Here is a 55,177-nt window from a genome sequence, read left to right as displayed (position 1 = left end):
TTTCCCAGTTCGACCCGGAACGAGACCCTGTCCAGGATCACCTTGCGGCGAGTCCCGGTCCAGAAGGACTTGCTGACATTCTCGAACTCAAGCATTCACGGCCTGCTCATGTTTTTGCTTTGGGTGCGGCCACCGGTGGCGGGCTGACGGCCGGATGTTTTACCGCGCCATGTTGGCCACATTATGTCGAAATATGAAACAAATGTTCAATGCGCGTTCGAAACGCCTTGCCACAATTGTGACGCACACAGCCGACAACTGGATCGGTTTGCGGGAACAACTATGATCCATTCTAAATCTGCAACAAGCGCCAAAGAGCTGGAGATCAGGTGAAGCCACTTGCTGAAGAAATCAGATCGTGCCGGTTGTGCGCCGACCGCTTCGCTTCGACTGCGACCGCGCATCAGCCCCGCCCGGTGGTGTGGTTTCGCCCCGGTGCGCGCATCCTGATTGCAGGGCAAGCTCCCGGGGCACGGGTCCATGAGAGCGGCCGACCGTTCACCGACCCCTCAGGCGACCGGCTGCGGGATTGGCTGGGGTTGGAGGAAGAGCAATTCTACGATCAGGCGCGGGTTTCGATCGTTCCGATGGCGTTCTGTTTTCCGGGGTACGATGCGCGAAAGGCGGACTTGCCGCCGCCGGCGATCTGCAAGAAGACCTGGCATCACAGGGTGATGAGTGAACTTGGCGATGTTCCGTTGACCATCCTTGTCGGTGGGTACGCGCATAAATTCCATCTGGGCGTACAGACCTCGGTGACGGATACGGTGCGCGATTGGCTACAGTATGAGCCGCGGGTATTTGCCTTGCCTCATCCGTCATGGCGCAATACGGCATGGCTGAAGAAAAATCCCTGGTTCGAAACGGACCTGCTGCCGGTGCTGCGAGCCCGGGTCAAAGAGGTGATGGATGACTGACACGACCGCGCTGGACATTGCGCATGCCCAGATGGAGACCGACCCTCAGAACGATGCCGCGCGGCTGAGGTTCTTCGAACGGCTCGCGGACAATGAACTGTTTCTGTTGCTGACCGAAGAGGCGCGAGACGAAAACATCTCGCCCGAGCTGTTTGACGTGGCTGATGGTCGGTTTGTGCTGGCCTTTGACCGCGAAGACCGATTGGCGCAGTTTGCGGGCCGTCCTGCCCCATATGCCGCTCTGTCCGGGCGGGTTCTGGCGGGGATGCTTGCAGTGCAGGGCATCGGGTTGGGGCTGAACCTTGAGGTGGCGCCGTCGTCGATGCTCATCCCCGCCGAAGCGTTGGGCTGGCTTGCGGAAACCCTCAGCCATGCCCCGCAAGAAGTGCAATCCCGTCTGACGGAGTTCCTTCCGCCCGCGGGGTTGCCCGACATTCTGCTGACGGCGCTGGACACCAAACTGGCCACAGCTTCAGGTCTGGCCTCCGCAGCATATCTCGCCGGAACCCGCGCCGAGGGTGGCGGGCAGGGTCATCTTCTTGGTTTCGTTGACGCGGTCCCCGGTGCCCAGACGGCCTTGGCCAAGGCGGTTTCCGAAGCTCTGACATTTTCGGGGATTGAGGCTGGTGCCTTGGATGTCGGGTTTTTCGCGGCCAGCGATCCTGCCGCCGCAGCATTGGCGAAAGTGGGCCTGCGATTTGATATCCCCGAGCCAGTGCGCGCCTCCGGGCCCCGACCAGCGCCCGGAAGCGACCCGGAAAGCCCCCCGATCTTGAAGTGAAGTCGAGGCTTCGGCGCAGGGATGATTTGCTCCCTGCGCCAAATGAACAGAGTTATTCGGCAGCTGTTTCCAGCTTGTCCTGCGTACGGGTTTCGAAGTCGCTCGCATCATGCCGTTCGCGCAGTTGGGTGTGCAACTCTCCGAATGCGCGGTTGACCATGCGGCCTCGCTTCACGGCCGGCCGCGCGTCAATCTCTTGCGCCCATCGCATGACGTTCTTGTAGGATTTGACATCAAGGAACTCGGCGGCGTCGTACAAACGACCCAGAACCAGTTGCCCATACCACGGCCAGATCGCCATGTCGGCGATGGAGTAGTCCGCGCCGGCGATAAAAGCTTTGTCCGCAAGCTCGCGGTCCAAAACATCCAACTGGCGTTTGGTTTCCATCGCAAAGCGGTTGATCGGGTATTCCCATTTCTCTGGCGCATAAGCGTAGAAATGCCCGAACCCACCACCCAGATAAGGCGCGCTGCCCATCTGCCAGAAAAGCCAGTTCATCACTTCGGTGCGCTCGGGGCCGGATTCGGGCAGGAATGCACTGAATTTTTCGGCCAGATGTACAAGGATGGAACCGCTTTCGAACACCCGGATCGGCGTTTCACCCGAGCGGTCCATCAGAGCGGGGATCTTCGAGTTCGGGTTGATCGCGACAAAATCCGAGCCGAACTGATCGCCGTCACCGATATTGATCAGCCATGCGTCATATTCCGCGCCCGCGTGACCCAAGGCCAAAAGCTCTTCCAGCATGACCGTCACTTTCACCCCATTTGGCGTTGCAAGCGAATACAACTGCAAGGGATGTTTGCCGACGGGCAATTCCTTGTCATGGGTCGCCCCTGCGATGGGGCGGTTGATATTGGCGAAACGCCCTCCGCTTTCACTATCCCATGTCCAGACTTTCGGTGGGGTGTATGTGGTGGTGTCGCTCATCTTCTGCCTTTCGTCCCAGAGCCGAGCCGCGCCCGGCCCGACAAGAGTTAGTGTTGCAGAACAAGAACGCCAACCCCCGACGTGGCGGCTGTTCTGTAACAATTGCGGCAAGACTGCTCACGTTTGCTCGTCAATGGTCACAGCGGCGTTAACGGGTCTTCGCCGACGAAGGGAATTGCTTATTGTCTCTGCAGACAGCCACTCCGGCCCTGCAACCCGTCAAAACACGAGGACATGAAACATGAACAGATTTGCTCTGACCTTCGCTGCTGCAATGGCGTTGGCCGTGCCCGCCTTTGCCGGCCCGCAATATGTCGATGGGACCGGCTTCGCCGTGTCCGGATATGATGTGGTGGCCTACCGTGGGCTTGCACAATCGCCGATTGGACAATCCCAGCCCGAAGGCGTGCGCGGACGGTCGGACATCACTGCGGAATACAACGGGGCGACCTGGGCTTTTGCGACCGAAGAAAACCGCGCGAAGTTCCTTGAAAACCCCGCGTTCTATGCGCCGCAATATGATGGCCATTGCGCCTATGGCGTGTCCAAGGGTGGCAAGGTTCCCGGCAACCCCAACCTTTGGCGGATCGTTGACGACAAGCTGTACCTGAACATCACCGATGTCGTGGTCGGTTTCTGGGAAGAAGACGTCCCGGGCAACATCAACCTGGCTGAGGGGAACTGGCCGGGTCTCGAGGTTAATGACGCCTCGACCAACGTGATCCCGAAATTCACGTCCGAAGGCCCGATCTCAAACTGACGTGGCGCGCGTTGCAGGCCCGGCAGACTCGCCAGGCCTTTTTCAATGCTGGGTTTTCAACAAGCCTGCCAGAACTGATCCCGGGTGGCCTGATCCGCTTCGAACCTGATCCTGACGCTGCGCGCGCCGGGAAACTTGCGTTCTCGAATGGTGTCGGGAACAACGACCTCGCCTGCTCCGCCATTCTTGGCCTGGAAAGACAGTATTTCGGTTTCGACCGTCCGAAAGCCGGCCAGAACGGATGTCGGCAGGGCAACGCGGTTTTCACCCTCGCAAACCGGCGTCGCAACGAAATAGGTCAGGTCGCGGCCATAGCATCCGATCGCCTCTGGTACATGGTCCGAATTGCGCGCCGATTGCGGGCAGTCTTCTGCGCTGGCCTCGCCAAAGGATAGGGCGCGACTTGGATCGAGCAGTTTCAGACAGGCGGAAATATCCTTCTCGTCCAGCTCGATGATACGCTTTCTGAGTTTCGGGCGTCGCGGTTGGGCCGGCCCGGCGCCTTTGCCTGCCAACCCATTTTTGCGGAGATAGTCATATGCCGACTTCGCCCGTGCGAACTGATTGCAGTCACCGCCTGTATGGTCGGGATGTGCATGAAAGGCGATGTCACGCCACGCATTCCGGATGTCCGATGGGGTGGCGGTCTGATCAAGGCCCAAGACGTGCAGTGCTTCTACGCGAGCCTGAATTTTCTCGACTGGCTCCATACCAAAATCACTCGATAAAACAACTGGCTCCTATTTTCCGGAGCCTTGAGTTTCTGTCAAATTATCCAGTGAATTGGTGGGCTTGACGGGGACAGTGCGCCGTTGCAGGGGGAATTGTTCGCGCCTTGCAGCGGGCCGCAGAGGGCAATCCCCCTTTGGCCGCTGCAAATGCAAGGAACAGTCAGGCGACGTTTTGCAGATCGGCTTTGGGCGTGATCCCAAGAGCAAAACACACATCGCGGGTCAGTTCGGGGCGGTTCAGCGTATAAAAATGCAGCTTGTCCACGCCTTCGTCGATCAGGTCCGAACACAGTTCGGTGCACAGCGCGGTGGCCAACAGGTCGTGCCGGTTGTCACGGATCGCTTTGTCAAAGGCCTGATCGACCCAGTCCGGCACCTGGGCGCCACAGCGTTTGGCAAATTTCTTCGCACCGGCCCAGTTCTCGATTGGCAGGATGCCCGGCACGATCGGCTTGTCGATCCCGGCTTTGGCGCAGGCATCGCGAAAGCGCAAAAACGTTTCGGCCTCAAAGAAAAATTGCGTCAAAGCCTCGTCTGCGCCGGCGTCCAGCTTGGCTTTCAACCAGTCGATGTCAGCCTGTGCGTGTGGCGCTTCCGGGTGAATGTCGGGATAGGCGCCGACCCGGATGGTGAAACTGCCGGATTCCGCCAGTGCTGCGATCAATTCGACCGAGTGGGCGAACCCATCAGGATGCGGGACGAACCGTTCCTGCCCCTTGGGTGGGTCGCCGCGCAACGCAACGATGTCGGTGACGCCGGCCGCGGCAAAGCTGTCGGCAATGGCCAAGGTCTCGCTGCGTGAAGCGTCGACGCATGTCAGATGGGCCGCGACTTTCAATCCCGAGGATTTGTGCAAAGTCGCCACCGCATCGCGGGTCAATTCACGGGTGGTGCCCCCCGCTCCATATGTGACCGAGACAAAACGGGGTGCCAGTGGCGCCAGTGTCTGGACCGTATCCCACAGGCGGAACGACGCTTCGAGCGTCTGAGGCGGAAAGAATTCGAAGGAAATCTCGGGCTGGGTCATGGCAGTCTCGCAGGTTGTATCGCGGCTCTTGTGCCATGGAGTTCTTTGTGAGACAAACTCATATTATTCAAGAACAACATGAACGATGCGAAAGATGCATATTGAATTTCGACACCTGCGCACGATCAAAGCCATCCATGAATGTGGTGGGTTGGCCCGTGCGGCGGATCAACTGAACATCACGCAGTCGGCGCTCAGCCATCAGATCAAAGGGCTGGAGGATCAGGCCGGCGTTGAACTGTTCCTGCGCCGGTCGAAACCGATGAAATTGTCGGCCGCTGGGCTGCGCCTGTTGCGACTGGCCGAGCAGATCCTGCCACAGGTCGAAGCGATGCAGGAGGAGTTTTCTTCGCTACGCGACGGGCGCACGGGGCGGATGCACATCGCGATCGAATGCCACGCCTGTTTCGAATGGCTGTTTCCGGTGCTCGAGGCCTTCCGCAAGTCTTGGCCGGATGTGGATGTCGATATCCGGCCGGGCCTGGCCTTTGACGCGCTGCCCGCGCTGCAGAAGGAGGAGGTTGATCTGGTCGTCTCCTCGGACCCCGAAGACCTGCCGGGGGTCGAGTTCATCGAGCTGTTTGAATACAATCCTGTCTTTGTCGCCGCATCGACCCACCCTCTGGCCGAGAAACAGTATATCGAGGCCGAGGATTTTCGCGGTCAAACGCTGATCACTTATCCGGTCGAACGCACGAGGCTCGATATCTTCAGCCAGCTTCTCATCCCGGCCCGCGTGGAGCCTGCTGCGATCCGGCAAGTCGAGTTGACCGCCGTGATCCTGCTGCTTGTGGCGTCAAACCGTGGAATATCCGTTCTGCCTGACTGGGTGGTGCGCGAGGTCAAGTACAACTCGGACTATGTGACCCGTCCGCTAACCAAGGATGGCATCACGCGCCGGCTTTATGCCGCGGTGCGAACCGAGGACATGGAAAAACCTTTTGTGCAGGAATTGGTCAAGCTGGCCAGCCTAGAGGCGCGCAAGCTGCAGCAGCAATAAGGTTTTGGCCACGCGGGAAACGGCATGCTGCCATGCGCATCATTCCTCTTGGCAAGGGGGCGTTGCGCCAGTATACGCGCGGTTTGACCGGACAGGAGCCTCGGAACTATGGTTGGCAGTGCAAATCTCAACATCATGATCAAGGCCGCGCGCAAAGCGGGCCGATCGCTGGTAAAAGACTTTCGCGAAGTCGAGAACCTGCAGGTGTCGATGAAGGGCGCGGGTGATTTCGTCTCGAAGGCCGACATTGCAGCCGAGAACATTCTGAAAGAAGAGCTGCTGGGCGCGCGTCCCACCTACGGTTGGCTGGCCGAAGAAGGCGGCGTGATCGAGGGCGAAGACCCGACCCGGCGTTGGATCGTTGATCCTCTGGACGGGACGACCAATTTCCTGCACGGCCTGCCGCACTGGGCGGTTTCGATCGCACTTGAACACAAGGGCAAGATCGTCGCGGGCGTCATCTACGATCCCGCGAAGGACGAGATGTTCTTTGCCGAAAAGGGCGAGGGTGCCTGGATGAACGACATGCGTATCCGCGTGTCGAGCCGCAGCCGGATGATCGAATCGATCTTCTCGACCGGTTTGCCGTTTGGGGGCCGCTCGGACCTGCCGGCCACGTTGCAGGACCTGGCCCGTCTGATGCCCGCCTGCGCGGGTGTGCGTCGCTGGGGTGCAGCTGCGCTGGATATGGCCTATGTTGCCGCTGGCCGCTACGAAGGCTTCTGGGAGCGTCGCCTGAACGCCTGGGATATGGCCGCCGGCATCATCATCGTGAAAGAAGCGGGTGGGTTCGTTCAACCGTTGAACCCCGAAGGCAGCATTCTGTCCGACGGGGAAGTCATCTGTGCCAACGAACCAATTTTCGACCAGTTCGCCAAGGTGATCCGCGGCTGATCCGTCAACACGGCGGCCGGAAACGACCTGAACCAATTTCAAAGATCGCGCGGCCGAATTGGCCGCGCGTTTTGTTTCAAAGGCGTACAGTACCCGCCAGGCCAGCTTCGGAGGCCAGCCGCGCAGCCACGGACGCCACGGCCAGGTCCTGCAACCCGACCCCGGTCCCATCGAACAGGGTGATCTGGTCAATCTCTGTTCGGCCGGGATGATCGCCATTGATCACCGCTCCAATCGGGGTGATGGCGTCAGGATCCAGCGCTCCCGAAGCCACGGCATGTTGCGCCTCACCTATGGTGACGGACTGGGCAACCTCGTCGGTGAAGACCTGAGCCGAAGCAACCAGTTCGGGGTCGACTTCCATCTTGCCCTTCGTGTCGGTGCCCATGCAGGCCAGATGCGTTCCGGGCTTGATCCAATCGCGCATCAACAACGGTTCGAACGCCGATGTGATCGTGATGATGACGTCGGCCTGTGCCCCCAGTTCCCGCTGCGAAACGGATTCGAAATCCAGTCCGATTTCCTTCGCGACGGCGGCCAGTTTCGGAAGCATTTCGGGATGGGGATTCCATGCCACCACCTTTTCGAAGTCGCGTTGCTCGGCGGCGGCGCGCAACTGAAAGGCCGATTGGTGGCCCGCGCCGACCATGCCAAGCACCTTGGCGTCCGTGCGGGCCAGGTGCGCAATCGACACTGCCGAGGACGCAGCCGTGCGGATAGCCGTAAGGTAGTTTCCTCCGACCAGCGCGGAAGGCTGCCCGGTATCGGGATCGAACAGGATGACGGTGGATTGGTGGTTGGTCAGCCCGCGATCGGCGTTTCCCGGCCAATAGCCACCAGATTTGACGCCCAGAACCAGGCCTTCGGCGTCAAAGCCGGATTTGAACCCATATACGGCGCCGGCATGACCCAGCCCTTCGCGGATGACGGGGAAGTTGCGCGCTCCGCCGCGTGCCATCGCTGAGAACACGTCTTGGATTGCGTCAAACGCCAGCTTGCGGTTGACCAGCTGCTTGCAGAGGTCTTCGCCAACGATCTGTATCAAATTGGTTTCAGCGTTCATCTCGTCCCTCATGATCAAAACGCCTTGCCGCGAGCAGAGACCGGCCACAGGGTCTCGACCCTTCCGTTGCGCACGCCGACATACCAGTCGTGCACGTTGCAGGTCGGATCGCAGTGCCCGGGGACCAGACGCAACTTGTCGTTCACCCGCAGCACGCCGTTGGGGTCGCCGATCACACCGTGTTCGTCCGAACATTTCAGGTATTCGACATCATCACGGCCAAAAATCACCGGCAAACCGCTGTCTATCGACTGTGCCTTGAGCCCTGCGTCACAGATCGCCTTTTCCGGTTTGGCGTGGCTCATGACGCTGGTCAGAATGAACAAGGCGTTTTCCCATTCGCCCTGATCGATCCTTTGGCCATTCCGGTCCAGAATCCGCCCATAGTCGGCATCCATGAACGCGTAGGACCCGCACTGCAATTCGTTGTAAACGCCAGAATTGCTTTCGAAATAATAGGATCCCGTCCCACCACCCGAAACCAGTTCGCACTCAATCCCGTCCGCCTTCAACCCGTCGACGGCGTCCCGCACCATGGCGATTGCTGCATCCAGTTTTTCCTTTCGCTCGTCATAGCTGTCGAGATGTTGCATCGCACCCTGATAAGCTTGGAGGCCGGTGAACTTCAGGTTCGGCGCCTCCTCTACAGCGTGGGCAATGGCAATGACTTCAGCCGTACTGGTCACCCCACAGCGCCCCGCGCCGCAGTCGATCTCGACCAGGATCTCCAGCTGCGTTCCATGGGTCTGCGCCGCAGAGGACAGCTCGGACACATTCGCGATGTCGTCCACGCAGACCAGCGTTCGCGCGCCCAGCTTCGGCAGCCGAGACAAGCGGTCAATTTTGGCCGGATCGCGCACCTGGTTGGACACAAGGATGTCCTTGATCCCGCCGCGCGCAAAAACCTCGGCCTCCGAGACCTTCTGACAGCACACGCCAACTGCGCCGCCCAGTTTCTCCTGCAGGCGCGCGACGTCCACAGACTTGTGCATCTTGCCATGCACCCGATGGCGCATGCCGTGCGCTTTGGCGTAGTCGCCCATCTTGCGGATGTTCCGCTCCAGCGCGTCGAGGTCCAGTATCAGGCAAGGAGTCTGGATTTCGCTTTCATCCATGCCGATTGCTGCGGGGATGTCGAAGCCGACGTCCAATTGATCGATGTTCACGGGTTTGTTCATCCTTCTCCTCCTTGCCCGGCCAGCCAGGGCAGCTTGTCCAAATCCACATTTCCGCCGGTCAGGATCACGCCGACGCGTTTGCCTCGAAAAACCTCGGGGTTGTTGAGAATGGTTGCCAATGGAACAGCCGAAGATGGCTCAATCACCAGTCGCAGGTGTTTCCAGGCCAGTTTCATGGCCGCCACGATTTCGTCTTCGGAGGCCGTGAAGATGTCGGCAACGTTCCGCGACACGAAGTGCCAGGTGTTTTCCTTGAGCGGAACCAGAAGGCCGTCGGCCACCGTCTTGGGTGCGTCGTCGGCGATGATCCGACCGGCTTTGAAAGATCGGTATGCGTCATCAGCCTGCTGAGGTTCCGCGGCATAGATCACGGTGTCAGGGGCCAGATTCGATACTGTGAGGCACGTGCCCGACACCATACCGCCGCCGCCGATCGGAGCGATAACCGCATCAAGCCCACCTGTTTGTTCCAGCATCTCGGCCGAGCATGTGGCCTGTCCTGCAATGACACGCGGATCGTTATAGGGGTGCACGAATTCGCCACCCGTTTGGGCCTGCACCTCGGCAAAGGTCGCTTCGCGCGAAGATGTCGAAGGCTCACATTCGGTGATCGTGCCGCCAAACCTGCGGACCGCGTCCTTTTTGGCCTGAGGTGCTGTGCGTGGCATGACGACGTTGCAGGGAATGCCGCGCCGACCGGCAGCATATGACAGGGACAGTGCATGATTCCCGCTGGAGTGGGTGCAGACGCCCTTGCCGGCGATCTCGTCGGGCAATCCAAATACCGCATTGCAGGCACCGCGGACCTTGAAGGCTCCGGCCTCCTGCAGGTTCTCGCACTTGAAAAAGAGCCGTGCGCCGGTTTGTGCGTTCAGATACTCCGACGACAGGACGGGTGTACGCCGGATATGTGGTTTGATCCGTTCATGCGCAGCGCGCATGTCATAGATCGTCAGCTCTGCAGCGGAAAGAGTGTCCAACATACCGATCTCCTCAAGCCGCAGCGCGCGAGCGGTTGGTGCCGTTTGCACGGAAGTACTCCTGCGCTGCCGCCACGCCGCTGCCCAGTTGTATCGGGTAGTTCAGATCGGCCATCGCCATCTCGATCGTGGCGAGGCCGGACAGGACCATGACGTCTGTCAGGCTGCCAAGGTGACCGATGCGAAACGCCTTGCCGTTCAACTGCCCCAGGCCGATCCCAAAGGACACTCCATAGGTGTCATAGGCATGGTTAGTAAGGACATTGCTGTCGAACCCATCGGGTACATAGACTGCGCTGACAGTGTCCGAGTAGAGGTCCGGCGATTGAGCGACCAGGCTCAAGCCCCAGGCGTCGACCGCCCGACGCACGCCTTCAGCCAGACGAAAGTGGCGGGCGTAAACGTTGTCCAGGCCTTCGTCGAACAGAATGGATAGGCTTTCCTGCAACCCGCAGATCAGTTGCAGCGGCGGCGTGTATGGAAACCCGCCCGAGGCATTGGCGTCCAACATGTCCCTGAAGTCGAAATAGGTGCGGGGTAGCCGTGCACCATCCATCGCCGCCAGCGCTTTGGGGCTGACACACAGGATTGCCATTCCAGCGGCCAGCATGAACCCCTTTTGCGACCCCGAAACCGCAATATCGACGCCCCAGCCATCGAATTCGAACGGCATCGAGGCCAGCGAACTGACGCAGTCGACCATCAGCAGGGCAGGGTGCGCCGAGGCATCCATCGCCGATCGGACCGACAGGATATCCGAGCGCACACCGGTGGCCGTTTCATTGTGCGTCACCAGAACCGCCCGGATGTCGTGGTTCCGGTCGTCGGCGAGGATCGACTGAAACCGTTCGGCAGGTGCTCCGCTGCCCCAAGGGCAATCGATGACTTGCACGTCCAGCCCATGCCGTTGGCAAAGGTCGATCCAGCGATGGCTGAATACGCCATGACGGGCCACGAGAACCTTGTCGCCCGGGCTCAGTGTGTTGCTGATCGCAGCTTCCCACCCACCTGTGCCGCTGGATGGAAAGGTAACAATCTGACCCGTGGTCGACCGGAAGACCTGCTTGAGGCCCTCGAGTACCGGCGCAAAGGCCTGAACGAAATTCGGCGCGCGGTGGTCAATGGTCTGGACCTGCATCGCGCGCAGGAGGCGATCCGGGATATTCGTCGGGCCGGGAATGAAGACCGGGTTTTGGTTTGACATCATCGTGTCCTCCGCTTTGCCCCAAGTGTGTCTCCCTGTCGGAGTTGATGCAATTTTCTTGAAAAATATTTTCATTTTTTGGAAATAATGCGTAACCTGCCATAAATGCATGATATTCACTTTCTCATTTCGCTGAGTGCTTGTGATCAACTGAGAAAGCCAGACGGCCGTTCGGCCAAAATGAGGGAGAATCACAATGTCAGCCCAGAAGCGGCCGCGCGGCCGGCCCAAGTCGTTGTTCAAGGAAAGCTCGGCCGGAACCATGCAGGCGTTGGACCGTGCGCTGGGGGCCCTGACCACAGTCGCACGGCTTGAACGCACCGCGCTCAGCGACCTCGCGCGTGAGATCGACGTGCCCACTGCAACCACGCATCGCATCCTGACGACCTTGCAAAAGCATGGGTTCGTCAGCTTCAGCGAAGAACGTCAGGAATGGATGATCGGAGTCGAAGCCTATCGCACAGGCGCTTCGTTTTTGCGGCACAACAGCGTTGTCGAGATCGGCCGGTCAGTTCTTCGGCGCCTGATGCAGGACAGCGGAGAAACTGCGAACCTGGCAGTTCCCGACGGGTCGGAAGTGGTGTTTGTCGGGCAAGTCGAGACATCGAACCCGATCCGGGCGTTCTTTCCGCCGGGCGCTCGTACGCCGATGTATGCCTCGGGTACGGGCAAAGCGATTCTGGCGGCCATGACCGAGGCATCCCGGGCCAAGGTGTTGGCGGACACCAAGCTTGTGCCCTATACGCCCAACACCTGCGCCACATTGGAAACCTTGCGCGAGGATCTGACCGAAACGCGGCTGCGCGGATGGTCTTATGATCGAGAGGAGCGCCACTCGGGCATGTCCTGCATCGGAGCCGCGATCTTCAACGACAAGCAGGAACCTTGCGCCGGAATCTCTGTCTCGGGGCCGACCGCGCGATTCAATCCGGACCGGGCACCCGAGCTTGCCGCCCACGTCGTTCAGGCTGCGCAAGAGATCACGCGGTTGAGCGGTGGTCAAAGTCCGGATCAGTCAGACCGATCAGACGGGTGATTGACCCCGTCATTCCAGGGAATCGGCCCGTGGGTTCTGGGGTTTCCGCCCTCGATGCAGCCAAGGTTGACGCCACACTCCGCCGGATCCGAGCGTCTTTGGTGATAAACGTATATCCCGCAGGTCTTGCAGAAATAGTGTTTCGCCGTGTGCGTTCCCCACGTGTAGAGGCTCAGGTTCTCGGCGCCTTCAAGAATGCGCAGGCTCTCGGTCGTGGCCGTCACGGCGGCGGCCCCGCGGCGGATGCAGAAGGAACAGTCGCATCGGGCAGCCGTGGACAGGCCACCGGGGAACTCGGCCTCGATCTTCACGGCGCCGCAATGGCAGATGGCAGTCATTCGGGTCATCGGCGAGGTACTCTTGGTATACGGGACTGGCTGAGCTTGTAGCGGTGTTCGGGATGTGGCGGGTGACCATGGGTACGGTTCCAATAAGCTGGTCCGCCTCGTTTCAGCCACATCGGGATGCACAGAACCAAACCGATCACAAAGCCACCAGTATGCGCCCAATAGGCGACACCGCCGGCGTCAGGGTTGCTGGACACGCTGCCAAGGAACTGCATTCCCAGCCAGACGCCCAGCATCACGAAGGCCGGGATGGTGAAGACCCGGAAGTAGATGATCAGAATCAGCAGGATATCGACACGCGCCTTTGGGAACATCAGCAGGTAGCCCCCCATCACGGCCGCAATTGCGCCGGACGCGCCGATGGTGGGAACCAACGACCCGGGAGCCGTGACGATATGGACCAGCCCGGCGCCGATACCCGCGACCATGTAGAACAGCAGGAAGGGCAGGTGGCCCATCTCGTCCTCCATGTTGTCGCCGAAGATCCACAGGAACAGCATGTTGCCGATCAGGTGCATCCAGCCGCCATGCAGGAACATCGACGTCACCAGCGTTTCGAGCGCCACGCCGTCGCTGATGCGGGCAGGGATGATCGCATAGTCGAAATAGAACCGGTTGATCAGCCGGGCGTCGTCCATGAATCCGACATAGCTGAGGAAAATCAGGACATTCGCCGCGATCAGCGCATAGACGACAAAGGGCGTCCGCCCCGAAGGGTTGTGGTCTCGAATTGGAAACATGGGGGGACGCTGGGCTTTTCCCGGCCCAGCGTCAAGTCAGCTTATGCCGCTCCGCCCAGTAGTGCGGCGTTTCCTCCGGCAGCCGTGGTGTCGACGCAGACATGGCGCTCGGCCATCACCCGCGACCGGTCGGGTAAGCCGGGAATCAGCGGCAGGATGGGGCCGTCTCGCCGCGCCAGATGGCGCTCGATCTGGCGCGCGGTGTCCGCATCACCCCACCACAGAACCCCCGATATTCCCGGCAGGTTCTCAAGCCGGTGCAGGTCGAGCGCGCCCTCGGCCCGAATCGCGGTGCCGCCAAGCGCGAGTATGGCATCCGCCTGCGCCTTGGCCGCCTCGGGGCCGGGGCCCAGGCACAGGAACGGCGCGCGGGGGAACTCGGTCAGCCGGTTCGATTCGCCGGTCGGTCCGGGCATCGAGCGGGTCGTCGGCGCGGCAGGCTGCCCGATCGGTGCGGGTAGGTCGGCTGGGGCGGACCATTCCGCGGCCGCGACCTGTCGGTCCGGGGCGCAGAAACGGGCCAGATAGTTCGGGCCGCCCGCCTTGGGGCCGGTGCCGGACAGACCTTCGCCGCCGAAGGGCTGCGAGCCGACGATCGCGCCGATCTGGTTGCGGTTCACGTAAATATTGCCGGCGTGGATCGCCTCGGTCACGTGCTGTACGCGGTCGTCGATTCGAGTGTGCAGACCGAAGGTCAGGCCGTAGCCGGTGGCGTTGATGTCGGCGATCACCTGGTCGATCTCGTGCGACTTGAACCTTGCGACGTGCAGGACGGGGCCGAAGATCTCGCGTTCCAGCGCGCCGATGCCGGGGACCTCGATCAGCGTCGGCGCCACGAAGATCCCCTCGGGCGGCAGCGCCAGTTCTTTCAACACACGACCTTCGGCGCGGGCCTTGGCGACGTGATCGGCAATGCCCTGCCGGGCTTGTTCGTCGATCACCGGGCCGCAATCGGTCGAGAGCAGCCACGGATCGCCCACGGACAGGGCGTCCATCGCGCCCTTGAGCATGGTCAGCACGTCATCGGCGATGTCATCCTGCAGATACAGACAGCGCAGGGCCGAGCACCGCTGGCCCGCCGACTGGAAGGCGCTTTCGATGATTGACTGCACGGCCTGTTCGGGCAGGGCCGTGCTGTCCACGATCATCGCGTTCAGCCCGCCGGTTTCCGCGATCAGCGGCGTGCCGGGCTGCATGTGATCGGCCATTGCAGCGCGGATCTTCAGCGCCGTCGCGGTCGAGCCGGTGAAGGCCACGCCCGAAACGCGCGGGTCGGATGTCAGCGCGGCGCCCACCGACGGCCCGCCCGGCAGCAATTGCAGCGCATCGCGCGGCACGCCGGCCTGATGCAGCAGCTGCACGGCCCGGTGGGCGATCAGCGGCGTCTGCGGCGCGGGTTTGGCCAGAACCGCATTGCCCACGGCAAGCGCTGCCGAGATCTGCCCCGTGAAGATCGCCAGCGGGAAGTTCCACGGGCTGATGCAGGTGAAGGTCCCGGCCGGATCGGCGTCGGGGATGTTGGCGGCGTAGTAGCGCAGGAAATCCACCGCCTCGCGCAGCTCGGCTACCGCATCGGGCAGTGATTTGCCGGCCTCGCGCGCCAGCAGGGCGAAGAGCTCGCCATAATGCTCCTCGTAGAGGTCGGCGGCGGCATTCAGGATGCGGCTGCGCTCGGCCGCTGGCGCCTGCCACGGAGCAGCTGCGGCAAGCGCCAGCTCCACATCCGCGGCGCTGGCCGGGGCGACCGCGCCTGGCCGGTCCTCGGGCAGGGCGGGGTTGATGACAGGTTCCTCGGCCTGGGGCGCCGCGTCACCGGCCAGCAGAGGCTGCGCGAACCAGTGATGCGCGCGAAAGGCGTCGCGGGCGGCATCGATCCGGTCCAATGTAGGCGTGTGATGCAGGTCGAACCCCTGCGAGTTTGGTCTTTCAGGTTGAAACAGTTCGGGTCCGGTTGGGATGTGGCGTGCAGGTTTCCGCACGGCCTCGAACGGATCGGCGGCCACCACTTCGGGGGCCACGTTTTCGTCCACGATCTGGTTGACGAACGAGCTGTTGGCGCCGTTTTCCAGCAGCCGCCGCACCAGATAGGCCAGCAGGTCGCGATGCGCGCCAACCGGCGCGTAGATGCGGCAGCGGGTATTGTGTTGGTCCTTGACGATCTGGTGCAGGGTCTCGCCCATGCCGTGCAGGCGCTGGAACTCGAAGGGCTGGCCCTCGGCCATGTGCAGGATCGCGCTGACCGTGTGGGCGTTGTGGGTCGCGAACTGAGGATAGATCCGGTCGGTCATGCCCAGCAGCTTGCGGGCATTCGCGATGTAGGAGATGTCGGTGGCCGCCTTTTGGGTGAAGACCGGGAAGCCATCGACGCCCGCGACCTGCGCGCGCTTGATCTCGGTATCCCAGTAGGCGCCCTTGACCAGACGCACCATCAGCTTGCGGTCGTGACGCTCGGCCATGTCATAGAGCGTGTCCAGCACCAGCCCCGCGCGCGGGCCATAGGCCTGCACCACGATGCCGAACCCGTCCCAGCCCGCAAGCGCCGGCTCGGCCATCACCGCCTCGATCACCTGCAGGGACAGCGACAGGCGGTCGGCCTCTTCGGCGTCCACGTTCAGGCCCATGCCGGCCGCCTTGGCCAGCAGGGCCAGGGCTCGCAGGCGCGGCACCAGTTCGTGCATCACGCGCTCTTCCTGGGCAACCTCATAGCGCGGATGCAGCGCCGAAAGTTTCACCGAGATTCCGGGATTGGCGCGGATGTCGTCCTGCGTGCAGGCATCGGCAATCGCCGCGATGGCACGGGAATAGGAAAGGTGATAGCGCGCGGCATCTGCCTCGGTGCGGGCGGCCTCGCCCAGCATATCGTAGGAATAGGTATAGCCTTTCGCTTCCATCCCGGCGGCGCGTTTCATGGCGGACTGGATGGTCTCACCGAGAACGAACTGCCGGCCCATTTCCTTCATCGCGCGCCCGACGGCGGTGCGGATCACCGGCTCGCCCAGCCGCTTGATGGCGCCGCGCAGGGCGCTGACCGGCGAGGCTTTTCCCTCGTCCAGCACCTTGCCCGTCAGCATCAGCGCCCAGGTCGAGGCGTTGACCAGCGACGACGAGGAGTGGCCCAGGTGTTTGCCCCAGTCCGAGGGCGCGATCTTGTCCTCGATCAGCGCGTCGATTGTGTCGGCGTCGGGAACGCGCAACAGTGCCTCCGCCAGACACATCAGGGCGATGCCTTCATCGGTCGACAGGCCGTATTCCGCCAGAAACACTTCCATCAGCCCCGGCGATGTGCTGGACCGGATGTCGCGTACCAACTGCGCCGCGGCCGAGCAGATGGCGGTGCGGTCGGCTTGGGTCAGGGCGGCCTGATCGGTCAGGGATTTCAGCAACGCGGTCTGGTCCGCGTAGGTCATGGAGTCGATGGTGTGGCGCAGGCTGTGAGTCATGTGTCCTCCGGTCTTTCACGCAGTATACTTGCGATTTTGCGGGACAACGGACCGAAAATGAAGTATCGGGCACCCAATGTCCTGAATTTTGGATCAAATGCCATGCGAAAAGACTTTCCGGGTTTGGACCGCTTCGACCGCGCGATTCTGTCCATCGTGGCCGAGGGCGGGCGGATCTCGGTCGCGGATCTGGCCCGGCGGATCGGGCTGTCGAAATCGCCGACACAGGCGCGGCTGAAACGGCTCGAGTCTGATGGGATCATCACCGGCTACCGTGCCATGCTGGACCCGATCCGCCTGGGTCTGGACCATGTGGCCTTTGTCGAGGTGCGCTTGACCGACACGCGGGAAAAGGCGCTGGCTGAATTCAACGCGGCCGTGCGCAAGGTGCCCGAGATCGAACAAGCGCATATGATCGCGTCGAATTTCGACTATCTGCTGAAGGTGCGGACGGGGTCGATGACGGAATATCGCGCGGTTCTGGCAGAAAAGATCTCGTCGCTGCCGCATGTGGCCAGCACTTCGACCTTTGTGGCGATGGAGGCGGTGAAAGAGACTGGGCTGGCCGATGCCATCGATGGCGCGGGTTGACGAAAGGGCGATCCGCGTCACCATTGAAGTATGAGACACCTACTTCTTTCCACAGTTCTGAGCGCAGGCGTTGCGATTCCGGCGCTTGCTGAGACCTGTCCGCCTGCACCCGATCACGCCGCCCGGCTGGGTGAACTTATCGGTCAGATCCAGCAGGCCGAGACCGAGATGGCCGCCCGCGAGATCTCGAACCAGATGTGGGAGTTGTGGGCCGACGCACCTGACGAGGCCGCGCAGACCGTATTGGATCAGGGCATGTCCAGACGAAATGCTTGGGATCTGTTGGGGGCGCTGCAGGATTTCGACCGTTTGATTGCGTACTGCCCCGAGTATGCCGAGGGCTACAACCAGCGCGCATTCGTGAATTTCCTGCGTCAGGATTTTGAATCGGCCCTGACCGATCTGGACCGCGCACTGAAACTGTCGCCCAACCATATCGCAGCGATGAGCGGTCGGGCGCTGACCCTCATGGGTCTGCAGAGAATGGAAGAAGCCCGCATTGCTCTGGCAGAGGCGCTGGAACTGAACCCTTGGCTGCCCGAGCGTCACCTTGCGGCCGATGGTGGGCCTTTGGCGATGCCCGGCCAAGATCTCTGAATAGCGCTGCCACCCCCGACGCTTCGCCGGGGGTGATCGCTGAGGTAAGACGGTTCAGCCGACCAGTCCGTTGTCCTTGCGTTTGATCGCGATGATCGAGGAACGCGGCGCGCCCCCATCTGGCCAGGATCCACCGGGGTGCTGGATGCCTACGAACATGGTCCGGCGGTCGGCCGACCATGTCAGGCCGGTCACCTCGCAGCCGTTCGGGCCGGTCATGAAGCGAACGATTTCACCCGTGATTGGGTCGCCGGCCAGCATCTGGTTGTTGCCATGGCCTGCAAAATCGCCTTCGTTGTCGTCGTTCCCGTCGGTCTGGATCCAGACCACGCCGGTGCTGTCGATCATCATCCCGTCGGGCGAGTTGAACAGGTTGCCTTCGTTTACGTTCTCGGACCCGGCATACGCATCGGAATGCACTGTCGGGTTGCCGGCCATGACGTACAGATCCCACTGAAACGCGGTTTCTGCATGATCCTGGTTGGCTGGTCGCCAGCGAACAATCTGCCCGTATTTGTTGGCTTCCCGAGGGTTGGGACCATTGACCGAAGTATCATCGCCACCCGCATTGGGTTTGACGCCACGGTTCTTGTTGTTGGTCAGGCAGCAATAGGCCTCGGCAAGAACCGGGCTGGTTGCAACCCATTCCGGTCGGTCCATCGTGGTTCCACCGGCCTCAGACGCAGCGATGCGGGCAAAGATCAGAATCTCGGCCTCGTCCATGCCAGTCGTTTCCGGCGTCAGCGGCACCCATTCACCGGACATATCGTCGTTGAATTTGGCCACATACAGCGTGCCGTCATCCAGCAGACCTTCGGTATCCCCGCCGGGGGTGTAGACTCCGTTCGAGACGAATTTGTACAGGTATTCGCCCCGCTCATCATCGCCCATATAGACGACAATGCGACCATCCTTGGCCAGCTCGACCGCGGCGTTTTCATGTTTGAACCGCCCAAGTCCGGTATGCTTGACCGGGGTGCTGTTGGGATCGGTCGGGTCGATTTCGACCACCCAGCCGACGCGATGTGGTTCGTTGGGGTTCTTCGAAGTGTCAAACCGTGGATCGAACAGCTCGTATCCGTTCCAGCTCTCGGCCTTGATGCCGTATCGCTTGAAGCCATCCGCGACCTTGGGAGTATAAGTCGCGCTTTCGTTGCTGGAGCCGAAGTAGCCGTTGAAGTTCTCTTCGCAGGTCAGGTAGGTGCCCCAAGGTGTCTTGCCCGACCCACAATTGTTCATGGTGCCCAGCGACGTCGTGCCGGTCGGATCGGCCTCGGTCTTCAGCAGGTCGTGGCCAGCTGCTGGCCCCACGATCTTCATGGGCGTGTTGTGGTGAATGCGGCGATTGAAAGGGCTGTCCTTGACCACGGTCCAGCCATCCGGGGTTTCGGCGATTTCCATCACCGTCACACCCTGCAGGTTCTGCAACTTTCGAACGTCATCCGCGTTTGCGGGTACACCTTCCTGCGCCGCGGGCAGGTTGATTTTGCGGTTGGGATACTCGTGATTGATGGCGATCAACTGGTGCCCTTGGAACGAGAAGGTCTCCATACCATCAGTGTTTTCGCCAAAAATCTTGTCAGAGTTTTCAACCGGTCCACCATCGGTGATGTCATACCCCTCAGCCTCGGAGAACAGCGGATCGCCCCAGCGCATGAGGACCTTCCATTCATACCCCTCGGGGACATGCACGGTACCATCGGTCTGGGCCGCAATCGGAGTGAAGGCAAAACGAGAGGCGGTCTGCGCGTGGGCTGAGGTCGACCCCAGAAGACCGCTGCCCATGGCCGCAGCGCCTGACCCGAAGGCCAACACTCCGCCCAGAAAGCCGCGTCGCGACAGGGCGCTTTCGACGACGCGGTCAAAGTCGTTTTCGTCGGGGCGGGGGAAATGCAGTTCGTCCCAGTCGTCGGCGGAAAGGGTGGCTGGATCAACGTCTTTCATTGGATGATTCCTCGCTGTCGGAATGAATTTGTGAAACGGATTTAGGAACTGATTGTTACAGGTACTTAACAACCCCATTAACCGTTTGGGGCGGTACACACGCTAGGCAGGTTCTCGCGAACGGCAAGCACTGCAATCGTATGCTGCGCCAGTGCGCGGCCCCAAAACAAGTGCAATTCAGAGCGATTGGCGGTTGGCCGCGCAGCCCGTCCCGGGTGACCGCACGCAGACAGCCGCAAAAGCGATGCGCAGGAGGATTTCGGTTCTTGACGGCGGCCCGGGCATGGACTACTCAGCCCTTCACCAAGCGGGTATAGCTTAATGGTAAAGCCCCTGCCTTCCAAGCAGGCTATGTCGGTTCGATTCCGTCTACCCGCTCCAAACTCTCCGGAATAAGTTGCGTCAAAAAGCCCTTGTCGGGGTGCTATTGCGCGCAGTCTCCTTGACCCGGCGCGCCTGCACCGCCAAGAAGCCGTATCGCGAGTCCCAGAAGGTAAAAAGGGTCAGGCATGGCAAGAACACGCTCCGCCAACCAAGCAAACGTGCAAGCGCCCGGTGCTCATGAAGATCGACCTGGATCCCGGAAGCTGAGCGTGCTGGCCTCTTTGTGGCCTTTCATGAAGCCTTACCGGCTGCTGATGCTTGGGGCGACGCTGGCGTTGGTTCTGACGGCCAGCATGACGCTGACGTTGCCTTTGGCCGTACGGCGCGTGGTCGACAACTTCCGCATCGAAGACGGTGAGCTGCTCGATTGGTATTTCCTGGCGGCGCTGGGCATCGCAGCGGTTCTGGCGGTAGGAACGGGTATCCGGTACATGCTGGTGACCCGGTTGGGTGAACGTGTGGTGGCTGACATCCGCAAGGCCGTCTTTGACCGCGTCATCGGCATGAGCCCTGCCTTCTACGAACGCATCATGACCGGTGAGGTCCTGAGCCGTATCACCACGGACACCACGCTGATCCAATCCGTTCTGGGGTCGTCGGTGTCGATCGCATTGCGGAATTTCCTGATGTTCATCGGCGGGCTTGTGCTGATGTTGCTGACCTCGGCCAAGCTGACCGGGCTGGTTCTGCTGCTGATCCCGGTGGTGGTGGTGCCGATCCTGGTTCTCGGGCGCCGGCTGAGGGTCATCAGCCGCGAAAATCAGGACTGGATCGCCGCCTCGTCGGGCAATGCAGGCGAGGCGCTGGGCGCCGTTCAGACCGTACAGGCGTTCACACATGAGGACGCCAGCCGCCGCCAGTTTGGCGACATGACCGAGACCTCGTACCATGTGTCCCTGCGCCGTATCCAGACGCGGGCGGTTCTGACCGTGATCGTGATCTTCCTGGTGTTCTCGGGGATCGTCGGCGTTTTGTGGATGGGGGCGAACGATGTGCGCAACGGCGTGATGACCGAAGGCGTGCTGATCCAGTTCGTGATCTATTCGATCATCATGGCCGGGTCCGTGGCCGCGCTTTCCGAAATCTGGAGCGAGCTGCAGCGTGCCGCAGGCGCAACCGAACGGCTGGTCGAGTTGCTGAACGCCGAGGATACGGTCAACGACCCGGCACAGCCCAAGGCGCTGCCGCAGCCGGTCAAGGGACAGATCACCTTTGACAACGTGACCTTCCGCTACCCGGCCCGGCCCGACGTTCTGGCACTGGACGACCTGTCGCTGACGGTGAACCCGGGCGAGACCGTGGCCTTCGTTGGACCTTCGGGCGCGGGCAAGACGACCGTGATCCAGTTGATCCAGCGGTTCTACGACCCCGAGGCCGGTCAGGTCAGCCTGGACGGGATCGACTTGCGCGACATGCGCCGGGCGGATTTCCGGCAGCACATGGCGCTGGTGCCGCAGGACCCGGTGATCTTTGCGGCCTCGGCGCGCGAAAACATCCGGTTCGGACGGCTGGACGCCTCGGATGCCGAGGTCGAGGCCGCAGCCCGTGCCGCCGCGGCGCATGACTTCATCTCGGCCCTGCCCGAAGGCTATGACAGTTTCGTCGGCGAACGCGGCGTGATGCTGTCGGGCGGTCAGAAACAACGCATCGCCATCGCGCGGGCGATTTTGCGCGACGCTCCGGTTCTGCTGCTGGACGAGGCGACCTCGGCGTTGGACGCCGAAAGCGAGCGCGCCGTTCAGGCCGCCGTTGACCAAATGCGCGCCGGGCGCACCACCCTGATCGTTGCGCACCGTCTGGCCACCGTGAAAAAGGCCGATCGGATCGTGGTGATGGAGAACGGCCGGATCGTGGCGCAGGGCACCCATGACGATCTGGTGGCGCAAGGCGGGCTCTATGCACGTCTGGCGCGCCTGCAGTTCACCGATGGCGTGGCCGCCGAATGAAGTGACGCGCGGGCATTTCGCGAACCGCCGTAGCGTCATTCTACTTTTTCCCCTTGCCCGAGGGTAAGCCCTCGCTTGCGTAGGGCTGCTTTTGCTTACATCTTGGACGCAAGACAGCCTGCAAAAATGCAGGGTAAAAAAGGGGAGGAACCACATGGCCTTTGTGGGCAAGGAAGACAAACTGAGAATGGAGCAGGAAATGCCGTGGGAGGACCGCGATGTCCCCGTCACGTTCCATCAACTGCTCTCGCGGACGGCCACCAAGTTCCCGGATCGCAACGCGATCAGTTTCCAGATCCTGTCCGGCCCCAAGGACAAGGCCGAAACCCTGACATGGTCGCAACTGCTGGCCAAGACGAACCAGGCGGCCAACCTGTTCCGCTCTTTGGGTGTCAAGGAAAACGACGTGGTGGCCTATGTGCTGCCCAACTGCAACGAGACGCTGGTCACCATGATGGGCGGCGCGGTGGCCGGGATCGTGAACCCGATCAACCCGCTGCTCGAGCCCGAGCAGATCGCGTCGATCCTGCGTGAGACCAAGGCCAAGGTCGTGGTCACGCTGAAGCCATTCCCGAAAACGGACGTCGCGCAAAAGGTCGCCGAGGCCGTGCGCCACGCGCCGGGTGTCAACACCGTGCTGGAGATTGACCTGAATCGGTATCTGACCCCGCCGAAGTCATGGATCGTGCCGTTGGTCCGGCCCAAGATGGCCGACAAAGAGCATCTGGCCCACGCCGACTACCTGGATTTCAACAAGGAACTGGCCAAGCAACCCACCACGCTGACCTTTGAGGACAGCAAAGAGGACCGGGTCGCCTGCTATTTCCACACCGGCGGCACCACGGGTATGCCGAAGGTCGCGCAGCACAAATATTCCGGCATGATCTACAATGGGTGGCTGGGCCACACGCTGCTGTTCTCGGAAGAGGACACGATCATGTGCCCGCTGCCGATGTTCCACGTCTTTGCCTGTCATGTGATCGTGATGGCGGCGGTGTCGTCGGGTGCACATGTGGTGTTCCCGACCCCAGCCGGGTATCGCGGCGACGGCGTGTTCGACAACTTCTGGAAATTGATCGAGCGCTGGAAGGTTTCGTTCATCATCACCGTGCCCACGGCAATCTCGGCCAAGATGCAGCGCCCAGTGGATGCCGACATCTCGACCGTCAAGACGGCCTTCTCGGGCTCGGCCCCGCTGCCGGTCGAACTGTTCCGCCGGTTCGAGAAAGCGACCGGTGTGACCATCGTCGAAGGCTATGGCCTGACCGAGGCCACCTGCCTGGTGTCCTGCAACCCGGTGGATGGCGAGAAGAAAATTGGCTCGATCGGGATTCCGTTCCCGTACACTGACGTCAAGATCCTGCGCGACAGCCCCGACGGCCCCAAGGAATGCGCGGTGGACGAAGTGGGCGAGATCTGCGTGTCGAACCCGGGTGTCTATGCCGGGAACACCTATACCGAGGAAGACAAGAACGTCGATCTCTACTATTTCGACAAGTACCTGCGCACCGGCGACCTGGGGCGGTTCGATGCGGACGGGTATCTGTGGATCACCGGCCGCGCCAAGGACCTGATCATTCGCGGCGGTCACAACATCGACCCGGCCGAGATCGAAGAGGCCCTGCTGGGCCATGACGCCGTGGCCTTTGCCGGCGCCATCGGCCAGCCCGACGCCCATGCGGGCGAGGTTCCCTGTGCCTTTGTCGAACTGGTCGACGGTGCAAGTGTGACAGAGGAAGAACTGCTGGAATACTGCAAGATTCACGTGCATGAACGCGCCGCGCATCCCAAGCACATGACGATCCTGCCCGAACTGCCGAAAACCGCGGTGGGCAAGGTCTTCAAGCCTGAGCTGCGCAAACAGGCGATCACGCGGGTCTACAACCAGGCGTTGGAAACCGCCGGCGTTGCGGCGCGGGTCGTGTCGGTCATCGACGACAAAAAGCGCGGCCTTGTCGCGCAGCTTGACGCGAACGGCGCATCCGAGGACGATGTGAACCAAGTGCTGGGCAACTTCACCCGGCCGTGGGAATGGGCCGACTGATCCGGAGGGGCAATGGACTATGAACGTCTGATCGACGAGGAAACCTGGGCGTTCATACGGCGCACCGCCGAAAGCTATCCCGAAGACGCGGTGGATCGGTCCATCGAGGACCAGCGCCGCGTCTACGACGACATGTGCCGCGCGTTTCGGCAGCCGCGTCCACCGGGCGTCGAAACGCGGGACACCTCGGCCGATGGGGTCGGGGTGCGCGTCTATTCCTGCGGAGATCCCACCCGAACCGTCGTCTACATGCATGGCGGCGGTTTGGTCGTCGGCGGGCTGGACAGCCACGATGACGTCTGCGCCGAACTATGCGCCCAAACCGGCTATCGGGTGGTCGCGGTCGACTACCGGCTGTGTCCTGAACATGTGCATCCGGCGCAGTTCCAGGATTGCTGGACCGCGGTGAACTGGGTGCAAGCCGAATTCGGCGATCCGCTGGTTCTGGCCGGGGACAGCGCGGGCGGAAACCTGGCCGCAGCCGTCGCCCATCACGCGCGCGGGCGCATCGGGAACATCCTGGGACAGGTTCTGATCTATCCCGGTTTGGGTGGCGACCCGAACCAGGGATCGTATATCGAACACGCCCACGCCCCGATGCTGACGCGCGACGAGGTCCAGTTCTATGAAAAAGTCCGGTGTGGCGGCGCCGTCCCGGAACATGACCCAACATTCGCCCCCCTGCACGATACCGACTTTTCCGGGCTGCCGCCGACGGTGGTGGTGACCGCCGACTGCGATCCCCTGCGTGATGACGGAGCCGCGTACTGCGCCAAAATCACCGCCGCCGGCGGGCAGGCGCATTGGATCAACGAGGCCGGCCTTGTGCATGGCTACCTGCGCGCCCGCCATTCCGTGACCCGCGCCGCCGACAGTTTCGAGCGGATCTCGATCGCGGTCGAGGCGCTGGGGCAGGGGTTGTGGAATTACGACTGACCGCGCTCAGCGCAGGAAAGGCCTGGCCTTCATCGTCTCGGCCACCGGAGCGCCCATGCGGGTCAGGATCGTGGGCGCCAACTGCAGCTGGTCAATGACCGTTTCCGCATCGGGGCCCTCGGCATCGCCGAAGTAGTACAGCGCCGTTTCCTGCTGCATCGCGCTGCGCCCGCCGTGGTGGCCGCGCTCGTCCTGGCCGTGATCGGCGGTCACGATCACCTCGTATCCCAACTGCCGCCAGCGGGGGATGAAAGGGGCCAGCATCTCGTCCATGACGAAACAGGCGTGATCCATCTCTTCACAGTCGTGGTGGAATCGGTGCCCCATGCTGTCGAGCGTACAGGTGTGCAGAATGCCGTAATCCAGCCCGAAGCGCAGGCACAGGTTGGTCAGGGTCGCGAACAGGTCGACATCGGACGGCGTCATCTGATTGGCCTTGCCATAGCCCGTCATCGAGTGGAAACGGCCGTGGTTGATGGTGGGGCTGTCCGGTTCGTCATATTCCACATCGCGCACATAGTCGAACGGGTGGCGGTTGAAGAACTGCGACCAGAAGCTGTGGGTGACGGCCCCGGTCACGCCGCCGGCCTCGCGCACCTGGCTGAAGATGTCCTTGTGGTCCAGCCGGAACACGTTGCCGTTTCCGGTGCACCCATGCTCCTGCGGTGTCACGCCCGTGTGGATCGAGGCATAGCAGCTTGCCGAAATCGACGGCAGCACAGAGCGGTGTTTCCAAACCCGCGCCTCGCCGCTGTCGACCCAGCCTTCGAGGTTACCGAAAAGCCGGCGGAAATTGCGCCAGGGAACCCCGTCGAGAATGATGAGCAGAAGCTTGCGGTCCATCGCATGGCCCTCGTGTTGGATGGCTTGTTTGCCTCACCCTAGGAGATTCGGTCAGCCAATGCTGCCCGTCCGCGCCCGGAATGAGCAAATCCCGACACTTCGATACAAACAAAGTGTCGGGATTTCAGAGTGTTTTTCCGGCGTTCACAGCCTGCGGCATCAGTTGCCGGCGCTCTCCATCTTGCGGTGGGCCACGACCTCTTCCAGCCAGCCCAGATGCATTTCCGGCACCGAGCTGAGCAGCAGATCGGTATAATCGTCGAATGGCGGGCTCAGCACCTGCGATTTGGATCCATAGCGCACCACGCGCCCCTGATACATCACGGCTATGCTGTCGCTGATCGCGCGTACCGTCGCCAGGTCATGGGTGATGAACAGATAGGCCACGTCCTCGATCTTCTGCAGGTCCAGCAACAGCTTGAGAATGCCGTCCGCCACCAGCGGATCCAGCGCCGAGGTAACCTCGTCACAGATGATCATCTTGGGCTTGGCCGCCAGCGCGCGGGCAATGCACACGCGCTGCTTCTGACCACCCGACAGCTCGGCCGGATACCGGTCGATGAAACCTTCGCCCAGTTCGATCTCGTCCAACAGTTCGATGATGCGCTTGCGCTTCTCGGCACCGCGCATGTTGAAATAGAACTCGAGCGGCCGGCCGATGATGGTTCCCACGGTCTGGCGCGGGTTCATCGCAACATCGGCCATCTGATAGATCATCTGCAACTCGCGCAGGTCCTCGCGCGAGCGTCCGGCCAGATCAGGGCTGAGCTTGCGCCCGGCAAAGGTGATCTCGCCGTCGCGCGGGGGTAGCAGGCCGGTGATCACCCGTGCCAGCGTGGATTTACCCGATCCCGATTCCCCCACGACCGCCAGCGTCTGCCCCGGATGAAGCTCGACATTGACGTTGTGCAGCACGTCGAAGTTCAACCCCTTGTAACGGGCCGTGATGCCATCGACCTGCAGCACGGGTTCGGGCGTAGGCTGCTTTTCCTCGTGTTCGATCGAACGGACCGAAACCAGCGCCTGCGTGTACTCTTCCTGCGGGTTGTTGATGATCTGGTCGGTGGTGCCGTATTCGACCGTGTCGCCCATGCGCAGCACCATGATGTCATCGCTGACCTGCGCCACCACCGCCAGATCGTGGGTGATGTACAGCGCGGCCACACCGGTGTCGCGGATTGCTTCCTTGATGGCCATCAGGACGTCGATCTGCGTGGTCACGTCCAGCGCGGTCGTGGGTTCGTCGAACACCACCAGATCCGGTTCGGGACACAGCGCCAGCGCCGTCATGCAACGCTGCAACTGCCCGCCCGAGACTTGGTGCGGATAGCGGTTGCCGATATTGTCCGGGTCGGGAAGGCCCAGCTTGGCGAACAGTCCACGCGCACGGGCCTCGGCCTCTTTGCGGCTGAACTTCTTCTGCTCGACCGCGGCTTCGACCACCTGATCCATGATCTTCTTTGCGGGATTGAAGGACGCTGCCGCCGATTGCGACACATAGGTCACCTCGCCGCCGCGCAGTTTGCGGATATCCGACAGCGACGTCTTGAGGATGTCGCGCCCGTTCACCCAGACCTCGCCGCCGGTGATCTTCACGCCGCCCCGGCCATAGGCCATCGAGGCCAGCCCGATGGTCGACTTCCCGGCACCGGATTCCCCGATCAGACCCAGCACCTTGCCGCGCTCGAGGTCAAAGCTGACCCCGTGCACGATTTCGATGTCACGGGGCTTTTCGCCCGGCGGATATACGGTTGCGCCGATCTTGAGGTCGCGGACCTTGAGAAGGGTATCGCTCATCCCCGGCCTCCTTTCAGCGATGTGGTGCGGTTCAGGATCCAGTCGGCCACCAGGTTGACCGAGATGGCCAATGTGGCGATGGCCACTGCCGGATACAGCGCCGCGCCGATGCCATAGACGATGCCGTCCTTGTTTTCTTTCACGATGCCGCCCCAATCGGCCAGCGGGGGCTGAACGCCCAGGCCCAGGAATGACAGGGTCGAGACGAACAGGACCATGAAGATGAAGCGCAGGCCCAGTTCGGCCACCAGCGGTGACAGCGCGTTGGGCAGGATCTCGCGGAAGATGATCCAGCCGCGGCCCTCACCGCGCAGCTTGGCGGCCTCGACATAGTCCATGACTTCGATGTCAACGGCCACGGCACGGGCCAGTCGATAGACGCGGGTGGCGTCCAGCAGGCCCATGACCACGATCAGAACCGGGATGGTGACCGGCACCATCGCCAGAACCACCAGTGCGGTGATCAGCGACGGGATCGACATGATCAGGTCCACGGTCCGAGACATCACCTGATCGGCCCAGCCCCCCAGCACGGCGGCCAGAAAGCCCAGGATCGAACCGGTGACGAAGCTGAGGATGGTGGCGGCGGTGGCGATGAAGATCGTCGTGCGCCCTCCATAGATCATGCGGCTGAGAAGATCGCGGCCGATATTGTCGGTGCCCAGCCAGAATTGCGAACTTGAGGGCTCCCACACGTCGCCCACAACCTCGGCCATGCCGTAGGGCGCCAGGAAGGGTGCAAAGACGGCGATGATGAAATACAGGGCGGTGAAGGCCAGCCCGATCATTGCAGAGATTGGGATGTTCTTCATTTCGGGTGCCTCAGCCTTGGGTTGGCCAGGATCGCGACGATGTCGGCAACCATGTTCAGCCCGATATAGATGGCGGCGAAGATGACGCCGCAGGCCAGAACCACCGGCACGTCGCGTTTGGTCACGTGGTCCACCAGGTACTGTCCCATGCCGGGATAGACGAACACGACCTCGACCACGACGACACCCACGACCAGATAGGCCAGGTTCAGCATCACCACGTTGACGATGGGGGCGATGGCGTTCGGGAAGGCATGGCGCCAGATGACCTTGAAGTTGCTCAGGCCCTTCAGTTCGGCCGTTTCGACATAGGCCGACTGCATCACGTTCAAAATCGCGGCGCGAGTCATGCGCATCATATGCGCCAGAACCACCATGGTCAGCACGATGACGGGCAGCGCGATCGAGTTCAGCTTTTGCCAAATGGACATGCTGTCATTGATCATCGCCAGCGGCGAGAACATGCCCAGCTTGACCGCGATGAAATAGACGAGGACGTAGCCGATCAGGAATTCCGGGATCGAGATTGTCGTCAGGGTAACGGCAGAGATCAGCTTGTCGGGCCAGCGGTTGCGGTAGCGTACCGCGACGAGGCCAAGAAAAATTGCAAGGGGGACCGAGACGATGGCCGCCCAGAAGGCAAGAAACAACGTATTGCCCAATCGGTTGCTGACCGACTCGGCGATGTCCAGCTTGTTGGTCAGGGACGTGCCCATGTCTCCTTGGACAATTCCGCCGAGCCATTCGAAATACCGGGTCAAGGCGGGACGGTTCAGCCCCATCTCCTCACGGAGGTTGGCAAGGGATTCAGGGGTGGCGGACTGCCCCAGGACGGCTTGCGCGGCGTCTCCGGGTAGGGCCTCGGTCAACCCGAAAATCAGGGCCGAAGCGCCGAACAGCAAGAGGAATCCCAGCGCCAGGCGCTGGGAAACCAGTTTGATGATAGGATGCATACCTGTCTATCCGAGTTAGACGAACCACATCTTGCGAGACATGTTGCCGTTCATCATCTCTTGGGTCGGATCAGTCTCCCAGCCATCCAGCTGGTTGCTGATGCCCTCAACAAAGTCGTTGAACATCGGGCAGATCAGGCCGCCTTGATCACGGACCATCATACCCATCTGGCTGTAGATTGCCTTGCGCTTTGCCGGATCCAGCTCGGCACGCGCGGCAAACAGCAGGTCGTCGAACTCTTTGACCTTGAACCGGGTGTCGTTCCAGTCGGCGGTGGACAGGTAGGCCGTTGCGTACATCTGGTCCTGCACCGGACGGCCACCCCAGTAGGACGCGCAGAACGGCTGTACGTTCCAGACTTCGGACCAGTAGCCATCATTCGGCTCGCGCTTGATCTCAAGCGGGATGCCGGCCTGCTGGGCAGTCTGCTGGAACAGGGCTGCGGCATCCACGGCGCCAGGGAAGGCTCCGTCGGCCACACGCAGAATGATGGGCGACCCGTCATGGCCGGACTTCTTGTAGTGTTCCGCGGCTTTTTCGACGCTGAACTCACGCTGCGGGATCGTCTCATCGAACAGCGGGTATGCTGCGTTGATCGGCATGTCGTTCCCGACCGAGCCATAGCCGCGCAGTACCTTCTCGACCAGCTCTTCGCGGTTGATCGCGTATTTCAGAGCGGTCCGCAGTTCGTTGCCGTCGAACGGCGCCGTGTCACAATGCATGATGAACACGTAGTGGCCGCGTCCTGCCGTGGAGTGTACGGTCAGGTTGGGAGCACGACCCAAGAGGTCGGCAACCTTGGGCTCAACCCGGTTGATCGCGTGGACCTGACCCGACTGCAGCGCGGCCGTCCGGGCCGTGGCATCGTTGATGACCACAACTTCGACGCTGTCAAAGTTGCCGAAATCCGGGTTCCAGTGGTTTTCGAATTTGGAGAACAGGTGGCGCACACCGGGCTCGTCCGCTTCCAGCTTGTACGGACCGGTGCCGATACCGGCGCCCGGGTTGTCCATTCCGCCGTCCGGCTGGATGATCAGGTGGTAGTCGGCCATCAGGTAAGGCAGATCGGCGTTCGGCTCGTTCAGGGTGACCTGAAAATACTCGCCATCGGCCTTCATCGACTCGATGCCCTTCATGATGCCCAGCGCGCCCGACTTCGAATCTTCGTTCGAGTGGCGCTGCATCGTTTTCAGCACGTCTTCGCTGGTCATGGTCTTGCCGTTGTGGAACTCCACCCCTTGACGCAGTTTGAACGTCCAAACCTTGGCATCGGCGCTGCCTTCAACGCTTTCGGCAAGGCGCGGCTCGATCGTGCCGTCGGGGGCGACTTCGACCAGTTGGTCACCGAACTGCTTGCCGTTCTGGAATGGAACCGAGCTGGCATAGGTGGCCGGGTCCAGCGAGTTTGTGGATTCACCGCCCTGCAGGCCCAGTTTCAGATCGCCACCTTTCTTGGCGCCGGCTGCGCGGGCCGCGTCGGCGAAGACGGTGCTGGCCATGGCGGCCGATACACCCAGTGCGGCTGCCTTCCCCATGAATTCACGTCGGGTCAGCTTCCCGGCGGTCACCTGGCTGGCCATGTGAGTGAGTTGTTCGTTCATTCGGATATCTCCCAGTTGAGTGTTTTGTGTGCCCGTTTTACGGGCTTTTTATTGACGCATGAGTCAACGTTGGCGCATTTCGTCGCGGCGGGCAAGGTCAAATCTCGGGGACTTGCCACCAGCAAAATCACATCTGATCACGAGGTATGGTGTCCTCCACGGTTTTGGAAAAAATCTTCACATCGTTTTCAAAGGCATCAAGCGTCGCGCGCAGATGAAAGTTGGATCGGTCCGACCACATCTCGCAATTGGCCTCGGTTCGCAGTTGGATGCCGTCGCGCCCGGTTTCTTGTACCCATTCGCAGCGGCCGCGCGCGCTTAGCGGATCGTCCGGTTGGATTGACCACTGTTCAAAAGCGGTTCCGCCGCTGACCAGACCATGATCCGCGTCCTCGACCAGGCCGAAATCATCTTCGATGACCAGATCGATGATGCCGGTCGTCATGTCTGTTTCAACGCGCCGCGCATGGGTCGCCTCTCGCAATTGGGTCACTTGCCAAGGAGAGTCCGCATCGGGCGGGGCAAATTGCCATTCATCCCGATCCGACCAGTCGCGCAGGGGGATCGTGAACGTGCCGCCTGTCAGGTGGAGCTCCGCTGTTTCCGGCGAAGGCCAGATCAGCGGCCAATAGGCGCTTGAGACGGCAACGCGCAGGCGGTGGCCCTTTGGAACCCGGTAGGCGATGTGGTCCAGCACAACCTCGATGTCGTAAACCCGTCCGGGTATCAACGTTTTGGGGGACGAATGTCCCTCCCTATGGGTCAGGTTCAATACACCATAGGTAATCCGAGTCGCAGCTCCGTCGGGGTGAATATTGTTCAGCCGAACGGCAATCTGGGCTTGTGGTTTGTCGACACTCACCTTCAAGCGCAGGCGCGGGGCACCGACAATGTCCAGATCTGCGGTCAGAGGGGTCGTGTCAAAACAGGCGGACAGTGCGTCATCGGCCCGCTGGTCGCCGGGCATGTCCGGACCCAGCCAGATGGCGCAGTATTCGCCACCATCCATGCCGCAGTGGTGGGGCGAGCGCACCCGGGCGTCCAGCGGCCCGTCCACACCCAGCCCAGTGTCAGAAAGGGGAAGCGAGACGGTCGGCAGGTGGGACGTCGCGCGAGTATCCTCGGTGATCCAATGGCCGGGGCGCTCGGCATACCAGCGCGCAGGGCGCACGCCATCCATCAGATAGGCGCGATAGGCCGGGTCCTGTTCGACGCCGGTCTCCACGCCCTTCAGCCACCGGTCCCACCAGCTCAGCGCCTCTTGCAGGAAGCCGATGCGTGGTTCGGGGACGGCAAAATGCGGATATTTGTGCACCCAAGGGCCGACGATGCCCTTGACGGGCGCGGTCAGGTTCTCGACCAGCCAGGGCACGGTGTTCTTGTAGGCATCACCCCAGCCGCCCACCGCCAGCGTCGCGGCTCGGATCGCGCCGGGGTCTTCGCAAACAGACCCATGCCGCCAATAGGCATCGCGGGTCTGGTGCCGCAGCCAGACCGAGGGCAGGAACGGTTCGGCCTGCAACCGCTGCAGCCACATCTCGCGCCAGTCGTCACGCAGCGCCGGGTCGGGCGGGCGGGACGAATACGACCACATGGTCGCCCCCCAGCCCAGGTTCTCGTTCAGCAGGCAGCCGCCCTTGTAGTGGATGTCATCGGCATAGCGGTCGGCGGTTGAACACAGGGTGATGATGGCCTTCAACGGCGCGGGTTGCAGCGCCGCCACCTGCAGCGCGTTGAAGCCGCCCCAGCTGATCCCCATCATCCCGACCGCGCCGCTGCACCAGGGCTGTCGGGCCAGCCATTCGATCACCTCGACGGCGTCATCCAGTTCCTGCTGGGTGTATTCATCCTCCATCAGTCCCTGGCTGTCGCCGTTGCCACGCATGTCGACGCGGATGCAGGCGTAACCCCGTTTGGCAAACCAGGGATGGGTCAGGGCATCGCGCGCCGTCGTGCCGTCGCGCTTGCGATAAGGCAGGTATTCCAGGATGGCGGGCACCGGGTGCTGCGCTGCATCGACAGGTCGCCAGATCCGCGCCGACAGGCGGCAGCCATCCGACAGGATGATGCCGTGGTCCGGAAACTCTTCGATCTCGGACAGTGAGTTCTTCGCCTGCGTCATGCGCCCAGTCTCCGGCGCATCGGCGGACGGTGTGAGAGTAAAAGCGTCAATTCATTCCTTCGTTGCGACAAGCAGATCCATGACATTGGTTCCCGTGGGGCCGGTCACCAGCAGAGCGCCGGCCCGGTCAAGGAACGACCCCGCATCGGCATCGCGCAAGGCCTTATCTGCCCCATCGGCCCATGTCGCGCCGGTCACGACACCGCCGGCCGCATTTGTCGGCCCGTCGGTGCCGTCGGTTCCGCCGACCACGACACACAGCCCCTCGCATCCCTGAATCTCGCGCGCCAGCGCCAGGGCCAGCGCCTGGTTGCGTCCGCCTCGGCCCGGGTTTTCGGGCAGGACAACGGTCGGCTCTCCGCCGAAGATCATCGCGCCCGGCGGCATCTGACGCAGCCGCGCGGCGATATCTGCGGCGACGGACAGATAGTCGTCGTGCAGGGCCTCTTCCTCAGCCAGAACGTCCAGACCGGCGGCACGTGCTGCGTTGGCTGCGGCGCGGCGCGCATGGGCGTTCGAGGCAATGATCTCGACACTCGATTCGAATTGAGGGGCTTCGGGCAGGGCGCCGATGCCCGATCCGATGACGCCGATATCGTCCCCCGGCACGTCCGAGATGGCCAGGACCGTCGCGCGTGCTCCGCCGAAACCGGCCAGCAGACCGCCGCCCTTGATCCGCGACATCTCGCGCCGGCGGGCGTTCATGGCGGTGATGTCCAGCCCCTCGGACAGCAGCTGCGCGTTCAGCCGCGCCAGATCTTCGAGGGTGGCCCCCGGCACAAGATCCTCGGCCAGCGAAGACGCGCCGCCCGAGACCAGCAGCAACAGATGCGTGCCGGGCTCCATGGCCTGAACCGCCGCGCGCAGGGCCTGGCCGCCCTTCAGGCTGCGGGCATCGGGCACGGGGTGAGAGGCTTCGATGACCTGCAGATGCGACGGCAGCCCTTCGGCATGGCCGTCTTTCGTGACCACAATGCCCGGTGTTTTGCCGAAATGGTCCTGCGCCGCGTTTATCATCGCTGCCGCGGCCTTGCCCACCGCCAGAATCTGATCGGGGCGCGGAACATCGGACAGCGCCGCCTTGACCGCGCCATAGCCGTCAACGGCGGCAACGCCCGCCTTCCAGATCGCGATCGCCTGATCCTGCATCGTCATCACATGTCCATCCAGATCGTGACCGGGCCGTCATTGATCAGGGACACCGCCATATCCGCACCGAAAGACCCGGTTTCGGTCGGAACGCCAAGCGCGGCCAGCGCGCGGGCAAAATGTTCGTACAGGCGTTCACCGGTTGCCGGATCGGCCGCCGCCGCAAATCCGGGCCGGTTCCCGCGCGACGTGTCAGCGGCCAGCGTGAACTGGCTGACCACTAGGGCTGAGCCGCCGATATCCAGCACCGACCGGTTCATCTTGCCCGCGTCATCCTTGAAGATCCGCAGCTTGGCAATCTTGGCCGCCAGTTGCTCGGCCCGGGTCTCGTCGTCGCCCTGCATGGCGCAGACCAGCACCAGCAGCCCCGGCCCGCACTGGCCTATGACTTGCCCCTCGACTGAGACCGATGCCTCGGACACTCTTTGTATCAATGCGCGCATGACAGTGTCTTTCTCAAACTCCGCTCACTCGGCCGACGCCCCACGCCAGCTGACGAACTCGTCCAGCGTGGCGCGTTCGGACCGAAATCGGTTGGCCGGATGATCGGTATCCGGATAGCCGAGGGAAATCGCGCACAGGATCAGCCGGTCATCGGGGATGTTGAAATAGCGGTGCAGGAACGGCCCATAGGCAGCCACCGCCGCCTGCGGGATCGTGGCGATGCCCAAAGCCTGTGCCGCCAAGGTGAAAGCCGTGACAAACCCGCCGCAATCCATCGCGCCATAGGGGCCGAGTTCCGCCGGGCTGGACAGGATGGCGCAATGCGGGGCGCCGAACAGGTTGAAGTTTTCCATCATCTGCCGGGCCGACCCGGCGCGGTCACCCTTCTCAACGCCGACTGCCTCGTACAGGGCCCATCCGCAGGCGCGGCGCCGGTCCTGATAGATGCCGGAATAGCCGGTCGGAAAAGGCAGGTCGGGCTGCGCCTGGCCGGTCTCGGCTTCGGCCCGCAAGGCGCTGCGGAACGCATCCGTTTCCGCGCCGCTGGTCACGACCACCTGCCAGGGCTGCGCGTTGCACCAACTGGGCACCCGGGCGGCGCTGGTCAGGATCTGTTCGATGTCACCCCGCGGCACCGGATCGGGCCGGAAGGCGCGGCAGGAATGGCGCGCGGTCAGAAGCGTGTTTAGATCGGCCAGGGTCACGTCGTCCTCTCCTCCGGGGCAGCCGGCGGCAGGATGGGTGAGAAGCCGGGGATGTTCAAGGGGTTCCGCGGCAGAGTTTTCGGCGGCGGAACCCAGCGGTCATTGCTGTCCGGTCGCCACCAGATACCCGATGCCGGCCGCCGCCAGCAGGCCCAGGACCACCGCGATTGTGATCTTGATCGCCGACCAGGGCCGTTCACCCTGAACCTGCCCGGTACGGCCGTTGACGACAAAGCGATAGGTCTGGCCGCGATACTTGTACGCGGCCATCCAGACCGGCAGCAGGATATGCTTGAAGGTCACGTCGCGGATGTCGGTGTCGATCGAATGGATGCGCTGCCGATCACCGCCGATGTCAAAGCGGACGTCACGCTCGATCACGCGGGCCATGTGGCCGCGGGCTTCCTGATAACCTTGCTGCAGATCGACCGTGTAGGCCTCGGCCCGGAACCCGGCCAAGTATTCGGGCTGATAGGGCTCGAGCGCGGGCAGGTCCCAGGGTTGCAGCGCGTCGGTGTATGATTTGGGTAGCGATTGCGAGGCCAGCACCAGCACGTCGTCGAAAAACCGGGCCACCCGGCCGGATTTCGGTGTCCAGCGCACCTTGGGCACCTGCTGCTGCACCCGCTTGCCGTCACGCATCACCGTCCGGGTTTCGTAATAGACCACGCCCCGTTCGCCGCGATAGGCCGATTTCGTGTCGGCGTCGAAGGTCCAGTAGGGCACATAAATGCCCTGCATCCTGCGGCCTTTGCGGGCGTAATCCTTGAGCCCGTTCGGCGCGAACCACAGCCGCCCCAGCCAGTCACCCATGGCCTTGTGCGCGGCGCGCTCGTCCAGCGCAAAGGGCAGAACGCCGCGCGGCTTGATGTGCCGGTTCACGCCGGTATCGGTCACGACCGGGGTGGCGCAGAACGGGCATTCCGCGGCGTGGGTGTTGGGGTCGAACTCGACCTGGGCCGCGCAGTTGGGGCAGGTCAGAACCCGCGTCTCTTCGATCTCGCTGTCGGGCAGGCGGTCAGCGATGGCCGCGTCGAAGTCCAGTTCGCGCAGGCTGGCGCCGCCCCAGGGGCCAGCCCCGATCGGTTCGGAATGGCCGCAATGGTCACAGGTCAGCGTGCCGGATTGCGGGTCGAACCGATAGTCCGCGCCGCAATTGTCACATGGAAAACGGTGTTCCGCAGAACCGGATGGCGGGGCAGGGGGCTGTGTCATAGGTGGTCAGTTGTCGAGGGGAAAGTGAAGATAGGCTGCGCGCTGCTCCGCGGGCAGGACATGCGGCAGCATCGCGGCTTCGCAGGCCCCGATCGCCCTGAAATTCGCGCGCGCCTCGGCCAGCGTCAGGCCGTGGTTGGCGGCAGAAGGCTCGCGGGGGTTCTTGTCGTACAGAATGTCCTCGTCCTCCCAAAAGCAGATTGCACAGATCAGGTAGGCCCCGCGCTCGGCCAGGGTGACATAACCGCAGCACGGGCAGATGAATTGTGGCGGCGGCGCTTTGCGACCGCCTGTCTTTGAGCGTTTCCGCGATGCGGACATGCCGATGCCTCACGCCCCGGGCGGCGGAGGCGGCAGAATCGTGAACAGCTGCGCGAGTTCCTGCACCTCGCCCGCTTTCTTCCATCCGTCCTGACCGGGCGTCCACACGAAAGTGTCCCGCGTAATTTCTCCGTCGCTGGCCATGCGTCCCATCTTGGCCTTCGAGAACGGGCCGCTGGTCTGTCCGTCCACCGCGATATGCCAGACATGCTCGACCGGGGGTGGAGGCGGCGGGGCCACATGCGCGGCCGCTTGCGGGGCAGCGGGCGCGGGCGCCCCCCACGGGCCTGACGGCCGACCCGCTGCCATGTTCGACATCTGGTTCGCCATCGCCATCCCCATGCCCATACCAAGGCCAGCACCCATGCCACCGCCTCCGTTCGGGTTGCTGGCGGCCGCCGTCATCGCCTCGGCCGCCGAATACTGGGTGAATTTGCCCAGATCCCCCGCCAGCCCCATCGAGGTACGCTTGTCCAGCGCCGCCTCGACCGCCGGCGGCAGCGAGATGTTCTCGATGTAGAACTCCGGCATCTCGAGGCCGTAGCCGTCCAGCACGGGCGAGACCTCGGCTGCGATCAGCTTACCCAGATCGGCGGTGTTGGCGGCCATGTCCAGAACCGGAATGCCCGAGCCTGCGATGACCCGGCTGAATTCCTGCACGATGATGTTGCGGATCTGAAAGCTGATCTCGTCCATGGTGAATTCGCCATCGGTGCCGACGATCTCGACCAGGAAACGGGCCGGGTCCTTGACCCGGATCGTGTAGGTGCCGTAGGCGCGGATCCGGGTCGGGCCGAATTCAGGGTCGCGCAGCATGATCGGGTTTTTGGTGCCCCACTTCAGGTCGTTGAACCGGGTCGTGTTGACGAAATAGATCTCGGACTTGAACGGCGACTGGAACCCGTGATCCCAGTGCTGCAGCGTCGTCATGATCGGCATGTTGTTGGTTTCAAGCATGTAGAGGCCGGGCGTGAACACGTCGGCCAGTTGGCCCTCGTGCACGAACACCGCCGCTTGGCCCTCGCGCACGGTCAGCTTGGCGCCATACTTGATCTCGTGGCCTTCGCGCTCGAACCGCCAGACCATCGTGTCGCGGGTGTCGTCCACCCAGTGAATGACATCAATGAATTCTCCGGTCAGAAAATCGAAAATTCCCATCTGGGTTCTCCTGTCATCGGGGTCAGAGCGACTGCCCCATCAATTCACGGGCGATGATCCGCACCACCGGCGCGGCCTCTTGCGCGGTCATGCCGGGTTTCAGGCGCGGATCATACAACATCGTCAGCAGCTTTTCGTCATGGCTGGTCAGCAGGGCGAATTCGTCATCATCGTTGAAGATCGACGGTCGTGCCCGAGGGCTGTCATTGGGCAAGCCCAGCCCCTGGGCGATTTCCTCATGGATGCAGCTCAGCCGCATCAAGTCAGGGTGCTCGGCCCGCACCAACGCAACCGCACCAGTGTAGGTGTTCGGTGCCCCGTTCGACGCCGAGGCAAAGACAAAGCAATAGAACGAGCGCGGTAAATCCTGAAACAGGTTCAACTGAGCCTGTCCGATACTGGGAAACAACTGGCGCAGTCGCGTTTGCACGAATTCCGTATCGTCATCGCCGGCGACGAAGACATGGAAGTTCGCGTTTCTGGTTGCGGTCGAGATCGGGTGGCCAGTCAAGGACGACATGCGTTCGGTATAGGCCCGGATCTGTGCCTTGTCGGCCGCGCGTTGGTCTAGTGGTACTGACGGCCCGAACTCTGCCTGTATTCGGACCGGGCCAGACCAGCGGCTTAGCCTTCCGCTGGTGCGTTGGCTGCTGCCGGATACGGCGGCGCCGGGATACTCGCTGTAGAACGCGATGGCTTCGAAATTCCGCGCCAAATCATCCGCATCAAACGGGGTGTCCGGCCCGCCACCGTCTGTACGCATCAGGCCGCGGGTCAACAGGTCGCGCTCGACGCGCTGATAATAACGCGCCAGATCCCGGCTTGCGGCCGAAGGTTCGACATAAGCATTGGCCAACTGCGGCTGGGACGGGCGCGCCTGCGGAGCAATCGAGGACTCGAGCGCGTCATCGCAATTGGCCAAGATCAGCAAAGCAGCTGCCCCCAACCCGTGCCCTAGAAATCTTCGAAGCCGCACCTGCAATCTCTCCTTAGCCCGGAACGGCGGTTCCGGCCGTGTCGCCCAGCCCGTCTTTCCGGGCCTTGGCCGAAGCCAAGGTGTCCCGCAGCTCGGCTTCCATCTTCTTCAGCTCTTCTTCCGCGGCGGCCCGTTTCGCCTTGCCTTCGTCAGCGATGGCGAGGCTTTCATTGATCGTGCCGATCAGATCCTCGTTGGCCTTCTTGACGGCTTCGATGTCGAACACGCCGCGCTCCATTTCCTCGCGGATCATCTTGTTCGACTGGCGCAGGTTAGCGGCGTTCGATGTCAGCAGCTCGTTCGTCAGATCGTTGGCGTCGCGCACGGCGGCAGCGGCCTCGGCGCTGCGCTGGATGGTGACCGCCTGTGCCAGCTGGGTTTCCCAAAGTGGCACGGTGTTGACCAAGGTCGAGTTGATCTTGGTCACCAGCGACTTGTCGTTTTCCTGAACCAGCCGGATCGAGGGCAGCGATTGCATCGTCACCTGCCGCGTCAGCTTCAGGTCATGCACCCGGCGTTCCAGATCGTCGCGGGCCGCCCGCAGGTCGCGCAGTTCCTGCGCCTTCATCACCTGCTGATCTTCCGGGGCGGCCTTCACCTCGGCCTCTTTCTCGGGGATGTCATGGCTGTCAAGTTCGGTCAGCTTCTCTTCACCGGCGGCGATGTACAACGCCAGTTCATCATAGAAATCCAGCGTCTTTTCATACAGCAGGTCCAGCGACTTGATGTCCTTCAGCAGCGTGTGCTCGTGCGACAGAAGGTTGTCGGTGATCCGGTCGATCTGATCCTGCACCTCTTCGTAGCGCGCGGTGAACTTTGCGAAAGGCGCGGCGCGGCCCAGCAGTTTCTCCCACCAGCTGCGCTCGCGGCGCACGTCCAGTTCAGACACGGAAAAGCCGCGGATCGTGGTGACGATGTCGCGCAGGCTGTCACCGGCGGGGCCGACGTCCTTGTTGCGCACGTCGGCCAGCATTGCCTGGCTGATTTCCTGCAGCTCGGCTTGCGCCGCCGATCCAAAAGCAACGATCGAGTTGGTGTCGCCCATGTCGATTTCAGACATGCGCTTGCGGATTTCGGCACCCACCGGTTCGTCGGCTTCTTCCAATGGCACGATCTCGGAACTCGGCTCGGGCAATGAGACGGCTGCAACTTCCTGAACCAGCGTTTCGGCCTCGGCCGCCTTTTTCTTGATTTCGTCAGACATGAGAAGCTTCCCTGTTCTTGGTTTGGCCGGTCAGTCAAGCCGGACGCCTTCGCGCTGCAGCCTTTCGCGCAGCACGTCGATTTCGACCGTCAGATCACTGCGGTCATCCAATAGCATCTTTCGGGTGCGGGCCGAGAAATTCTGCTCGAGGTCGTCCAGCAGCGCCGAGTAGTCGGACAAAGCCTGCGGGTCGCGGGTGCGCGCATAGACATCAGCAAACTTGATCGTCGCATCGCGGGCGCCCTGCAGATAGACGGTCAGGTATTTGCGGGCACCGGCCAGATCGCGCGGGTCTTCCTCGACCGTACGGAACAGGTCGCGGGCGGTAGTTTGGAACCGCTCGACCCGGGCTTCGATCCTGCGGTCGCCGGCCCGTTTGATGGCATCCGTCATTTGGTTCAGATGCACTTCGGCATCTTCGACTACGCGGGCGACCCGGTCCTGTTGATAGGTGTCCACACCCTCCATGCCCTTGTTCTTCATCGGGTCGAGGCCGAAGGCGACGGAATGCAGCGCTGTGGCCACGCCGCCGAACAAGACCGGCGCCAGCAGGCTGACCTGGCTGGCGGCCTCGGCTTCCAGATAGTCATTGCGATAGGCGGCCAGACCCACCCCCAGCCCGGTCAAAACGGATGAGAAGATCTTGCGTGGAAAGGCTGGGCGGCGCGCGGTGCGGCGCGCGTTGTAAGCATCCTCGGCCTTCAGCCCTTCGCGCAGCAGAAAAGCCGCGGCGGTCAGAAGGCCGGCGGCGACCAATCCAAGGGTCATCCCGATTGCGCCGTCGTTCAGCGACAGAAAGACCAGCGGGATCGCCGGAACGAACATGACATTGGCGCGTGCGCCGACCGGGTTTACCCGGGCCCCATCGTATTGCCCGCGCGGGGCGGGCGCGTCGGCGTCAGACTGGCCGTCGGGGCTGAACTTTCCGCCGTATCGCTTGGCCATGGCGTCAGAGCCCTCCAAGCCAACCGGTGCAGACGCCGAACAACAGCACCAACAGGGCCGCGTAGGCCATTTTTTGCACTCCGGTCCCGGACATGACGTCCTCCAACTGCGGTTGTCCCCTTGAAAACCTAGGGGATCAAGGGGCTTGGCGCTAGGGGGAAGGTTCGATAACCCGCGTCAATTGCGTGATTTCTTGCCGACCGGTCTGCGGGATCTTTGAGGGCGGCTTGGGCGTTTCGCAGCAGCCGGTGGGGTTTCGGGTTCCAGCCCCAGCTGATCGCGCAGAACGCGGCGGCGGATTTCCTCGACCTCGCCGGGTTTGAGATTGCCCAGCTGGAACGGCCCGTAGGACACGCGCAACAGCCGGTTCACGGTAAAGCCGATGTCTTCGATCGCGCGGCGGATTTCCCGGTTCTTGCCCTCGCGCAGTCCGATCGTCAGCCATGCATTCGCGCCTTGCTGGCGGTCCAGCGTCACGGTCATGGGCTGGAACTTTTCGCCCTCGATCACAAGGCCCTGGCGCAGGGGGGCGAAATCCTCGTCCTTGGGGCGGCCGTTGATCCGCACCCGGTATTTGCGAAGCCAGCCGGTCGAGGGCAATTCAAGCTTGCGCTTGATGCCCCCGTCATTGGTCAGCAGCAGCAGGCCCTCGGAATTCAGGTCCAGCCGGCCGACGCTCATGACGCGGGGCATGTCCTCGGGCAGGTTGTCGAAGATCGTTGGGCGGCCTTTTTCGTCGCGGTTCGTGGTCACAAGGCCGGTTGGCTTGTGATACAGCCACAGACGCGCGGGTTCGGGCTCGGCCACGGGCTTGCCGTCGACAGTGATCTTGTCGCTGGGCGTGACGTTCAGCGCCGGGCTGTCGATGGTCTTGCCGTTCACGGTCACGCGGCCGGCTTCGATCATGCGTTCGGCCTCACGGCGCGAGGCGATGCCGGCGCGGGCCAGCACTTTGGCGATCCGGTCGCCAGGAGGAGGGGTGTTGCTCATGCCCTGCGCATAGCGCATCGGCGCGCCTTGCGAAAGGTGGGTTTCTGGGGCAGTCAGGGGCATGGTCTTCAGAACGCATATGGACAAGGCGCTGGAACAGGCGCGCGCGGCAGGTGATCGGGGCGAGGTTCCGGTGGGCGCGGTGATCGTGGCGCCCGATGGGCGGATCATCGCGGCAGACGGCAACCGTACGCGTGAGTTGCATGACCCGACCGCGCATGCCGAGATCCTGGCCCTGCGCGCCGCCTGCCGGGCCGTCGGGTCCGAGCGGCTGACGGGGCATGACCTGTATGTCACGCTGGAGCCCTGCGCCATGTGCGCCGCGGCGCTGGCGGCGGCGCGAATCCGGCGGATCTACTACGGGGCCGCCGATCCGAAATCGGGCGGCGTGGCGCATGGGGCGCGGGTGTTCTCGCACCCTCAGGCCCATCACAGGCCGGAGGTCTATGACGGCATGGCGGCCGAGGACTGCGTCCGGTTGTTGCGCGATTTCTTTGCCGCGCAGCGCGGTGGCGGCGGATCCAAGGGCTGAGGCGCGCTCAGGCCGGTTTCACGACCAGTTCGCGGGGTATGTCCGCCAAGGGTTGCCCGCCCGTCGGCGTGACCACGAAGGTTTCGGTGATGGCCAGCCCCCAATCCGGCGTCCACAGGCCCGGCATCAGGTGAAAGGTCATGTTGTCCTGCAGAACGGTGCTGTCGCCGGGGCGCAGGCTCATGGTGCGCTCGCCCCAATCGGGCGGATAGCTCAGGCCCACCGGATAGCCCGTGCGATTGCCTTTGACATAGCCGGCCCGGGCAAAGCTGTCATAGACGCAGGCGGCGATCTCTTCGCAGGTGGCGCCGGGGCGGGCGGCGGCCAGCGTGTCCTCGATCGCGGTCAGGATCGCGGTTTCCGCGCGCCGGATATCGGCAGGCGGGTCACCCAGAAACAGGCTGCGGCTGGCCGGGCAGTGATAGCGGCGGTGGCAGCCTGAGATCTCGAAATAGGTCGCCTCGCCCGGTGTCAGCGGACGGTCGTTCCAGGTGATGTGCGAGGCCGAGGCCTCGGCCCCCGAAGGCGCGATGGGCGCAATCGCTGGATAGTCGCCCGCAAGCCCCGGAAGCCCGGCGATGCCCGCCGCCTGAACCTCGGCCACGAGCACGTTCTTGGGAATCCCGGCGCGGAACCCGTCGCGCAGCACCGCGTGCATATGAGCGGTCAACTGACCGGCCTTGCGCATCAAGGCAATCTCGGCCTCGCTTTTGACCGCGCGCTGCCAGTTCACCAACCCGGTCGCGTCGACCAGCGCATCGCGGCCGAACGCGGTCTCAAGGATCCGGTGGCTGGCGGCCGAGTAGTAATAATTGTCCATCTCGACACCCAGGTGGGTCGTCCAGCCGCGCGTGCGCAGCAGCGATGCCAGCGACTCGACCGGGTGATGGTCGGGGTGCTGCACATGTTCTTCGGGCCAGTCGTGCAGGTCGGTGGGGTCCAGCCAGGTGGTTTGCGCCGCGCCGGGCTTGTCCTGCGTCCGGCCCCACCACAAGGGCGCGCCGTCGCGCGGGACGATCACCACCTGCGGGACGTAGAAGCTCCAGCCGTCATAGCCCGTCAGCCAGGCCATGTTCGACGGGTCCGCAACCAGCAGGGTCTCGACACCCCGCTGGGCCATCGCGGACCGGGTCTTGGCCAGCCGCGCCGCGTATTCTTCCGCCGAGAAGACCAGCGCGGGTGTCAAAGCTCGATCTCCTGCAGGACCTCGGGCTCGATGACGGTCACGCCCGGCAGCCCATCCGCCAGGTCTTTGGCGGATTGTTCCAGGATCGGAAAAGTCCGGTAGTGGCAGGGGATCACCGTCTTGAAGTCGAAATACCGCCCGGCGGCGTAAGCGGCGGCTTTCATGTCCATCGTGAAATAGCCGCCCGCCGACAGGATTCCGATATCGGGTTTGTAATAGTCGCCGATCCACTCCATGTCGGCCATGATCGTGGTGTCGCCCGAGACATAGACCGTGTGACCATCGGCCGACAGGATGAACCCCACCTCGGACCCACCGGCGCGAGGGCCATCGGGTGTGGCGAAGGTCGAGCTGTGCGAGGCCGGCACCATGTCGACCTTGACCCCGTTCAAGTCGACCCGACCGCCCTTGTTGAAGCCGATGGTCTCGATCCCTTCGGCCTCTGCCCAATGGGCCATGACGTCGTATTGGCCCACCACGGGAATGTTCAGGCGTTTGGCCAGCGGCAGAACGTCTGCGACGTGGTCGAAATGCGCGTGGGTCAACAGGATATGCGTGGCGCCCTGGACGGCGGCCTCGTGCTGATCCTCGGGCAGCATCGGGTTGCCGCTGAGCCAGGGGTCGATCAGCAGGACCTGCCCCGCCGCGTGAGTTCGAAAGCTGCCATGCCCCAACCAGATGATTTTCATGAAAGACCCTCCTGAAACCGGTTCAGGGTCAGCCTAGCATCGGCTATGTAAAAATCCATGGACTGGATGCAAGAAATCGACGGCTATTGCGAGCGCCTGTCGCCGGCCTATTGGGCCGAACCCGTAAACGCCGTGACCAACGCGGCCTTTCTGCTGGCGGCATGGGTGATGTGGCGGCGGGTGCGGGGGCAGGGTCTGCCCTTGGCCAACCTGCTGGTCGCCATTCTGGCGGTGATTGGCATTGGCAGCTATCTGTTTCATACCCATGCGCAGGTCTGGGCCGCGCTGGCGGATACGGCGCCGATTCTGCTGTTCATCCTTGTCTATATCTTCGCCGTGAACCGGGACATCTGGCAGCTATCCACGCCGAAGGCGGCGGCGCTGACGGCCTTGTTCATTCCCTATGCGGCGTTAACCGTTCCGCTGTTTCAACTGGTTCCCGGGCTGGGCGGGTCGTCCGCGTATGCTCCGGTGCCGTTGCTTATCCTGATCTATGCGTATCTTTTGCGCGCGCGCAGGCCTCGGGTGGCACAGGGTCTGGCGGTCGGGGCTGTGATCCTGATCGCGTCGATCACATTCCGTGCGCTCGATGCTCCGCTTTGCGCCCGCATCCCGATGGGAACGCATTTCATGTGGCACCTCCTGAACGCCACCATGCTGGGCTGGATGATCGAGGTTTACCGTCGGGCCATGACGGATGCGGTCAGTCCGGCAGTCGCCGCGCCACGTAGAACCCATAGCTGACGAAGTCGGAATAGGTTTCATACAAAGTGATCTCGGCCTGTTCCGCATCGACAATGGCTTTGGCCTGCTCGGAATGGCCATGCCGGTCGAGAAAGGCGGGGAAGCTGCGCTGAAGGGGGAGGTAGTAGTTCTCCATCCAGCAGTCGGTGCCCAGCGGGAAATAACCGACAGGTTCATAACCGGCGGTCTCGATCTGGCGTATCTTCTGTCCGGCGGTCGCAACTTCGGGATAGGCGGCATCCCAGTGCCGCGTTAGCGGCTCGGGGCGTTGATCGGTCAGCCAGGTCAGCTCGGACACAGCCAGGACACCGCCGGGTTTCAGGAACCGACGCCAGGCGAGCAGGCCGTTTTCGAACCCAATGTTGTAGATCGCGCCTTCCGACCAGATCACGTCAAGGCTGGCATCGTCGAAGGGCAGGTCCTCCATCGACGCCTCAAGCGTCTGAACCTGGGCCGCCAGACCCAAGTCCTGTGCTCGCCTGTTCAACTTGGCCAGAAACTCCGGCAGGAAATCCACTGCCGTCACCGATGCGCCCAGATGGCGCGCAAGGCAGAAGGTTGCGGCTCCGGTGCCGCAGCCAATATCGGCGACCTTCAGTCCGGGATCGGCTTGTACACCCGCCAACTTCACCGCCATTTCCGTTGCCGCGTCGCTGCCGGGGCCTTGCCGGTCGTTGGGTTGGTGCAGGTCGATCAACAGCTGCATGTCATCGGTCATGACGCGTCAATCCTTGAAGGCGCTGGCCAAGTCTTCGGGTAGGTCGAACTCGTCCAGCACGCGTCGGCGCGCCTCGGCTGACATCTTGCGGGCGGTTTTTTCGACGATGCGCTGGATCTTTTCGTCCGAGTGTTTCGCGGCGAAGGGCGCAAAATACCACTTCAGAAAGACAAAGCAGATCACGTCCTCCAGCGCCTGAACGTCGTCGTCGCGCTTGATGCCCTGTTTGCGCAACATGCGGCGGGCGGCGTCGATCTCAGCCTGACCGTACCCGGCCTCGGACATCAGCTCGGCCACGACCTGCGCGTGATGCTCGGCCTGGGCTTTGCGCCACGCCAGATAACCCGCGCGCCCATCAGGGTATGCCGAGCGGGCCAGCTTCCAACGCTCGACATGCTGGCCGCGCGCGGCGATCTGCAACGGTTCGGAGGCGTCGGGGAACAGTCGATCCAACTCGGCGCTCATCCGTTCGCCATAAATCAGCGCTGCGGGGCGACCGTCTTCCTGGGTGGGATCGGCCGAATTGGCCGTATCAATTGCATCCAGAACCTTCTGCTTGCGCTCTGTCATGGCATCTCCTGCTTTGGCAACGGCACCTCGGGACATTCGGTCATGCTGACATGACACTCTTGAGTGAATGAACGATAGGACACCGTGCTTCAACAAAAAAGCGCCGACCCATTCAGGGCCGGCGGCGCCACGAGGGCAGGTGCAGGATCGGGACGGAAAAAGGGGGGAGAACCGGCCCGATCCAACAGGGAAGCGGTAGGGTTAGTTGCGGAGCGGGGATTTCTCCTGGCTCACCTGATCTGAGGGGTGCTGATCGGGGAAGGTCAGCGTCGGTGTCAGGTCGCCCATGGGAACCCCCAGCGCGAGGGCCGGCGCGGCAGCGGTTGTCAGAACAACGGACACAGCAATCAACATGCGTTTCATGATTATTCTCCGGACTGAACTGTTTCGTTCAGTACATAAAGTAACTTTTTGCGCCGGCTTCAATCGTCAAAGTGAACTAATCCGTTCACTTTTTTGCATAGCGGGTATTCAAAATTGTTTGGCTTGGCGGCAACCGCGTGGGCTTTGGACAAATCGCTGTGGCTCAGTGGTCTTGCGACTGCTGCATCAGACGGGTAAATGCCCCTGTAACGCATATGAGGTTTCCCATGTCGATTGACCAAAGCACCGCCGCCAAGGTGGCCAAACTGGCCCGGATCAAGGTCGAGGATGACGCGTTGCCCGCGCTGGCCTCGGAATTCAACACGATCCTGGGGTTCATCGAACAGCTGAACGAAGTTGACGTCGAAGGGGTCGAGCCGATGGTCTCGGTGACGCCGATGCGCCTGAAGCGGCGCGAGGACGTGGTGACGGACGGGAACATGCAGGACAAGATCCTGTCCAACGCCCCCGACGCGCGCGAGGGCTTTTTCGCGGTTCCCAAGGTGGTGGAGTAAGACATGTCCGATCTGAACAAACTGAGCCTTGCCGAGGCCCGCGACGCCCTGTGCAACGGAGATGTGACCTCGGTCGAGCTGACCGAGGCCTGCCTGAAGGCGATCGACGCAGCCGATGTCCTGAACGCTTTCGTGCACAAGACCCCCGAGATTGCTCTGGAGCGTGCGAAGGCCGCAGACGAGCGCATCAAGGCGGGCGACGCGCCTGCCATGTGTGGCCTGCCGATCGGCATCAAGGATCTGTTCTGCACCAAGGGAGTGCCCTCGCAGGCTGCGTCCAAGATTCTGGACGGGTTCAAGCCCGAATACGAATCCACGGTCTCGCAGCAACTGGCCGATGCGGGCGCAGTGATGCTGGGCAAGCTGAACATGGACGAGTTCGCCATGGGATCGTCGAACGAAACCTCGGTCTATGGCAATGCGGTGAACCCTTGGCGGCGCGGCAATGATGACGCGCAGCTGACCCCGGGCGGTTCCTCGGGTGGTTCGGCGTCTGCCGTCGCAGCCGATCTGTGCCTGGCAGCGACCGGAACCGACACCGGTGGCTCGATCCGACAGCCCGCTGCCTTTACCGGCATCACCGGCATCAAGCCGACCTATGGCCGTTGCTCGCGCTGGGGCATCGTGGCCTTTGCGTCCTCGCTGGATCAGGCCGGGCCGATGACCAAGAACGTTCGCGACGCGGCCATCATGCTTGAGGCGATGTGTGGGCACGACCCGAAGGACTCGACCAGCGCCGAGCTGGCTGTTCCGAATTTTGAGGCCATGCTGACCGGAGACATCAAGGGCAAGAAAATCGGCATTCCAAAGGAATACCGGATGGATGGTATGCCCGCTGAGATCGAAAAGCTGTGGGCGGATGGGGCCGAAATGCTCAAGGCCGCCGGGGCCGAGATCGTCGACATCTCGCTGCCGCACACCAAATATGCGCTTCCGGCATACTATGTAATCGCGCCGGCCGAGGCGTCGTCGAACCTGGCGCGCTATGACGGCGTGCGCTATGGCCGCCGCGCGACGTTGGCGCAGGGCGATGGCATCACCGAGATGTACGAAAAGACCCGCGCCGAGGGCTTTGGCCACGAGGTGCAGCGCCGTGTCATGGTCGGCACATACGTTCTGTCGGCCGGTTTCTATGACGCCTATTACAACCGCGCCCGCAAGGTGCGGACCCTGATCAAGAAAGACTTCGAGGACGTCTTTGCCGCAGGTGTCGATGCGATCCTGACCCCGGCGACACCTTCGGCGGCGTTCGGTCTGGGCGAAATGACCGAGGCCGATCCAGTGCAGATGTACCTAAACGACGTGTTCACCGTGACCGTCAACCTCGCGGGTCTTCCGGGTATCACGGTTCCCGCCGGTCTTGACGGGCAGGGATTGCCGCTGGGGCTGCAGCTGATCGGTCGTCCGTGGGAAGAAGGTGACCTTCTGAATACCGCCTTCGCGCTTGAGAATGCCGCCGGGTTTGTGGCCAAGCCGGGCAAATGGTGGTAACCCTCAGGCAGCGGTAACAACGCGAGGACGGAGCAGTTCCATGCGCAAAATGCTTCTCATTCCGGCCTTCGGGTTCGTCGCCGCTTGCGATACCGTGGCACCAGTTACGGACTCCGGCTTCAACACGCCGCAGTATCAGGCCGAACGCGAGGCGCAGTTGGCCGGGCAGGGCGCAGCAGGCAACCCGCTGCTGCCGCCCCCGGCCATTTCGCAGGAGCAGTTGAATGCCGAAGCCGGTCCCGCCCCTTTCACGACGGGCGACAGCGCCACGGACATTGCCAACCAGACTGCGGCTGCCTTGGCGAGCACATCGGCTCAGCCGACTGCACCGGTGGCTGTAAGCTCAAACGGCATTTCGAACGAGCAGGATTTCGCAGCGGTTTCAAGCAGCCGCAGCATCCAGGATGATGCCGCGCTGATTCAGCAGAACCGTCAGACATACGAGGTTGTCGCGCCGACAGCAGTTCCGCAGCGCGGGTCGGACGGACAGCCCAATATCGTCCAATATGCTCTGACCACGACCAACCCAGTAGGCACACAACTCTATAGCCGAGCCGGGTTCAATTTGCAGGCCAAGGCACAACGCAATTGCGCGGGCTACGCATCGCCCGACCAGGCCCAGATCGATTTCCTGGCCAATGGTGGCCCCCAGCGCGACCGCAAGGGCCTGGACCCGGATGGCGACGGATTTGCCTGTGGCTGGGACCCCAGCCCATTCCGCAGTGCCGTCGGCAACTGAACTCTCGCCGATCTGGCACCCATCCCCCAATTTCGGCCCCCGCCGAGATGGGTTGAAGCCATCTCTGGTGGTGCTTCACTACACCGCGATGAATAGCGCCCAAGCCGCACTCGAGCGTTTGTGCGACCCGGACTCCGAGGTGTCGGCCCACTACCTGATCGGCTGTGACGGAACACTTTGGCAGATGGTCCGTGAGGAAGATCGCGCCTGGCACGCCGGCGCAGGCGCGTGGCGGGGGTTGAGCGACATCAATTCCCGCTCCATCGGGATCGAACTCGACAATCGCGGCGATCATCCTTTCTCCGAACCGCAGATGGCGGTATTGGAAAACCTGCTTTCACATCTGCAAGAGCGGTTGGGCATCAAGCCCTGGGACGTTATCGCCCATTCGGACATGGCCCCCGAGCGAAAGCTTGATCCCGGTCCCAAATTTGATTGGGATCGCCTCGCGCAACAAAAACTGGCGGCCGGGCCATCCGTTCTGAAGGGTATTTGCCTTGATGAAATGCCGCCAGACGACGAATACTTTGCATTGGTCGCCATGAGGGCCGGGTATCCCAAAGCCCCTACCGCTGATCTGCTGAAAGCGTTCCGAAGCCGGTTTGCCCCATGGCGGCGCGGGCCACTGTCCAAGAAGGATATGGGCGACATCGAACGACTGGCTGGTTTGATGGAACACCTTGACGGTATTCGGGTGGACGTTTAACCCGGCAACCGCGCGGAGGGCCGGATGGCCGCTGGGGCTCAGGCCCGAGAGGAAAGTCCGGACTCCACAAGGCAACGGTGCCGGGTAACGCCCGGGCGGGGAAACCCGACGGAAAGCGCCACAGAAAACAGACCGCCATGACGGATCGGAGGTTCGCCTCTGGCACATCGTGGCAAGGGTGAAACGGTGGAGTAAGAGCCCACCGCGCCGCTGGCAACAGCGGCGGCACGGCAAGCCCCACCGGGAGCAATGCCGAATAGGGTCCCCGCGCGGGCCGGTCGGCGTCAGCCGATACCGCCGCTAGGCTCGCCTTGGCCGAGAGGGACCGGGTTGGCAGCTCGAGCCGTGCAGCAATGCTCGGCCTAGAGGAATGGTCATCGAAGGGGGCAACCCCGGAACAGGATCCGGCTTACAGGCCCTCCGCGCGTATTTTCTTCATCCTCCGGGCGGTGTGTAGGCCGCGACCAGTTTCGAGGCCTTCTCGGTGATGGCAACAAATTCGTCGGCCGACCAGGCCCGAACCGTCTCGACCCGCGAAACCGCCCCCGAAGCCGCAACGGCCATACCAACGGCTACAGCATCCGTTCCGTCCGGAGCTTCGCTGATGACCACCACGTCATTGTTTCCGGTCGTCACGTAGAACGCCAGCAGTTTGCCGCCAACCTTCTCCAGCAGCGCCGCCACCGGCCCGGTGCGGTTTTCCGGTTTCTTCAGCATCCCTTTGACACCGGCGTGGGAATAAGAGGCATAAGTGATGAAGACAGGCATGACGATCTCCTCGTGAACGAAATGTGCAGAGCGCTCCAATTGGCCGGCTCCTTGGCCCGGAAGACAGGCTTGCCGCATCAAACCAATGCGGTGATCAACACCCAGGCTCCCAATCCGATCAAAACGACACCGACGACCGCCGTCAGCCATCCCGCCCGGGGCAACAGCTTTTCCAGTGCGACGTAGACGGCGATTGCAACGATCCACCAAAGGTTCATGATGCCGCCGACGAACAGCAGCGCCATCAAGGCCCAGCAGCAACCCAAGCAGTAAATTCCGTGCAGGGCGCCACATCGAAACGCACCCCAGTGCCCGGGCCGGTTGTGGCGGATCAGAAAGGCAGCCGGGCTCTGACAATGGCGGAGGCACGTGGATTTCAACCCGCTGAACTGATACATCCCGGCAGCACAGAGAACGAGGCCTGCCAGGGTGCCGGACCGGATGGTCATCATCGGGCCATCCATCGCTCCGATCTGTTGCAGGCCCCATTGCAGTCCGGTTGCCCCAAGGCTGAACACGGCCCAGGCAAAAAGATACCCCGACAGAAAGGCCAGTCCGAAGCTGGCGCTGCGCTGCCTGTCGGGCCCAACCCGTTTCAACGCCACAAACAACAGCGCTGTTGGGGCCGCGCTGGGTGTCATCATCGCGACCATCATCACCCACCACATCGCAAAGACCAGTGCGGCGTACCAAAGCGTCCAGACGTTGCCGGCACCCATCGACATGGGTTGGCCAATTGGACCGGCCATCCGAGTCATCTCGATGGCCGACATCTGCATCCCGACACCGGCGACTATGTACCAGACCGCAGCCGAAACGATCAGAAGAACGCTTCCAGCGACAATCAGACGTTCTTTTCGCAGAACTCGCTCGAGGCTGACCGATCGGGCAGGGCGGGCCTGATCTGACGCGTCTGCGCTATGGCCCGACAACGCCGTGACCCGAGATATTGAGATGCGCCAGATGGGCATGTGAGGACTCGAAGGTCAGGTTTATGGCTGAACCGTTTGTCCTGGCCGTTCCCGAGGCGACCTCGGCGTGGCGGTATTCGAACCCATGCGGCAACTGGATCGACGCGCGGTGCGGTTGGCCCGAGACGATATGTGCGATCGGCTTGACGTCCACATCGAACACGTTCTTGACCTTCGCGTAGCCGGTCCGGTCTTCGCGGCTCCAGTTCACATCGATTCCAGCAAACAGCGTCTCATGTTTGGTCGGCGCCATGGCGCTGTAGACATACCACATGGTGGCCATTTCATCGGTGTCCTCACCGGACATGATGGCCTGCAGGGCGGCCCGCTGATCGGCATCCGCCCGTTCGTCGATGATCAACTGCATCTGCCCGTTGCCTTCGTGAATCGGGCCTGGCCAATGGTAGACACCCGCGGCGCGCAGGCCGGAAAGATCCGTGTCCCCGTAATGGCCGCTTGTGATGTCAAAGACGACCACGGCCTCGCAATTCCCGTGACTGGGCAGGCTGCTGAACTGGCAGGGGCAACCGAAATCACAGTTGCAATTGGCCAGCGTCTCGCCCTGAAGTTTCCATTCTGTCATGATTTCCCCCAAGCAGACGTACAAGAAAACTCTGCTGACAGAGGGTCTTGCCCGGTTTCGCTGCCTCACGCCGCACAACGTTGGAAAGCGGCGCTCTGGGATGCTGTTATGCGATCATATCACGAAACCGTGATCTGTCCAAACCGGGCGCTGATCCACTGCACGTCGGATCCTGTGTTTTGTGTTGAAACACCGCCGATTCCGGTTGACTCGGGCGCGCGACCGGGTAAAAGCGCACGCTCATAGGAATTCAACCGAAAGGCCCCTGCCTTTCCGGACGCAGGAGATAACCATGGCGAAGCCGACGACAATCAAGATCCGTCTGAACTCGACCGCGGGCACGGGCCACTTCTACGTGACCAAAAAGAACGCTCGCACCATGACCGAGAAAATGACCGTTCGTAAATACGACCCGGTCGTTCGGAAACATGTCGAGTACAAAGAAGGCAAGATCAAGTAATCTGCCTTTTTCGACGTGAAAGCTTAAGGGGTTCTGCTTCGGCAGGACCCTTTTTTGTTGTTTTGACCGGGTCGTGTGGTCCTCAAGCCGCCTGAACCGGCCGTTTCGGGCCGTTGCAGAGGCGCATCAGGCCGACAGGTATTCTGATTGGTGTTGGCTTGCTTTTTTGCCCCGCCTGCCAGTACGGTTCAGCAAACCGCCACAAAATGTTGAGCGCCATGAAAAAAATCTTGTTGCCCGCAATCGCCATTCTGACACTTTCGGCCTGTGAGGACCCGTTCAACCGCCAAGGCGTCGGTTTCACCGGCATTGATGGCGAACCAAGAACCGTTTCGGACGTCAAAGGCGCTGTTGCCTTTGTTCCGCCTGCTACGAACGTCCCGGCTGAGTTGGCTGAACTGCCGACCATTCAGGCCAGCACTGACAAGACAGAATTCGACAAGGTCGCTGGTGTGGCCATCGACAATGGCGGACGGTCCGACACCACGGCCGTACAGTTGACCGGCAGCAGCAGCACCATGTTCCTGAGCACGGTGAGCGTGAACGGAACCCTGTTCGGCGTGTTGCGCACCGAAAACAACAGCACCAAGGTGGACAACTCGGTTGGGGCCGCGTTCGGCAGCCAGACCGAACGCTTTACAGGCTGTCTGCCTGCGGGCGACGTATACCGCAAAGGCGGCTCGTCGCGCAGCTCGGGTTTCGCGGTTCCGCTGAACTGCAGCTGATCGGATCTTTCGCGATTACAATGATGTAAGGCCCTTGCCATTTGGCCGGGGCCTTTTTCTTTGGGCTGGCTTTTCTGGCACCGGAACAAAAAAAGGGCGGGCCTTTCGGGCCCACCCTTCGATTTGGTGTTCCGGCAGTCTTAATCGCGATTGCCGAGCAGCTGCAGCAGGAACATGAACATGTTGATGAAGTCCAGGTACAGGTTCAGCGCGCCCATGATGGCGGCTTTGCCCAGCCACTCCTGATCGCCCGCATGGGCCATCTGGATGTAGGTGGTCTTGATCTTCTGCGTGTCATAGGCGGTGAGGCCCGCAAAAATCAGGACGCCCAGAATCGACACGGCGAACATGATGGCCGGCGATTGCAGGAACAGGTTGATGACCATGGCCACGATCAGGCCGATCACACCCATCATCAGGAACGTGCCCATGCCGGACAGGTCCTTCTTGGTGACGTAACCATACAGCGACAGACCGGCAAAGGCGATCGAGGTCACCAGAAAGACCTGGGCGATCGAAATGCCAGTGAAGGCCACGAAGATCCAGCTGAGCGACAGGCCCATCACCGCCGCGAAGGCGTAGAAGAACAGTTGAGCGCCAGCTGCGCTGAGGCGGTTGATGGCCGCACCGAAGGCAAACACCATGATCAGCGGAGCGAACATGACGATCCAGCCCAGAATGTTCGGGCTGAGGGTCACCGGATCGCGGAAC

The 55,177-nt window shown here is 62.2% G+C and carries 56 protein-coding genes, 1 tRNA gene and 1 other RNA gene (2 of these 58 cut by a window edge); 21 read left to right on the top strand and 37 right to left on the bottom strand.

Translation table 11 applies throughout. The features are described 5' to 3' along the window. Positions 1-95: the beginning of an ABC transporter ATP-binding protein gene (locus AC2FNL_RS13715; RefSeq protein ID WP_093964707.1), read on the bottom strand. The gene continues 565 nt to the left of window position 1, outside the view; only the first 95 of its 660 coding nucleotides appear in the window; the start codon lies at positions 93-95; its stop codon lies beyond the left edge, outside the window. A gap of 234 nt (positions 96-329) precedes the next feature. Here AC2FNL_RS13715 and AC2FNL_RS13710 point away from each other — a divergent pair, with 234 nt between their 5' ends. Both AC2FNL_RS13710 and AC2FNL_RS13705 read left to right on the top strand, forming a co-directional pair. Then, a complete protein-coding gene (locus AC2FNL_RS13710; RefSeq protein WP_496833982.1) occupies positions 330-917 on the top strand; it encodes a uracil-DNA glycosylase family protein in 588 nt (195 codons plus the stop codon). Continuing rightward, entirely contained in the window at positions 910-1,698 is a 789-nt protein-coding gene (locus AC2FNL_RS13705) for an SseB family protein (RefSeq protein WP_496833981.1), read from the top strand. Before AC2FNL_RS13710 ends, AC2FNL_RS13705 begins: the two co-directional genes overlap by 8 nt. Positions 1,699-1,750: 52 nt before the next feature. Here AC2FNL_RS13705 and yghU read toward each other — a convergent pair whose 3' ends face one another. Continuing rightward, on the bottom strand, positions 1,751-2,629 hold the full coding sequence (yghU, locus tag AC2FNL_RS13700; protein WP_496833980.1) for a glutathione-dependent disulfide-bond oxidoreductase: 879 nt from the start codon (positions 2,627-2,629) through the stop codon (positions 1,751-1,753). Positions 2,630-2,870: 241 nt separating this feature from the next. On the opposite strand from yghU, the gene AC2FNL_RS13695 reads away from it, so the two are divergent. Continuing rightward, positions 2,871-3,389: a YHS domain-containing (seleno)protein gene (locus AC2FNL_RS13695; protein WP_496833979.1), complete on the top strand. Its 519-nt coding sequence runs from the start codon at positions 2,871-2,873 to the stop codon at positions 3,387-3,389. A gap of 56 nt (positions 3,390-3,445) precedes the next feature. Here the strand turns inward: AC2FNL_RS13695 and AC2FNL_RS13690 are convergent, their stop codons facing one another. Next, positions 3,446-4,099, bottom strand: coding sequence for a J domain-containing protein (locus AC2FNL_RS13690; RefSeq protein WP_496833978.1), 654 nt, complete (start codon positions 4,097-4,099; stop codon positions 3,446-3,448). A 181-nt stretch (positions 4,100-4,280) separates the two neighbouring features. After that, positions 4,281-5,147: a methylenetetrahydrofolate reductase [NAD(P)H] gene (gene metF, locus AC2FNL_RS13685; RefSeq protein ID WP_496833977.1), complete on the bottom strand. Its 867-nt coding sequence runs from the start codon at positions 5,145-5,147 to the stop codon at positions 4,281-4,283. Between the two features lie 94 nt (positions 5,148-5,241). Here metF and AC2FNL_RS13680 point away from each other — a divergent pair, with 94 nt between their 5' ends. Then, on the top strand, positions 5,242-6,147 hold the full coding sequence (locus tag AC2FNL_RS13680; RefSeq protein WP_093965037.1) for a LysR family transcriptional regulator: 906 nt from the start codon (positions 5,242-5,244) through the stop codon (positions 6,145-6,147). A 108-nt stretch (positions 6,148-6,255) separates the two neighbouring features. Further along, positions 6,256-7,041 carry an inositol monophosphatase family protein gene (locus tag AC2FNL_RS13675; protein WP_093964714.1) on the top strand — a complete coding sequence of 262 codons (786 nt, stop codon included), beginning with the start codon at positions 6,256-6,258 and terminating at the stop codon, positions 7,039-7,041. Positions 7,042-7,117: 76 nt separating this feature from the next. Here the strand turns inward: AC2FNL_RS13675 and bhcD are convergent, their stop codons facing one another. The 4 genes from bhcD to bhcA are packed head-to-tail and all read right to left on the bottom strand — an operon-like array spanning position 7,118 to position 11,466. Further along, entirely contained in the window at positions 7,118-8,104 is a 987-nt protein-coding gene (gene bhcD / locus AC2FNL_RS13670; protein ID WP_496833976.1) for an iminosuccinate reductase BhcD, read from the bottom strand. Between the two features lie 14 nt (positions 8,105-8,118). Then, positions 8,119-9,282: a 3-hydroxy-D-aspartate aldolase BhcC gene (bhcC, locus tag AC2FNL_RS13665; RefSeq protein ID WP_496833975.1), complete on the bottom strand. Its 1,164-nt coding sequence runs from the start codon at positions 9,280-9,282 to the stop codon at positions 8,119-8,121. Continuing rightward, positions 9,279-10,265 (bottom strand): beta-hydroxyaspartate dehydratase BhcB, encoded by a 987-nt coding sequence (gene bhcB / locus AC2FNL_RS13660; protein ID WP_496833974.1) that lies wholly within the window; start codon positions 10,263-10,265, stop codon positions 9,279-9,281. The genes bhcC and bhcB overlap by 4 nt, the downstream gene beginning before the upstream one ends. A 10-nt stretch (positions 10,266-10,275) precedes the next feature. Beyond that, positions 10,276-11,466, bottom strand: a complete 1,191-nt coding sequence (gene bhcA / locus AC2FNL_RS13655; RefSeq protein WP_496833973.1) for an L-aspartate--glyoxylate aminotransferase BhcA — start codon at positions 11,464-11,466, stop codon at positions 10,276-10,278. Between the two features lie 196 nt (positions 11,467-11,662). On the opposite strand from bhcA, the gene AC2FNL_RS13650 reads away from it, so the two are divergent. After that, entirely contained in the window at positions 11,663-12,502 is an 840-nt protein-coding gene (locus AC2FNL_RS13650; RefSeq protein ID WP_496833972.1) for an IclR family transcriptional regulator, read from the top strand. Here the strand turns inward: AC2FNL_RS13650 and AC2FNL_RS13645 are convergent. The 3 genes from AC2FNL_RS13645 to putA are packed head-to-tail and all read right to left on the bottom strand — an operon-like array spanning position 12,478 to position 17,029. Continuing rightward, the gene (locus AC2FNL_RS13645; protein ID WP_496833971.1) at positions 12,478-12,849 is read right to left on the bottom strand and encodes a GFA family protein; all 372 of its coding nucleotides are present in this window, start codon (positions 12,847-12,849) and stop codon (positions 12,478-12,480) included. The genes AC2FNL_RS13650 and AC2FNL_RS13645 overlap by 25 nt on opposite strands. Further along, on the bottom strand, positions 12,846-13,589 hold the full coding sequence (locus tag AC2FNL_RS13640; RefSeq protein ID WP_170364727.1) for a rhomboid family intramembrane serine protease: 744 nt from the start codon (positions 13,587-13,589) through the stop codon (positions 12,846-12,848). Before AC2FNL_RS13640 ends, AC2FNL_RS13645 begins: the two co-directional genes overlap by 4 nt. 41 nt (positions 13,590-13,630) lie before the next feature. Then, a complete protein-coding gene (gene putA / locus AC2FNL_RS13635; RefSeq protein ID WP_496833970.1) occupies positions 13,631-17,029 on the bottom strand; it encodes a bifunctional proline dehydrogenase/L-glutamate gamma-semialdehyde dehydrogenase PutA in 3,399 nt (1,132 codons plus the stop codon). Between the two features lie 102 nt (positions 17,030-17,131). Between putA and AC2FNL_RS13630 the strand changes: the two genes are divergently transcribed. Both AC2FNL_RS13630 and AC2FNL_RS13625 read left to right on the top strand, forming a co-directional pair. Continuing rightward, complete coding sequence (locus AC2FNL_RS13630; protein ID WP_496833969.1) at positions 17,132-17,620, top strand: Lrp/AsnC family transcriptional regulator; 489 nt, start codon at positions 17,132-17,134, stop codon at positions 17,618-17,620. A 30-nt stretch (positions 17,621-17,650) separates the two neighbouring features. Beyond that, positions 17,651-18,217 carry a tetratricopeptide repeat protein gene (locus AC2FNL_RS13625; RefSeq protein WP_496833968.1) on the top strand — a complete coding sequence of 189 codons (567 nt, stop codon included), beginning with the start codon at positions 17,651-17,653 and terminating at the stop codon, positions 18,215-18,217. A 54-nt stretch (positions 18,218-18,271) separates the two neighbouring features. Here AC2FNL_RS13625 and AC2FNL_RS13620 read toward each other — a convergent pair whose 3' ends face one another. Further along, complete coding sequence (locus AC2FNL_RS13620; RefSeq protein ID WP_496833967.1) at positions 18,272-20,161, bottom strand: PhoX family protein; 1,890 nt, start codon at positions 20,159-20,161, stop codon at positions 18,272-18,274. A 307-nt stretch (positions 20,162-20,468) separates the two neighbouring features. Between AC2FNL_RS13620 and AC2FNL_RS13615 the strand changes: the two genes are divergently transcribed. The 4 genes from AC2FNL_RS13615 to AC2FNL_RS13600 all read left to right on the top strand — a co-directional run bounded on the left by AC2FNL_RS13615 (position 20,469) and on the right by AC2FNL_RS13600 (position 25,471). Continuing rightward, positions 20,469-20,542, top strand: a tRNA-Gly gene (locus tag AC2FNL_RS13615). A gap of 128 nt (positions 20,543-20,670) precedes the next feature. Next, positions 20,671-22,491 carry an ABC transporter transmembrane domain-containing protein gene (locus AC2FNL_RS13610; protein WP_496833966.1) on the top strand — a complete coding sequence of 607 codons (1,821 nt, stop codon included), beginning with the start codon at positions 20,671-20,673 and terminating at the stop codon, positions 22,489-22,491. 154 nt (positions 22,492-22,645) lie between these two features. Further along, complete coding sequence (locus AC2FNL_RS13605) at positions 22,646-24,535, top strand: acyl-CoA synthetase (protein ID WP_496833965.1); 1,890 nt, start codon at positions 22,646-22,648, stop codon at positions 24,533-24,535. Between the two features lie 12 nt (positions 24,536-24,547). After that, positions 24,548-25,471: an alpha/beta hydrolase gene (locus AC2FNL_RS13600; protein ID WP_496833964.1), complete on the top strand. Its 924-nt coding sequence runs from the start codon at positions 24,548-24,550 to the stop codon at positions 25,469-25,471. A 6-nt stretch (positions 25,472-25,477) separates the two neighbouring features. On the opposite strand, the gene AC2FNL_RS13595 is transcribed toward AC2FNL_RS13600, so the two are convergent. From AC2FNL_RS13595 to AC2FNL_RS13520, 16 genes are all read right to left on the bottom strand, one after another. Then, positions 25,478-26,314, bottom strand: a complete 837-nt coding sequence (locus tag AC2FNL_RS13595) for an alkaline phosphatase family protein (RefSeq protein WP_496833963.1) — start codon at positions 26,312-26,314, stop codon at positions 25,478-25,480. Between the two features lie 159 nt (positions 26,315-26,473). Next, positions 26,474-28,111 (bottom strand): ABC transporter ATP-binding protein, encoded by a 1,638-nt coding sequence (locus AC2FNL_RS13590; protein ID WP_170340105.1) that lies wholly within the window; start codon positions 28,109-28,111, stop codon positions 26,474-26,476. Then, the gene (locus AC2FNL_RS13585; protein WP_170340106.1) at positions 28,108-28,923 is read right to left on the bottom strand and encodes an ABC transporter permease; all 816 of its coding nucleotides are present in this window, start codon (positions 28,921-28,923) and stop codon (positions 28,108-28,110) included. The genes AC2FNL_RS13590 and AC2FNL_RS13585 overlap by 4 nt, the downstream gene beginning before the upstream one ends. Next, positions 28,920-29,876: an ABC transporter permease gene (locus AC2FNL_RS13580; RefSeq protein WP_093964729.1), complete on the bottom strand. Its 957-nt coding sequence runs from the start codon at positions 29,874-29,876 to the stop codon at positions 28,920-28,922. The genes AC2FNL_RS13585 and AC2FNL_RS13580 overlap by 4 nt, the downstream gene beginning before the upstream one ends. Positions 29,877-29,891: 15 nt before the next feature. Further along, positions 29,892-31,478, bottom strand: a complete 1,587-nt coding sequence (locus tag AC2FNL_RS13575) for an ABC transporter substrate-binding protein (RefSeq protein WP_170368044.1) — start codon at positions 31,476-31,478, stop codon at positions 29,892-29,894. Between the two features lie 127 nt (positions 31,479-31,605). After that, complete coding sequence (locus AC2FNL_RS13570; RefSeq protein WP_496833962.1) at positions 31,606-33,600, bottom strand: CocE/NonD family hydrolase; 1,995 nt, start codon at positions 33,598-33,600, stop codon at positions 31,606-31,608. A gap of 51 nt (positions 33,601-33,651) precedes the next feature. Further along, the gene (locus tag AC2FNL_RS13565; protein ID WP_496833961.1) at positions 33,652-34,755 is read right to left on the bottom strand and encodes a DUF4147 domain-containing protein; all 1,104 of its coding nucleotides are present in this window, start codon (positions 34,753-34,755) and stop codon (positions 33,652-33,654) included. Next, the gene (gene dtd / locus AC2FNL_RS13560; protein WP_496833960.1) at positions 34,755-35,192 is read right to left on the bottom strand and encodes a D-aminoacyl-tRNA deacylase; all 438 of its coding nucleotides are present in this window, start codon (positions 35,190-35,192) and stop codon (positions 34,755-34,757) included. Before dtd ends, AC2FNL_RS13565 begins: the two co-directional genes overlap by 1 nt. Positions 35,193-35,216: 24 nt before the next feature. Continuing rightward, entirely contained in the window at positions 35,217-35,897 is a 681-nt protein-coding gene (locus AC2FNL_RS13555; RefSeq protein WP_496833959.1) for a nitroreductase, read from the bottom strand. 99 nt (positions 35,898-35,996) lie between these two features. Then, positions 35,997-37,112, bottom strand: coding sequence for a TFIIB-type zinc ribbon-containing protein (locus AC2FNL_RS13550; RefSeq protein ID WP_496833958.1), 1,116 nt, complete (start codon positions 37,110-37,112; stop codon positions 35,997-35,999). A 6-nt stretch (positions 37,113-37,118) separates the two neighbouring features. After that, positions 37,119-37,433 carry a CPCC family cysteine-rich protein gene (locus AC2FNL_RS13545; RefSeq protein WP_093964736.1) on the bottom strand — a complete coding sequence of 105 codons (315 nt, stop codon included), beginning with the start codon at positions 37,431-37,433 and terminating at the stop codon, positions 37,119-37,121. Positions 37,434-37,442: 9 nt separating this feature from the next. Beyond that, positions 37,443-38,591 carry an SPFH domain-containing protein gene (locus AC2FNL_RS13540; protein WP_496833957.1) on the bottom strand — a complete coding sequence of 383 codons (1,149 nt, stop codon included), beginning with the start codon at positions 38,589-38,591 and terminating at the stop codon, positions 37,443-37,445. 22 nt (positions 38,592-38,613) lie between these two features. Further along, positions 38,614-39,567, bottom strand: a complete 954-nt coding sequence (locus AC2FNL_RS13535) for a DUF2927 domain-containing protein (RefSeq protein ID WP_170340122.1) — start codon at positions 39,565-39,567, stop codon at positions 38,614-38,616. A 13-nt stretch (positions 39,568-39,580) separates the two neighbouring features. Continuing rightward, complete coding sequence (locus AC2FNL_RS13530) at positions 39,581-40,771, bottom strand: toxic anion resistance protein (protein WP_093964738.1); 1,191 nt, start codon at positions 40,769-40,771, stop codon at positions 39,581-39,583. Positions 40,772-40,801: 30 nt separating this feature from the next. After that, entirely contained in the window at positions 40,802-41,716 is a 915-nt protein-coding gene (locus tag AC2FNL_RS13525; protein ID WP_496833956.1) for a 5-bromo-4-chloroindolyl phosphate hydrolysis family protein, read from the bottom strand. 177 nt (positions 41,717-41,893) lie between these two features. Continuing rightward, positions 41,894-42,769 (bottom strand): pseudouridine synthase, encoded by an 876-nt coding sequence (locus AC2FNL_RS13520; protein ID WP_496833955.1) that lies wholly within the window; start codon positions 42,767-42,769, stop codon positions 41,894-41,896. Here AC2FNL_RS13520 and AC2FNL_RS13515 point away from each other — a divergent pair. Further along, complete coding sequence (locus AC2FNL_RS13515; RefSeq protein WP_496833954.1) at positions 42,768-43,238, top strand: nucleoside deaminase; 471 nt, start codon at positions 42,768-42,770, stop codon at positions 43,236-43,238. The two genes, AC2FNL_RS13520 and AC2FNL_RS13515, sit on opposite strands and share 2 nt — an antisense overlap. Positions 43,239-43,245: 7 nt before the next feature. Here AC2FNL_RS13515 and AC2FNL_RS13510 read toward each other — a convergent pair whose 3' ends face one another. Both AC2FNL_RS13510 and AC2FNL_RS13505 read right to left on the bottom strand, forming a co-directional pair. Beyond that, positions 43,246-44,424 (bottom strand): M24 family metallopeptidase, encoded by a 1,179-nt coding sequence (locus AC2FNL_RS13510; protein ID WP_496833953.1) that lies wholly within the window; start codon positions 44,422-44,424, stop codon positions 43,246-43,248. Further along, a complete protein-coding gene (locus AC2FNL_RS13505; protein ID WP_496833952.1) occupies positions 44,421-45,113 on the bottom strand; it encodes a metal-dependent hydrolase in 693 nt (230 codons plus the stop codon). Before AC2FNL_RS13505 ends, AC2FNL_RS13510 begins: the two co-directional genes overlap by 4 nt. Before the next feature lie 57 nt (positions 45,114-45,170). Between AC2FNL_RS13505 and AC2FNL_RS13500 the strand changes: the two genes are divergently transcribed. Beyond that, the gene (locus AC2FNL_RS13500) at positions 45,171-45,857 is read left to right on the top strand and encodes a ceramidase domain-containing protein (RefSeq protein WP_496833951.1); all 687 of its coding nucleotides are present in this window, start codon (positions 45,171-45,173) and stop codon (positions 45,855-45,857) included. On the opposite strand, the gene AC2FNL_RS13495 is transcribed toward AC2FNL_RS13500, so the two are convergent. From AC2FNL_RS13495 to AC2FNL_RS13485, 3 genes are all read right to left on the bottom strand, one after another. Further along, positions 45,817-46,575, bottom strand: a complete 759-nt coding sequence (locus AC2FNL_RS13495) for a class I SAM-dependent methyltransferase (RefSeq protein WP_496833950.1) — start codon at positions 46,573-46,575, stop codon at positions 45,817-45,819. The two genes, AC2FNL_RS13500 and AC2FNL_RS13495, sit on opposite strands and share 41 nt — an antisense overlap. A gap of 6 nt (positions 46,576-46,581) precedes the next feature. Further along, positions 46,582-47,145: a DUF4202 domain-containing protein gene (locus tag AC2FNL_RS13490; protein WP_496833949.1), complete on the bottom strand. Its 564-nt coding sequence runs from the start codon at positions 47,143-47,145 to the stop codon at positions 46,582-46,584. A 201-nt stretch (positions 47,146-47,346) separates the two neighbouring features. Continuing rightward, positions 47,347-47,508 carry a hypothetical protein gene (locus AC2FNL_RS13485; RefSeq protein ID WP_170404652.1) on the bottom strand — a complete coding sequence of 54 codons (162 nt, stop codon included), beginning with the start codon at positions 47,506-47,508 and terminating at the stop codon, positions 47,347-47,349. 227 nt (positions 47,509-47,735) lie between these two features. On the opposite strand from AC2FNL_RS13485, the gene gatC reads away from it, so the two are divergent. From gatC to rnpB, 5 genes are all read left to right on the top strand, one after another. Continuing rightward, on the top strand, positions 47,736-48,023 hold the full coding sequence (gene gatC, locus AC2FNL_RS13480; RefSeq protein ID WP_005981734.1) for an Asp-tRNA(Asn)/Glu-tRNA(Gln) amidotransferase subunit GatC: 288 nt from the start codon (positions 47,736-47,738) through the stop codon (positions 48,021-48,023). 3 nt (positions 48,024-48,026) lie between these two features. After that, positions 48,027-49,514 carry an Asp-tRNA(Asn)/Glu-tRNA(Gln) amidotransferase subunit GatA gene (gene gatA / locus AC2FNL_RS13475; protein WP_496833948.1) on the top strand — a complete coding sequence of 496 codons (1,488 nt, stop codon included), beginning with the start codon at positions 48,027-48,029 and terminating at the stop codon, positions 49,512-49,514. A 40-nt stretch (positions 49,515-49,554) separates the two neighbouring features. Continuing rightward, entirely contained in the window at positions 49,555-50,253 is a 699-nt protein-coding gene (locus AC2FNL_RS13470; RefSeq protein ID WP_093964748.1) for a hypothetical protein, read from the top strand. Further along, complete coding sequence (locus tag AC2FNL_RS13465; RefSeq protein WP_496833947.1) at positions 50,192-50,959, top strand: N-acetylmuramoyl-L-alanine amidase; 768 nt, start codon at positions 50,192-50,194, stop codon at positions 50,957-50,959. The genes AC2FNL_RS13470 and AC2FNL_RS13465 overlap by 62 nt, the downstream gene beginning before the upstream one ends. A gap of 12 nt (positions 50,960-50,971) precedes the next feature. Then, an RNA gene (rnpB, locus tag AC2FNL_RS13460) (RNase P RNA component class A) lies at positions 50,972-51,387 on the top strand. 7 nt (positions 51,388-51,394) lie between these two features. On the opposite strand, the gene AC2FNL_RS13455 is transcribed toward rnpB, so the two are convergent. The 3 genes from AC2FNL_RS13455 to AC2FNL_RS13445 all read right to left on the bottom strand — a co-directional run bounded on the left by AC2FNL_RS13455 (position 51,395) and on the right by AC2FNL_RS13445 (position 53,281). Then, entirely contained in the window at positions 51,395-51,727 is a 333-nt protein-coding gene (locus AC2FNL_RS13455; protein WP_093965047.1) for a GYD domain-containing protein, read from the bottom strand. A 77-nt stretch (positions 51,728-51,804) separates the two neighbouring features. Further along, on the bottom strand, positions 51,805-52,698 hold the full coding sequence (locus AC2FNL_RS13450) for a DUF2182 domain-containing protein (RefSeq protein ID WP_093964750.1): 894 nt from the start codon (positions 52,696-52,698) through the stop codon (positions 51,805-51,807). Then, entirely contained in the window at positions 52,646-53,281 is a 636-nt protein-coding gene (locus tag AC2FNL_RS13445) for a DUF1326 domain-containing protein (protein ID WP_093964751.1), read from the bottom strand. The genes AC2FNL_RS13450 and AC2FNL_RS13445 overlap by 53 nt, the downstream gene beginning before the upstream one ends. A gap of 292 nt (positions 53,282-53,573) precedes the next feature. Here AC2FNL_RS13445 and rpmG point away from each other — a divergent pair, with 292 nt between their 5' ends. Both rpmG and AC2FNL_RS13435 read left to right on the top strand, forming a co-directional pair. Continuing rightward, positions 53,574-53,741, top strand: a complete 168-nt coding sequence (rpmG, locus tag AC2FNL_RS13440; protein ID WP_007799108.1) for a 50S ribosomal protein L33 — start codon at positions 53,574-53,576, stop codon at positions 53,739-53,741. A 218-nt stretch (positions 53,742-53,959) separates the two neighbouring features. After that, positions 53,960-54,466 (top strand): lipoprotein, encoded by a 507-nt coding sequence (locus AC2FNL_RS13435; protein WP_170340151.1) that lies wholly within the window; start codon positions 53,960-53,962, stop codon positions 54,464-54,466. A gap of 140 nt (positions 54,467-54,606) precedes the next feature. Here the strand turns inward: AC2FNL_RS13435 and AC2FNL_RS13430 are convergent, their stop codons facing one another. Next, a protein-coding gene (locus AC2FNL_RS13430) for a Bax inhibitor-1/YccA family protein (RefSeq protein WP_496833946.1) crosses the window boundary here: on the bottom strand, positions 54,607-55,177 show its 3' portion. 167 nt of this gene lie beyond the right edge of the window; 571 of the gene's 738 nt are visible here — the last part of the coding sequence; its start codon lies off the right edge, out of view — the gene reads right to left on this strand; it ends in the stop codon at positions 54,607-54,609.

It is taken from the genome of Ruegeria sp. CRTD044 (genome assembly GCF_059613485.1).
The sequence above is the reverse complement of the archived record's forward strand: the minus strand, read 5'-3'. Positions and strand labels throughout refer to the sequence as shown.

Bases quoted from the DNA above. Each gene is read 5' to 3' on its own strand.
- AC2FNL_RS13705 (WP_496833981.1), top strand. From the start codon at position 910: ATGACTGACACGACCGCGCTGGACATTGCGCATGCCCAGATGGAGACC.
- yghU (WP_496833980.1), bottom strand. From the start codon at position 2,629: ATGAGCGACACCACCACATACACCCCACCGAAAGTCTGGACATGGGAT.
- AC2FNL_RS13695 (WP_496833979.1), top strand. From the start codon at position 2,871: ATGAACAGATTTGCTCTGACCTTCGCTGCTGCAATGGCGTTGGCCGTG.
- AC2FNL_RS13690 (WP_496833978.1), bottom strand. From the start codon at position 4,099: ATGGAGCCAGTCGAGAAAATTCAGGCTCGCGTAGAAGCACTGCACGTC.
- metF (WP_496833977.1), bottom strand. From the start codon at position 5,147: ATGACCCAGCCCGAGATTTCCTTCGAATTCTTTCCGCCTCAGACGCTC.
- AC2FNL_RS13680 (WP_093965037.1), top strand. From the start codon at position 5,242: ATGCATATTGAATTTCGACACCTGCGCACGATCAAAGCCATCCATGAA.
- AC2FNL_RS13675 (WP_093964714.1), top strand. From the start codon at position 6,256: ATGGTTGGCAGTGCAAATCTCAACATCATGATCAAGGCCGCGCGCAAA.
- bhcD (WP_496833976.1), bottom strand. From the start codon at position 8,104: ATGAACGCTGAAACCAATTTGATACAGATCGTTGGCGAAGACCTCTGC.
- bhcC (WP_496833975.1), bottom strand. From the start codon at position 9,282: ATGAACAAACCCGTGAACATCGATCAATTGGACGTCGGCTTCGACATC.
- bhcB (WP_496833974.1), bottom strand. From the start codon at position 10,265: ATGTTGGACACTCTTTCCGCTGCAGAGCTGACGATCTATGACATGCGC.
- bhcA (WP_496833973.1), bottom strand. From the start codon at position 11,466: ATGTCAAACCAAAACCCGGTCTTCATTCCCGGCCCGACGAATATCCCG.
- AC2FNL_RS13650 (WP_496833972.1), top strand. From the start codon at position 11,663: ATGTCAGCCCAGAAGCGGCCGCGCGGCCGGCCCAAGTCGTTGTTCAAG.
- AC2FNL_RS13645 (WP_496833971.1), bottom strand. From the start codon at position 12,849: ATGACCCGAATGACTGCCATCTGCCATTGCGGCGCCGTGAAGATCGAG.
- AC2FNL_RS13640 (WP_170364727.1), bottom strand. From the start codon at position 13,589: ATGTTTCCAATTCGAGACCACAACCCTTCGGGGCGGACGCCCTTTGTC.
- putA (WP_496833970.1), bottom strand. From the start codon at position 17,029: ATGACTCACAGCCTGCGCCACACCATCGACTCCATGACCTACGCGGAC.
- AC2FNL_RS13630 (WP_496833969.1), top strand. From the start codon at position 17,132: ATGCGAAAAGACTTTCCGGGTTTGGACCGCTTCGACCGCGCGATTCTG.
- AC2FNL_RS13625 (WP_496833968.1), top strand. From the start codon at position 17,651: ATGAGACACCTACTTCTTTCCACAGTTCTGAGCGCAGGCGTTGCGATT.
- AC2FNL_RS13620 (WP_496833967.1), bottom strand. From the start codon at position 20,161: ATGAAAGACGTTGATCCAGCCACCCTTTCCGCCGACGACTGGGACGAA.
- AC2FNL_RS13610 (WP_496833966.1), top strand. From the start codon at position 20,671: ATGGCAAGAACACGCTCCGCCAACCAAGCAAACGTGCAAGCGCCCGGT.
- AC2FNL_RS13605 (WP_496833965.1), top strand. From the start codon at position 22,646: ATGGCCTTTGTGGGCAAGGAAGACAAACTGAGAATGGAGCAGGAAATG.
- AC2FNL_RS13600 (WP_496833964.1), top strand. From the start codon at position 24,548: ATGGACTATGAACGTCTGATCGACGAGGAAACCTGGGCGTTCATACGG.
- AC2FNL_RS13595 (WP_496833963.1), bottom strand. From the start codon at position 26,314: ATGGACCGCAAGCTTCTGCTCATCATTCTCGACGGGGTTCCCTGGCGC.
- AC2FNL_RS13590 (WP_170340105.1), bottom strand. From the start codon at position 28,111: ATGAGCGATACCCTTCTCAAGGTCCGCGACCTCAAGATCGGCGCAACC.
- AC2FNL_RS13585 (WP_170340106.1), bottom strand. From the start codon at position 28,923: ATGAAGAACATCCCAATCTCTGCAATGATCGGGCTGGCCTTCACCGCC.
- AC2FNL_RS13580 (WP_093964729.1), bottom strand. From the start codon at position 29,876: ATGCATCCTATCATCAAACTGGTTTCCCAGCGCCTGGCGCTGGGATTC.
- AC2FNL_RS13575 (WP_170368044.1), bottom strand. From the start codon at position 31,478: ATGAACGAACAACTCACTCACATGGCCAGCCAGGTGACCGCCGGGAAG.
- AC2FNL_RS13570 (WP_496833962.1), bottom strand. From the start codon at position 33,600: ATGACGCAGGCGAAGAACTCACTGTCCGAGATCGAAGAGTTTCCGGAC.
- AC2FNL_RS13565 (WP_496833961.1), bottom strand. From the start codon at position 34,755: ATGACGATGCAGGATCAGGCGATCGCGATCTGGAAGGCGGGCGTTGCC.
- dtd (WP_496833960.1), bottom strand. From the start codon at position 35,192: ATGCGCGCATTGATACAAAGAGTGTCCGAGGCATCGGTCTCAGTCGAG.
- AC2FNL_RS13550 (WP_496833958.1), bottom strand. From the start codon at position 37,112: ATGACACAGCCCCCTGCCCCGCCATCCGGTTCTGCGGAACACCGTTTT.
- AC2FNL_RS13545 (WP_093964736.1), bottom strand. From the start codon at position 37,433: ATGTCCGCATCGCGGAAACGCTCAAAGACAGGCGGTCGCAAAGCGCCG.
- AC2FNL_RS13540 (WP_496833957.1), bottom strand. From the start codon at position 38,591: ATGGGAATTTTCGATTTTCTGACCGGAGAATTCATTGATGTCATTCAC.
- AC2FNL_RS13530 (WP_093964738.1), bottom strand. From the start codon at position 40,771: ATGTCTGACGAAATCAAGAAAAAGGCGGCCGAGGCCGAAACGCTGGTT.
- AC2FNL_RS13525 (WP_496833956.1), bottom strand. From the start codon at position 41,716: ATGGCCAAGCGATACGGCGGAAAGTTCAGCCCCGACGGCCAGTCTGAC.
- AC2FNL_RS13515 (WP_496833954.1), top strand. From the start codon at position 42,768: ATGGTCTTCAGAACGCATATGGACAAGGCGCTGGAACAGGCGCGCGCG.
- AC2FNL_RS13520 (WP_496833955.1), bottom strand. From the start codon at position 42,769: ATGCCCCTGACTGCCCCAGAAACCCACCTTTCGCAAGGCGCGCCGATG.
- AC2FNL_RS13505 (WP_496833952.1), bottom strand. From the start codon at position 45,113: ATGAAAATCATCTGGTTGGGGCATGGCAGCTTTCGAACTCACGCGGCG.
- AC2FNL_RS13500 (WP_496833951.1), top strand. From the start codon at position 45,171: ATGGACTGGATGCAAGAAATCGACGGCTATTGCGAGCGCCTGTCGCCG.
- AC2FNL_RS13495 (WP_496833950.1), bottom strand. From the start codon at position 46,575: ATGACCGATGACATGCAGCTGTTGATCGACCTGCACCAACCCAACGAC.
- AC2FNL_RS13490 (WP_496833949.1), bottom strand. From the start codon at position 47,145: ATGACAGAGCGCAAGCAGAAGGTTCTGGATGCAATTGATACGGCCAAT.
- AC2FNL_RS13485 (WP_170404652.1), bottom strand. From the start codon at position 47,508: ATGAAACGCATGTTGATTGCTGTGTCCGTTGTTCTGACAACCGCTGCC.
- gatC (WP_005981734.1), top strand. From the start codon at position 47,736: ATGTCGATTGACCAAAGCACCGCCGCCAAGGTGGCCAAACTGGCCCGG.
- gatA (WP_496833948.1), top strand. From the start codon at position 48,027: ATGTCCGATCTGAACAAACTGAGCCTTGCCGAGGCCCGCGACGCCCTG.
- AC2FNL_RS13470 (WP_093964748.1), top strand. From the start codon at position 49,555: ATGCGCAAAATGCTTCTCATTCCGGCCTTCGGGTTCGTCGCCGCTTGC.
- AC2FNL_RS13465 (WP_496833947.1), top strand. From the start codon at position 50,192: ATGGCGACGGATTTGCCTGTGGCTGGGACCCCAGCCCATTCCGCAGTG.
- AC2FNL_RS13455 (WP_093965047.1), bottom strand. From the start codon at position 51,727: ATGCCTGTCTTCATCACTTATGCCTCTTATTCCCACGCCGGTGTCAAA.
- AC2FNL_RS13450 (WP_093964750.1), bottom strand. From the start codon at position 52,698: ATGCCCATCTGGCGCATCTCAATATCTCGGGTCACGGCGTTGTCGGGC.
- AC2FNL_RS13445 (WP_093964751.1), bottom strand. From the start codon at position 53,281: ATGACAGAATGGAAACTTCAGGGCGAGACGCTGGCCAATTGCAACTGT.
- rpmG (WP_007799108.1), top strand. From the start codon at position 53,574: ATGGCGAAGCCGACGACAATCAAGATCCGTCTGAACTCGACCGCGGGC.
- AC2FNL_RS13435 (WP_170340151.1), top strand. From the start codon at position 53,960: ATGAAAAAAATCTTGTTGCCCGCAATCGCCATTCTGACACTTTCGGCC.